The following is a 52,900-nucleotide window of genomic DNA, read 5'->3' as shown; positions in this document are numbered from 1 at the left end:
GAGAGCACTTCGTTCACACCGAAGGGGTCACTGGTTCGATCCCAGTATCGCCCACCCCGGTCCGAGGGCCCGGTAGCCGAGAGGCTTCCGGGCCCTCGGCGTTTCCGCCGCCCGAGGCGGCGGAAGGTGACGGTCCGTTACGGGTGGCGGAAAAACGCACTGACAACACCGACAAGACGGACTTTCAGGAATACGGCGATTTCCGGACGAAGTTCAACCCCCGCGCCGCCGGGGGAAATACGCCGGACGTCTTCCAGAACTCCGCGGTATTCCTGCGCCCCTATGGCGAAAGAATCTTCCCCGCGTTCTCAACTCCCAGGTCACGGCCAGGAATCCGAGCCTCGGGGGGCGCTGCCCACCGGGTTGCCGGCTTCAGCCCGTCCGGCGTTTGAGGACACTCCCCCGGAGGGGGCACCCCCAGAAGGGCGTTAGGGGGTCCAGGGGGCTTGCCCCCTGGTTTCGGGAAGGGGCGGGGTGGGGGAGGGACCCGTCCGGCACCGCCGGAAGCTAGCGCAGGCGGCCGAGTAGATCGCGTACGCGGCGCACATCCCGGAGCCGTTGCTCGTACGTGGCGCCGACGGCGAGAAGGAGGACGCCCGCGAGGGCGAGGGGGAGCCAGCGGGGGAGGGCGCCGACGACCTGGGCGACGAGGGGGGCGAGTTCGTGGAGGGCGTCGAGGGCGAGGGCTGCGCCGCCCAGCAGGAGGGGGGCCTGAAGGCGGTGCCGGGCGCCGAGCAGGGTGACCGCCAGCGCGCCGCAGCCGAGGAGGAGGGGCCGGGGCCAGGCGGAGTCGGTCCAGGTGGCGAGGAGGCTCGGGACGAGGGTGGCGGCGAGGCCGGGAGCGTAGGCGGCCCAGGAGGAGGCGGACGCGTCGCGCCGCCGGCGCAGGAAGCCGACCCCGAGAGCCGCGACGCTCACGGGCAGGGCGTAAGCCTCCGGCACCGTCACGTCGGAGGCGGCCAGCCGCACCCAGGAGGCGGCCACCATCAGGACCACCGCCACGTACCCGGCGAGCGGCCGCCGGTCGGCGCGCAGGGCGACCGCCGCCGCCAGCACACCGGCCAGGGCGAGTACGAGCGCCGACACCGCCGCGTCGCCGGCCGCCAGGGCGAGGGCGATGGCGAGCCCCGCCGCCGCGTACCCGGCGTACTCCAGTGCCGGGGCCCGCAGTGCGAACGCGAGCCCGACAGCCCCCGCCGCGACGCCGAGCACCACCAACGAGGCGCCGTACGCCGGCCACCTCGCCGCCGCCGGGGCCGCCCAGCCGAGCCCCGCCGCACAGGCGACCGCAGCTGCCCCGCCGACCGCCCGGGCTTCCGGCGCGGTACGGACGACGGCGGTAGCGGCGAACGCCACCAGCAGGATCCCGAGGACCGCGAAGGTCACCGGCCACGTGGCGAGCCCCCAGGCCACGGCGGTCACCGCGAGCACGACGGCGCAGCCCAGAGACGTACGGCCGGGCACCAGGAGCAGCACCGCCACCACCGCCACCCGCAGCAACACGGCCACCGCGAACGGCAGACCGAGCGCCGACGGCAGCACGGCCGCCGCGATCGCGCCCAGCGCCAGGGCACCCAGGCGCGCCGTAGGCACCGGCACCGGGGCCGGTATCAGCAGCACCAGCGCGAGCACCACCGGCACCACCACCGCCGGGGCCGGCCCGAACCACTGCCCGGTGAACACCCCGACGGCCAGACCGGGCAGCGCCCAGAGCAGCGCCAACCCGTGGAAGACGCCCGTAGCGATTCCGAGGCCCCCGGCCATGGCGCGCGGCAGCGCATCGCGTACGTACGCGACGGCGACCGCCCCCAGCAGCCCGGCCGCGCACAGCAGATAGCCCGGGACCGTCCAGTCGTCTCCCACCGCCACCCGTACGATCCCGCCGAACGCCGCGACCCCCGCGAGCCCGGCCACCGCCGACAGCAGCGTCACGGCCCACCCGGGTGCCCGGAACGCCCGCGGCGAACAGACCGCCGCCGCCACCGCCGCCCCCGCCAGCAGCAGGCCCGCCGCCCGCGCCGCGCCGCCGAAATCACCGGCGTCCACCGAGAGCACGAGGGCGACCAGCAGCCCGGCGAGCCCCGTGACGGCGCCCACGACCGCCGCCGTCACCCGCAGCGCACGCGCGCCGACGGCAGCATCCAGCGCCGCCGTCACCACCAGCGCGGCGCTCACCTCGTACGGCGAGCCGTACGCGACCGCCAAGGTGGGCAGGGGGAGTTGGGCCAGCAGCAGCGCTGCCGGCGCGGGCAGGGCAAGCCGCCGAACCAGCGGCAGCTGCCCGTAGACCGCCCACGCCGCGCTGACCAGCGCGATCGAGACGGCCGCGTAGCGCGGCCCGTCCACGCCGGGCAGAGCAGCGCGCCGGATCGCGTACGCGTCGAGGAGCAGCAGGACGAGGCCGACGCAGGCCACCACCTCACCGGTGGCGTTGAGCGCCCGCCGCACCAGGAGGGCCGGGACGGACACCACGGCCGCGGTCAGCGCGCCGAGCACGACGGCCCGGCCGCCGATGCCGAGGTGACCCCAGCTGACCACCGTGAACGCGATCGCGGCGACCGCGAGCAGCACTCCGCCCAGCGACAGCAGCAGATTCTGCGCCGTCCGCGGTGAGGTCTCGCGCGCTGCCACCGGCCCCCATCCGGCGGTCACCGGCATCGGCATCGGCGCCGGCCGCGCCGCCGCCAGCAGTTGCACCCGCCGCCCGAGCAACCGCCCGCGCTCGGCGTCCAGCCCGGCCAGCGCGGCGTCGATCCCACGCACCTCGGCCACCAGATCACCCGTGAGCGGCAGCGCGCAGCGCGGGCAGACCACGAACGACCCCGGCTCCGACCCCTGCCCCGGCACGTACCAGCCACAGGCGGGACAGCGCTCGGGCGGCGGCGGTGGCTGCGTTGAGTCCATGCCCGGAGTGTGCTGCGGCCCACAACATGCCGCATGGGGTGCGCTACTCAGATCCGCCCTGAGTACGCACACTGGCCCCATGGACTGGTGCCAGTACCGCTTTCGCAGCTCATGGGACGTCGACGCCGGGCCCGATGCCGTCTACCGCGTCCTGGAACGCCCCGACGAATACCCCACCTGGTGGCCCCAGGTGCGCGAGGTCCGCCGCACCGGGGAGACCACCGGCACGCTGCGCTTCCGCTCGGCGCTGCCGTACGACCTCTTCGTCACCGCTCACGCCACCCGCCAGGACCCGCAGGCCCGGGTCCTGGAAGTGGCCTTGTACGGCGACCTGGAGGGCTGGGTCCGCTGGACGATCCTCCGGAACGGCGCCGATGGCGGCGCCCCCACGCACCTCGTCTTCGAGGAGGACGTGATCGTCAACAAGCCCCTGATGCGCCGCCTCGCCCTCCCCTGCCGGCCGCTCTTCCGCGCCAACCACGCCCTGATGATTCGCCAGGGCCGTCGCGGCCTGCGCGCCCGCCTGGCCACCGCCCCGGATGCCGTTTGAACGCACTGCCCGTTGCCCTGTATTGTTCTGGTCGTCCCGGGCGATTAGCTCAGCGGGAGAGCACTTCGTTCACACCGAAGGGGTCACTGGTTCGATCCCAGTATCGCCCACGAGCACGAGGCGAGTCGTGTCCGCACACAGCGCGGACGGGACTCGCCCTCGTCGTTTTGCGCGGCTTCGCCGTGCTCGGCTGGGGCTCCGCCAACCGCACCCCGCACCCCCGGCCACCGGGGTGGCCCTTCGCGGAGTGAGTCACCCGGCAAGGAATCACCACGCCGGAGAGGCCGGTCCGTCACGACCGACCGGCCTCTCCGTACAGCCGCATAGACGGATGCGTACGTGCTCACGCCGCGGGCTCGGCCGGCACCGCGCCCGGCAGCGGCTCCGGGCGCAGCGGCCATGCCGGGTCCACGCGCTCGCCGGTGCCGTTGCGCGAGAACCAGGCCTGGAGTCCGCGGGCCTGGCCGGCGTGCCAGACGGCCTGGCGGGCGTGGAGCTCGCCGGGCGGCATGCCGCCTATCCGCCCATCGAAGCGCCGCCCCACCTCCCGGACCAGGTGGAGGGAGGCGGCCGCGTCGGCGGCGGCGTCGTGGGCGTCGGTGAGCGGCACGCCGTAGTGGGCGCACAGGTCGGTGAGGGTGCGGCGGCCCTTGCGGTAGCGGTCGAGGTACTTGTCGAGGACGCGGGGGTCGAGGACGTAGAGCGGCGCGTGTGCCATGTACCGGGCCAGCTCGGTGCCCCGGTGGCGGCGCAACTCGCGGTCCAGCAGGGTGAGATCGAAGGGCGCGTTCATCACGACCAGCGGCACCCCGGCCGCCGACTGCCGGGCCAGCGACCGGGCCAACTCCTCCACGACGGGCCCCGGCCGGCTGCCGTACCGCCGCAAGTGGTCGTCGGTCAGGCCGTGAACGGCGCGCGCCCCGTCCGGGACCGGCACGCCGGGGTTCACCAGCCAGTTCCTGGCGTGGAGTTGGCCGCAGGGGGAATCCTGGAGGACCAGGGCGGCGGAGACGATGCGGTCGGCCTCCACGTCCACGCCGGTGGTCTCGGTGTCGAAGGCGGCGAGCGGTCCGTCGTACCAGCGCGGCTGCGGCATGACGTACTCCCGTACGGGCGAAGGGAATTGAGGAAGGGTGAGGGAGCGCCAGGCGGCCGGCGCGACCACCGCCCTTCACAGTACGTACCCGTGACACGCCGTCACTGAACCGTAACTGTTTCCGAAACATCGCTGGTGGGGATGAATACAAGAGACGGGGGAAGACCAGCAGGACCGACGAACGACGGTCGGAAAGGCACGGAGAGCGATGGCGATCGCGCAGCCCGAATCGGGCGGGCTGCTGCCCGAGCGGACCGCACCGCTGCTGCGCGGGGCGCTCGCCACCACCAGCTGCATGGAGACCCTGCAGGTGGGTTATCTGCACGCGGTCGCCGCCGCGGCGGGTTGCTCGCTCGCCCAGCCCTTCCCCGACTACGGCATCGACTGGCACATCAGTCACAGCGCCCGTGGCGCCGGCCACGCGGTCGATGACGAGGTCACCATAAAGGTCCAGCTCAAGTGCACTTACCAGGTCGCCCCGCACCCCGCGGGTCCCACCTTCGCCTTCACGCTCGACAACGAGCACCTGGTGAAGCTGGCCCGCACCCCGGTGTCGGTGCACAAGATCCTGGTGGTGATGCTCGTGCCGCGTACGCCGGAGGAGTGGCTGCGTGCCAGCCACGACCGTCTGGAGCTGCGGCACTGCTGCTACTGGATCAACCTGGCCGGCCACCCGGTGACCGGCCGGCGCAGGACCACCGTGCGGATACCCACCGCGCGGATCTTCGACGACCGCGCCCTCTGCGAGATCATGACGCGGGTCGGGGCGGGAGGGAGGCCATGATGGACCGGCTGGACCGCTCTGCCGAGGACTTCGAGCTGCCCGACCCCGAGAGAGTCGACCCCGCCGTCCTCACCGCGCTGCTCACCCGGCACGGCTGGCAGCGGCGCGGCGGCGCCCACGGCCGCTACACCCGCTGGACACCACCCGGGGACACCGGCACCAGCCTCCTGGTGCCCGCGCCCCAGAACAACGGCCGGCACGCGGACTACGCCGACCTCCTCGGCGAGGCCCTGACCGCGCTGGCCCGCAGTGGCGCGCCCTCGGCCCGCGAAGTGCTCACCGCCCTGTCCGTCCCCGGGGACGAGATCCGCTGGATCCGCGACATGCCCCGGATCGCCGACGCCGTGCCCTGGCCCGCCGCCGGGCAGCTGCGCTCGGCCGCCCGCGCCATGCTCATGGCCGCCGCCCGCGCCGAACGCGGCCCCGCCGGGTACTTCGGTGAGCGGCACGGGCGCTTCGCCACCGCGTTCCTGGAGCAGGTTCTCGTCGGGCCCTCGCCCGGCGGCCATCTGCTCACCGCGTACGCGCCGGCCCCCGACGGCCGGGCGGTCGTCACGACGCTGCTACGCGCGTTGCAGGCCACCCGGGACGCGGTGGACTACCAGCGCACCACCGGCGGCATGGAGGCTTTCGACGCCGCCGTCGGCCTGGGCGTCTGCCATGAGCTCACCGAGTCGCTGGTCCGGCTGGTCCGAGGCGCCGAGGGCGTCGCCGTGGCGCTCGCGTGGTCGCCCGCCTCCGGCCCGCCGGCGGGTTTCGCGGCGCGGCCCGAGCCCGTCGAGTTCTCGCCTGGCGACCTCCCGGCCCTGGAGGCCGCCGGCGTCCGTTACGTCAGCGAGGAGCCCTCCGTACACGTCCGTGTCACCGGCACCGTCGTCCGGCTGCGCCGTCCCCGCCCCTCCGGCGGTGGCACCATCCGGCTGCGGGTCCTGGCCGGGGCCGACGTCCGCCAGGTCCGCGTCCGGCTCGACGAGGACGCGTACCGCATCGCCGCCCACGCCCACCTGGTCGGCCTCCCGGTCCGGGTCACCGGCCGCCTCGAAGCCCGCAGCGGTTTCCGCCGTATCACCCAGCCGAGCGCGGTCACGCCGGTCCATGTCGACGAGGCCGAGCGGGACCGCCTGCTCAAATCCCTCCAGGGAGGAATCGAGACGTTCGAGGACGCGTGCGGCGGCTGAAGCCGTCGGACGCGTCCTCGCGGCGGGTCAGCCGCGGGTCAGCCGTGCTGCACGGCGGACTTGGAGTAGTTGTCCTGCCATGCCGCCTTGGCGCCCGAGTCCCCGATCCGGTAGACGTCGATCACCGCGCCGACCGAGACGACGAGGCAGGCGCCCAGGACGGCGTACCTGACCAGTGCCGAGGTGGGCCAGGTGCGGGTCTGCCCGCCTTCGGTGGCAGCCGCCCGGCGGGTCGCCCACCACACGAGGACCGACAGCAGGAAGAGGCCTATGGCCCAGGGCAGCATCCCGTCGCCCAGGTCGGCGTGCTTCCGGATCAGGGGGTCGGTGCCGACGTGCGACTCCAGCCATTCGCCGGCGTGGGTGGCCAGGGGGACGCTCGCGAGCGTCACCAAGCCCAGGACCGGCAGCAGCACGCCGAGTTTCCGGGCGCTTCTGGGCCAGGCCGCGCAGACGACGAGCGCCAGCGCGAGCAGGGGCACGAATACGATCACGAAGTGCACGAACAGCACGTGCGCAGGAAGTCCGTTGATGACGGTGAGACTCAAGAGTCCTTCTCCACGATGATATGGGGGGATCATGCCCGGGCAGCGGGCCTGCCAGGGCAGAGAGCGCGGTCAGACTGGCACAGGAACTTCTCAGGCACCTCTGAGCGGTGCTGGTGTCCCGTCCGCATCAGCGGCACCGCGTATCGCTTCGCGGTGCGGTCGCCCGGCTCGGTACGATTCAGCGGTGCAGCATCCGCTGCGGAGCCAGTGGGACATACGTCAGGAGAGAACCGGTGTCAGACGTCCGTGTGATCATCAAACGCGATTCCGATGAGCGGGAAGAGCGGGTGGTCACGCCGGGGACGACTGCCGGTGAGCTGTTCGGCGGCGACCGCAGCATCGTCGCCGCTCGCGTCGGCGGTCAGTTGAAGGACCTCGCGTACCAGGTCGCCGACGGCGACGAGACCGAGCCCGTCCTGATCAGCAGCGAGGACGGCCTCAACATCCTGCGCCACTCCACCGCGCATGTGATGGCCCAGGCCGTGCAGGAGCTCTTCCCGCAGGCCAAGCTCGGCATCGGCCCGCCGGTCAAGGACGGCTTCTACTACGACTTCGACGTCGAGAAGCCCTTCCACCCCGATGACCTCAAGAACATCGAGAAGAAGATGCAGGAGATCATCAAGCGCGGCCAGCGCTTCTCCCGCCGTGTCGTCACCGACGAGGACGCCCGCGAGGAGCTCGCCGCCGAGCCGTACAAGCTGGAGCTGATCGGTCTCAAGGGCTCCGCCGGCGATGCCGCCGAGGGCGCGTCCGCCGAGGTCGGCGCGGGCGAGCTGACGATCTACGACAACCTCGACCCGAAGACCGGCGAGCTGTGCTGGAAGGACCTCTGCCGGGGTCCCCACCTGCCCACCACCCGCAACATCCCGGCCTTCAAGCTGATGCGCAACGCCGCCGCCTACTGGCGCGGCAGCGAGAAGAACCCGACGCTGCAGCGCATCTACGGCACCGCGTGGCCGTCCAAGGACGAGCTCAAGGCCCACCTGGACTTCCTCGCCGAGGCCGAGAAGCGCGACCACCGCAAGCTCGGCTCCGAGCTGGACCTGTTCTCCATCCCGGAGGACATCGGCTCCGGGCTGGCCGTCTTCCACCCGCGCGGCGGCATCATCCGCCGCACCATGGAGGACTACTCGCGCAAGCGCCACGACGAGGCGGGGTACGAGTTCGTTTACACCCCGCACGCCACCAAGGGGAAGCTCTTCGAGAAGTCCGGCCACCTGGACTGGTACGCCGACGGCATGTACCCGCCCATGCAGCTCGACGAGGGCGTGGACTACTACCTCAAGCCCATGAACTGCCCCATGCACAACCTGATCTTCGACGCCCGGGGCCGGTCCTACCGCGAACTGCCGCTGCGGCTCTTCGAGTTCGGCACCGTCTACCGGTACGAGAAGTCGGGCGTCGTCCACGGCCTGACCCGGGCCCGCGGCTTCACCCAGGACGACGCGCACATCTACTGCACCAAGGAGCAGATGGCCGAGGAGCTCGACAGCCTCCTCACCTTCGTGCTGAACCTGCTGCGCGACTACGGCCTGGAGGACTTCTACCTCGAGCTGTCCACCAAGGACCCGGAGAAGTTCATCGGCTCGGACGAGAACTGGGAAGAGGCGACCGAGACCCTGCGCAAGGCCGCCGAGAAGCAGGGCCTCGACCTGGTCATGGACCCCGGCGGCGCCGCCTTCTACGGCCCGAAGATCTCCGTCCAGACCAAGGACGCCATCGGCCGCACCTGGCAGATGTCGACCATCCAGGTCGACTTCAACCTGCCCGACCGCTTCGACCTGGAGTACACCGCCTCCGACGGCACCAAGCAGCGCCCGGTCATGATCCACCGCGCCCTTTTCGGCTCCATCGAACGGTTCTTCGCGGTCCTCCTGGAGCACTACGCGGGTGCCTTCCCGGCGTGGCTGGCCCCGGTGCAGGCGGTCGGCATCCCGATCGGCGACGCGCATGTGCCCTACCTGCAGGAGTTCGCCGTCAAGGCCAAGGCGAAGGGGCTGCGCTTCGAGGTCGACGCGTCCTCGGACCGCATGCAGAAGAAGATCCGCAACGCGCAGAAGAGCAAGGTCCCGTACATGGTGATCGCCGGTGACGAGGACATCGCCAACGGCGCGGTCTCCTTCCGCTACCGCGACGGCTCGCAGAAGAACGGAATCCCGGTCGAGGACGCCCTCGCCGAGATCGCCAAGGCCGTCGAGGACCGCGTGCAGGTCTGAGCGCCGTAACGGCACGTTGAAGGGCCCCGGGGGAGCAGCCCCGGGGCCCTTCAACGTCCGCCGGAAGTCATATGCTGGCCCGCATGACGAGTGAGCCGGAGCAGCAGATCGGCGTGGGGACTCAGGACGCGTTTCAGCGGCTGTGGACGCCCCACCGGATGGCGTACATCCAGGGCGAGAACAAGCCCACCGGCCCGGGCGCCGAAGACGGCTGCCCGTTCTGCGCGATCCCGGCCAAGAGCGACGAGGACGGCCTGGTCATCGCGCGCGGGGAGACGGTGTACGCGGTGCTGAACCTCTACCCGTACAACGGCGGCCACCTGATGGTGGTCCCCTACCGCCATGTCGCCGACTACACGGACCTGGACCAGGCGGAGACGATCGAGCTGGCGGAGTTCACCAAGCGGGCGATGACCGCGCTGCGGGCCGCCTCCGGGGCGCACGGGTTCAACATCGGCATGAACCAGGGCACGGTGGCCGGCGCCGGGATCGCCGCCCACCTGCACCAGCATGTCGTGCCCCGGTGGGGCGGGGACACGAACTTCATGCCGGTCATCGCCCACACCAAGGTGCTGCCGCAGCTGCTCGCGGACACCCGCAAGATGCTCGCCGACGCCTGGCCGGCCGCGTAGGGAGCCTTACGCGTCGTAGACGTCGGCCCGGATCGGGTCGGCGCCCTGGACGAGGTTGCTGAGCAGGGTTGAGCGGCCGGTGAACTTCTCGGTGTCGACGCCGTGCTCCTCCAGGACCTGGATCGCGGCGGCGTGCACCGCGCGCAGCACCGGGGTGGCGGCGCGCAGCGCGTCATCGGCCATGAAGCGGTGCTTCCAGGGCTTGTCGGCCCAGGTGTGGCGCAGCCCGAAGGGCTCGGGGAGGACCACCTTGCCGCCGAGGAAGTCCAGCAGCGGCGGGTACCAGGTGAGCGGGGCGCGGGCGGCGAGCCGGACGACGTCGTCGCTCGTGAGCAGCGGCACCGGGACCTTCTTGGTCTCCCAGAACTTGACGGACTTGGCGACCTCCTTCTCCGAGGGCTCCGGCGCGGTGGTGAACAGGGAGTGCACCGGGCCGAGTGCGTGCCCGGTCACCTCCACCCGCAGGGTGCTCGCCAGGACGGTGACCGTGACCATGAAGGTGATCACCAACTGGCCGCCGTTCAGGATGAGCTGGACGCCCAGGTAGTGACGGTTGCCCGCACCGATCTGCTGCTCGTTGCAGATCCGCTGGATCTCGAAGTCCTTGACGGTGAAGCCCTCGACCTCGGCGCCGGTCGGCCGGACGACCTTCTTCGCCCCGGGGCCTATCGCGCCGACGACCCAGTGCCGTATCGACAGCTTCGAGAACCCGCCGGTGTGCAGCGGGCCGCGCTCCAGCTCGCGCAGCCGGCCGTGGATCGCCTTGATCACGTCCCAGCTGCGGAAGCCGTGGATCTCGGCCATGCCGGCGCGCGGCACCAGCTCCTCGGCCAGGCTCCAGCTGGCCCAGCGGGCGCCCATCCCGAGGAGCCCCTTGGGCCCGGCGTAGAAGACGATGTTGCTCTGCTGCTCCTGGGAGAGCCTGGCCAGGTTCTGCCGCAGCTGCTCGGCCCGGGTCTCGTTGGGGTTGCGGGGCACCGCCTCGGGGATCTTGGCGCCGACACCGGAGCCCGACACCAGGCCCGCCCAGCGGTCCCGCAGGTCAAGGGCCGTACGCTCGCAGATCCGCTTCGCCCAGAACCAGCCCAGCACCGGGGCGAGCATCATCACCCGCAGGTACTGCTGCCAGAAGCCGGTCAGCGGCGGATTGACCACGAACAGCACCGCGAGGAAGCCGACGACCAGCAGCACGATCCCGCCGAGCACTCCGGCGGTCGTGCCCTTCTCACCGCTCTTCTCGCGGGTCTTCTCGATGGTGCTGCGCAGCTGGAAGGCCCCGAACCAGATCAGCACGCCGGGCAGGAAGAGCAGCCCGAACAGGGCGGTCACCAGAGTCAGTCTGGCGTCCCGTTCCTGGCGTATCCGGTTGGCGGCGAGACAGTGCTCGACGACAGTCTGCGGCTCGGCGCCGAAGGACTGGATGAGCTCGTTGCGGGCGCCGCCCAGCATCCGTACCTGGACCGCACGGGCGAAGGCCTCCCCGAGCCGTGGTTCCAGGAGGGAGAGCTTGCCCTTCTTGAACTGGGTGGGCGTGGCCGCTATCCGGTCCGCCTCCGGCTTGTCCGCGTCCAGCGCGACGAACTTCTCGACCGTGTGGTCCTTCTCGTCGCGGTACGCGGCCGACGCGAGCGCCTGTGTCGCGGCGGTCTGGCCGTCGGTGCCGGTGAGCGGGACCTGCGCCCCGGGGCTCAGAAAGTCGAACTCCGAGCTGGCGAACCCTGAGAGACCAGCCACTACCGCCCCCATCCATGCACGCCGACAGGCGAGTTGCCCGCCCGGCCCATTCCCCGTCGGCGGACCAGGCACACCTTCTGATCTGCCCACACAGCGTATATGCGCAGCACGCGGCGCGTCAGCGGCCCGGCGCATGAGGCCTGTTCACGCGCCGGGCCGCCAACGGAGCGCGCCCACCCACTACTTGGCGGCCGCCTCCTGCTGGCGCAGCTTCGTCGCGAGCTGCGGCGGCATCGGCTCGTGCCGGGCGTACTCGCGGCTGTAGCGCCCGGTGCCGTGGGACAGCGACCGCAGGTCCACCGCGTAGCGGCCGATCTCGATCTCCGGAACCTCGGCCCGTACGAGCGTGCGTCCCGGCCCGGCGGGCTCGGTGCCCAGGACCCGGCCCCGGCGCCCGGACAGATCGCTCATCACCGAGCCCACGTACTCGTCGGAGACCAGCACCTTGATCTCGGAGACCGGTTCGAGGAGGTGGATACGGGCCTCGGCGGCCGCCTCCCGCAGGGCGAGCGCGCCCGCCGTCTGGAAGGCGGCGTCGGAGGAGTCCACCGAATGCGCCTTGCCGTCGGTGAGGGTGACCCGGATGTCGACCACCGGGAAGCCGAGCGCGACCCCCCGGGCGGCCTGGGTGCGGATGCCCTTCTCCACCGAGGGGATGAACTGCCGTGGCACCGCGCCGCCGACGACCTTGTCGACGAACTCGATGCCGGACCCGACCGGCAGCGGCTCGACCTCGATCTCGCAGATGGCGTACTGGCCGTGGCCACCGGACTGCTTGACGTGCCGGCCGCGCGCGGCGGTCCGGTCGCCGAAGGTCTCCCGGAGCGACACCTTGTGCGGCACGCCGTCGACCTGGACCCCGTAACGGCTGCGCAGCCGCTCCAGGGCCACGTCGACATGGGCCTCGCCCAGGCACCACAGCACCACCTGGCGCGTGTCGGGGTTCTGCTCCAGCCGCATCGTCGGATCCTCGGCGACCAGCCGGGACAGGCCCACCGACAGCTTGTCCTCGTCCGCCTTGCTGTGCGCCTCGATGGCGACCGGCAGCAGCGGCTCGGGCATCACCCAGGGCTCCATCAGCAGCGGGTCGTCCTTGGCGGACAGCGTGTCGCCGGTCTCGGCGCGGCCGAGCTTGGCGACACAGACCAGGTCGCCGGCGATCGCATGCGGCACAGTGCGCTGCTGCTTGCCGAAGGGCGAGGACAGCGCCCCGATCCGCTCGTCGACGTCGTGGTCCTCATGACCCCGGTCCTCCAGACCGTGCCCGGACACATGCACCGTCTCGTCCGGCCGCAGCGTGCCGGAGAACACCCGCACCAGGCTGATCCGGCCGACGTACGGGTCGGACGAGGTCTTCACCACCTCTGCCGCGAGCGGCCCGTCCGGATCGCAGGTCAGCGGCGCGCGCGGCTTGCCCTGCGGGGTGGTGACGGGCGGCACCTCGCGCTCCAGCGGGGTGGGGAAGCCGCCGGTGATCAGCTCCAGCAGCTCCACGGTGCCGATGCCCTGCTTGCAGCCCTCGGCGGCCGGTGCGGCGGCGAGCACCGGATGGAACGAACCGCGCGCCACGGCCCGCTCCAGGTCCTGGATGAGGGTCTTGAGGTCCAGCTCCTCGCCGCCGAGGTAGCGCTCCATGAGGGTCTCGTCCTCGCTCTCGGCGATGATCCCCTCGATGAGCCGGTTACGGGCCTCGTCGAGCCGCGCCAGCTGCCCGGGGTCCGGGTCGCTCTCGGCGCGCTCGCCGGAGGAGTAGTCGAAGACCCGCCGGGTCAGCAGCCCGGTCAGCCCAGTGACCGGCGCATGGCCGTCCGGGCTCTCCTCGCCGTGCAGCGGCAGGTAGAGCGGGAGCACGGTCTCCGGGGAGTCGCCGCCGAGGACCTCGCGGCAGGCCTCCGTCATGTCGTCGAAGTCGGCCCGCGCCGACTCCAGGTGCGTGATGACGACCGCGCGCGGCATGCCGACCGCCGCGCACTCGTCCCACACCATGCGGGTGGCCCCGGACAGGGTCTCCCGGCCCTCTGCCGCCGAGACGACGAAAAGGGCCGCGTCCGCTGCCCGCAGACCGGCCCTGAGCTCCCCGACGAAGTCGGCGTATCCGGGAGTGTCCAGGATATTGACCTTGATACCGCCCCATTCCACCGGTACGAGTGACAGCTGTACCGAGCGTTGCTGGCGGTGTTCGATCTCGTCGTGGTCGGAGACCGTGGTCCCGTCGGCCACATGTCCGGCGCGGTTCACCGCACCTGTGGCCAGGGCCAGCGCCTCGACCAGTGTCGTCTTTCCCGAACCGCTGTGGCCGACCAGCACCACGTTCCGAATGTCGTCGGGCCGTCGGGCCTGGCCGGCCGCCGGTGCCCTTCCGGCGGCTCCTGGATTTGTCTGGTTCCTGTCGCCCATGTGTGCCTCGCCTCCCGGTCGTGTACGCGCTCGCGCTCGTACGGGCACGTCTCGGGACGCCACGGGAGACCGCTCAGGGCGGCCTCTTCGACGCCCGCGGTAATTCGACCTTCCCACGCCCGTCACGGTGCGTCCATACGTCGTACGTGCGCGGGGAAATCCCGGAAGGGCGGCAGCCGCACGCATTCGGCGCAGCGCGGCTGGCTACGATGGGCCAGCCGGTGGCCGACGGGGCCGCGCGGCGAACCCACCGACCTCCGGGAAGGCCATGCTGAACAAGTACGCGCGTGCTTTCTTCACGCGTGTTCTCACGCCGTTCGCCGCGTTTCTGCTGCGCCTGGGTGTGAGCCCCGACGCGGTGACCCTGATCGGCACCGGGGGAGTGATGGCGGGCGCGCTGGTCTTCTACCCCAGGGGGGAGTTCTTCTGGGGCACGGTGGTGATCACCCTGTTCGTCTTCTCCGACCTGGTGGACGGCAACATGGCCCGCCAGGCCGGCGTCTCCAGCCGCTGGGGCGCCTTCCTCGACTCCACCCTCGACCGGGTCGCCGACGCCGCGATCTTCGGCGGCCTGGCGCTCTGGTACGCGGGCGGCGGCGACGACCTCGTCCTGTGCGCGGTGACCATCTTCTGCCTGGCCAGCGGCCAGGTCGTGTCGTACACCAAGGCGCGCGGCGAGAGCATCGGCCTGCCGGTCAAGGTCAACGGCCTGGTCGAGCGCGCCGAGCGGCTGGTCATCTCGCTGGTCGCCTGCGGCCTGTCCGGGCTGCACAAGTTCGGCGTCCCCGGCATCCAGTACCTGCTGCCCGCCGCCCTGTGGATCGTGGCCGCCGGCAGCCTGGTCACCCTCGCCCAGCGCGTCGTCACCGTACGCCGCGAGGCCTTCGAGGCCGACGCGGCGGCGGCCCGGGACCCGGAAGGGAGCGGGGCGGCGTGAAGGAGCAGCTGACCGACACCCTCTACGGAGCCGGCTGGGGCGCCGTCAAGCGCCTCCCGGAGCCGGTGGCGAACCGGCTCGGGCGGGACATCGCCGACCTGGCCTGGCGGCGGCGCGGCAAGGGCGTGGCCCGGCTGGAGTCGAACCTGCGCCGGATCGTGCCGGACGCCGACGAGGAGCGGCTCCGCGGGCTGTCCCGGGCCGGCATGCGCTCGTACCTGCGCTACTGGATGGAGTCCTTCCGGCTCCCCGCCTGGAGCAAGGACCGCGTCCGCGACGGCTTCGACCCCAAGGACGTCCACTACCTCACCGACGGCCTCGCCTCCGACCGCGGAGTCATACTCGCCCTCCCGCACATGGGCAACTGGGACCTGGCCGGCGCCTGGGTCACCACCAAGCTGGAAACCCCCTTCACCACCGTCGCCGAACGCCTCAAGCCCGAGTCTCTCTACGACCGCTTCGTCGCCTACCGCGAGAGCCTGGGCATGGAGGTCCTGCCGCACGAGGGCGGCGCCGCCTTCGGCACCCTCGCCCGGCGCCTGCGGGCCGGCGGGCTGGTCTGCCTGGTCGCCGACCGCGACCTGTCCTCCTCCGGCGTCGAGGTGGACTTCTTCGGCTCCGCCACCCGCATGCCGGCCGGCTCCGCGCTGCTGGCCCAGCAGACCGGCGCGCTGCTGCTGCCGGTCACCCTCTGGTACGACGACTCGCCCGTCATGCGGGGCCAGGTCCACGCGCCCATCGAGGTGCCCGAGCACGGCTCCCGTACGGAGAAGACCTCCGTCATGACCCAGGCCCTGGCCGACGTCTTCGCCGCGGGCATCGCCGAGCACCCCGAGGACTGGCACATGCTCCAGCGGCTCTGGCTCGTCGACCTCGACTCTGATCGCTCCGGAACGGAGAAGCCTTGAGGATCGGGATCGTCTGCCCGTACTCGTGGGACGTCCCAGGTGGCGTCCAGTTCCACATCCGTGACCTCGCCGAGCATCTGATCAAGCTCGGCCACGAGGTCTCCGTCCTCGCCCCCGCCGACGACGAGACCCCGCTGCCGCCCTACGTCGTCTCCGCCGGCCGCGCCGTCCCCGTCCCGTACAACGGCTCGGTCGCCCGCCTCAACTTCGGCTTCCTGTCGGCCGCGCGGGTGCGGCGCTGGCTGCACGACGGCGCCTTCGAGGTCATCCACATCCACGAGCCCACCTCGCCCTCCCTCGGCCTGCTGGCCTGCTGGGCGGCCCAGGGGCCGATCGTCGCGACCTTCCACACCTCCAACCCGCGCTCCCGGGCCATGATCGCCGCGTACCCGATCCTCCAGCCCGCCCTGGAGAAGATCAGCGCCCGCATCGCCGTGAGCGAGTACGCCCGGCGCACGCTGGTCGAGCACCTGGGCGGCGACGCCGTCGTCATCCCGAACGGCGTCGACGTCGGCTTCTTCGCCGACGCCGAGCCCAACCCCGACTGGCAGGGGAACACGATCGGCTTCATCGGCCGCATCGACGAGCCCCGCAAGGGCCTGCCCACGCTGATGCGCGCCCTGCCGAAGATCCTCGCCGAGCGGCCCGGCGTCCGGTTGCTGGTCGCCGGCCGGGGCGACGAGGAGGAGGCCGTCGAGGACCTTCCGGCCGCCATGCGCGACCGCGTCCAGTTCCTCGGCATGGTCAGCGACCAGGACAAGGCCCGCCTCCTGCGCAGCGTCGACCTCTACGTCGCCCCCAACACCGGCGGCGAATCCTTCGGCATCATCCTCGTCGAGGCCATGTCCGCCGGCGCGGCCGTCCTCGCCAGCGACCTCGACGCCTTCCGCCAGGTCCTCGACGGCGGCTCCGCCGGCGACCTCTTCCCCGTCGAGGACGCCGACGCCCTCGCCGCCTCCGCCCTCCGTCTCCTCGCCGACCCCGCCCGCCTCTCCGAACTCCGCGAGCTCGGCAGCCGCCACGTCCGCCGCTTCGACTGGTCCACCGTCGGCGCGGACATCCTCTCCGTCTACGAGACGGTCACCGCCGGCGCGGCCCACGTCGCCGAGGACGAACGCGTCTCGCTCCGCGCCCGCTTCGGCCTGGCCCGCGACTGACGGGGCGGGGCTCCGCCCCCGTGCCCCCGCGTTGTGGGTGGCCCGTTCCGAGGCGAGCGGAGCGAGGTGGGGGCACCTCCCGGCGTCTAGTGCCCCTCCCGGCAAGCTTTGCCCTGTCGCGCCGCCCAGCACGCACGCTCGCGGCGTTGGCCAAAAGCCCTGGTAGCTCCGCTACAAGGACTTGCGGCCGCCTTGCGATCGCACGCACCGGACGACGCTCCTTGACGGGCAAACATTGCCGGTCACGGCACTAGCTGGGGGAGGACGGCCTACCCCCAACCTCGTCGGGGGCCAGGGGGTGAAGCCCCCGGTCGGTGCGGGCCGCAGGTAGCCTTGCCCGCCGTGACCACCTTCATCTGGGTCGCGGTAGCGATCATCGCCGTGGGCCTGTACCTGAGCTGGACCGCGGGCCGCCTGGACCGCCTGCACGCCCGCATCGACGCGGCCCGCGCCGCGCTGGACGCACAACTGCTGCGCCGAGCCTCCGTGGCGCAGGAGTTGGCCACGGCAGGCGTACTGGACCCGGCCGCGAGCATCGTGCTGTACGAGGCCGCGCACGCCGCACGCCAGGCCGAGGTCGAGCAGCGCGAGGTGGCGGAGAGCGAGCTGAGCCAGGCGCTGCGGGCGGTGTTCGCGGAACCGGACGCGGTGGAGGCCGTACGGGAGGCCCCCGGCGGGGCGGAGGCGGAGCGGGAGTTGACGCGGGCCGTGCGCCGGGTGCCCATGGCGCGCCGCTTTCACAACGACTCCGTACGCGCGGCCCGCGCCCTGCGCCGGCACCGTGCGGTCCGCTGGTTCCGGCTCGCCGGGCACGCCCCGTCGCCGGCGACCTTCGAGATGGACGACGAGCCGCCGGCCCTGCTCACCGCCGACGGTTCAGGCCACTGACGACGGATTGGCCCTTTTCCGGTCCACTTCGTACAGGCGAGGATGAGGGTGCAGGAGCAGTAGCGACTGCGAGCCACTACTCAGTCTTCCAGTGAGGTCCCCGTGTCCAGCACGTCCTTCAGCAGCACCCAGACTCCCGAGACCGGCACCGCCCGTGTCAAGCGCGGCATGGCCGAGCAGCTCAAGGGCGGCGTGATCATGGACGTCGTCAACGCCGAACAGGCGAAGATCGCCGAGGACGCGGGCGCAGTCGCGGTCATGGCGCTGGAGCGGGTCCCCGCCGACATCCGCAAGGACGGCGGAGTGGCACGCATGTCGGACCCGAACATGATCGAAGAGATCATCGACGCCGTCTCGATCCCGGTCATGGCCAAGTCCCGCATCGGCCACCTCGTCGAGGCCCAGGTCCTCCAGGCCCTCGGCGTCGACTACATCGACGAGTCCGAGGTCCTCACCCCGGCCGACGAGGTCAACCACAGCGACAAGTGGGCCTTCACCACCCCCTTCGTCTGCGGTGCCACCAACCTGGGCGAGGCCCTGCGCCGCATTGCCGAGGGCGCCGCCATGATCCGCTCCAAGGGCGAGGCCGGCACCGGCAACGTCGTCGAGGCGGTCCGCCACCTCCGCCAGATCAAGAACGAGATCGCCCGGCTCCGCGGCTACGACAACAACGAGCTGTACGCCGCCGCCAAGGAGCTGCGCGCCCCGTACGAGATCGTCAAGGAGGTCGCCGAGCTCGGCAAGCTCCCGGTCGTGCTGTTCTCCGCCGGTGGCGTGGCCACCCCCGCCGACGCCGCGCTGATGCGCCAGCTCGGCGCCGAGGGCGTCTTCGTCGGCTCCGGCATCTTCAAGTCCGGTGACCCGGCCAAGCGCGCCGCCGCGATCGTGAAGGCCACCACCTTCTACGACGACCCGAAGATCATCGCGGACGCGTCCCGCAACCTCGGCGAGGCCATGGTCGGCATCAACTGCGACACCCTGCCCGAGACCGAGCGGTACGCCAACCGCGGCTGGTAACCACCGGCAGACGCACCATTGATGGGCAGGCCGCGACGGCCTGCCCATCCGCCGTAGAACCGCAGAACCCATCGGAGAGGTCCGCACCCCGTGTCCAGCAGCACTCTCCCCCTGCCTTCGGCCGGGGCACCCCCAACCATCGGCGTCCTCGCTCTCCAGGGCGACGTACGCGAGCATCTGGCCGCCCTCGCCGGGGCCGGTGCGCAGGCGCAGCCCGTGCGCCGTGCGGAGGAACTGGCCGACATCGACGGCCTGGTGATCCCCGGCGGCGAGTCCACCACCATGTCCAAGCTCGCGGTGATCTTCGGCCTGCTGGAGCCGCTCCGGGAGCGCATCCGCGGTGGCATGCCCGCGTACGGATCCTGCGCCGGCATGATCATGCTCGCGGACAAGATCCTGGACGGCCGAGCCGACCAGGAGACCATCGGCGGCATCGACATGATCGTGCGCCGCAACGCCTTCGGGCGGCAGAACGAGTCCTTCGAGGCAGCCGTCGAGGTCACCGGCGTCGACGGCGGTCCGGTCCAGGGTGTCTTCATCCGCGCACCCTGGGTCGAGTCCACCGGCAGCGAGGTCGAGACCCTGGCCCGGCTCGACGACGGTACGGTCGTCGCCGTACGCCAGGGCCGTCTGCTCGCCACGTCCTTCCACCCGGAGCTGACGGGCGACCACCGGGTGCACCGGTTGTTCACCGACATGGTGCGCGCCGCACGCTGATGGGATCCCGGTAGGATCGCAACCGTTCGTTAAGCAATTGGTGACGTGAAGGAGACGGCGGATGTCCGGCCACTCTAAATGGGCTACGACGAAGCACAAGAAGGCCGTGATCGATGCCAAGCGCGGCAAGCTCTTCGCGAAGCTGATCAAGAACATCGAGGTCGCGGCCCGCACCGGCGGCGCCGACCCGGACGGCAATCCGACCCTCTTCGACGCCATCCAGAAGGCCAAGAAGAGCTCGGTCCCGAACAAGAACATCGACAGCGCGGTCAAGCGCGGCGCGGGCCTCGAGGCCGGCGGCGCCGACTACCAGACGATCATGTACGAGGGATACGGCCCCAACGGTGTCGCGGTGCTCATCGAGTGCCTCACCGACAACCGCAACCGCGCCGCCTCCGACGTCCGGGTCGCCATGACCCGCAACGGTGGCTCGATGGCCGACCCGGGTTCGGTGTCGTACCTCTTCAACCGCAAGGGCGTCGTCATCGTCCCCAAGGGCGAACTCGGTGAGGACGACGTGCTCGGCGCGGTCCTCGACGCCGGCGCCGAAGAGGTGAACGACCTCGGTGAGGCCTTCGAGGTGATCAGCGAGGCGACCGACCTGGTCCCGGTGCGCTCCGCGCTCCAGGACGCCGGCATCGACTACGACTCGGCCGACGCCAACTTCCTCCCCACCATGCAGGTGGAGCTCGACGAGGACGGCGCGCGCAAGATCTTCAAGCTGATCGACGCGCTGGAGGACAGCGACGACGTGCAGAACGTCTTCGCCAACTTCGACGTCTCCGACGAGGTCATGGAGAAGGTCGACGCCTGACGGACGCCTGACGGACGGCAGACGGCGGGCCGGTGGGACACACCCCACCGGCCCGCCGTCGTTGTCCGTGGTACCCGATAGCCTGCGGGAACACAGACATTCGATGGCTGGAGAGGGGGGACCGTGCGTGTGCTCGGCGTGGACCCGGGGTTGACCCGGTGCGGTATCGGAGTGGTCGACGGCGCGCCCGGAAAACCCTTGCGGATGGCGGGAGTCGGGGTCGTACGGACTTCGGCCGACGCGCCGATCGGGGAACGGCTGGTCCTGATCGAGCAGGGCATAGAGGCCTGGCTGGAGGAGTACCGGCCCGAATCGGTCGCCGTGGAGCGGGTGTTCAGCCAGCACAATGTCCGTACCGTGATGGGCACCGCGCAGGCCAGCGCCGTGGCGATGCTCTGCGCGGCGCGCCGCGGGCTGCCCGTGCATCTGCACACCCCCAGCGAGGTCAAGGCCGCCGTCACCGGCAGCGGCCGCGCCGAGAAGGCCCAGGTCGGTGCCATGGTGACCCGGCTGCTCCGGCTCGACGCGCCCCCCAAACCGGCCGACGCGGCGGACGCGCTGGCCCTGGCCATCTGCCACATCTGGCGCGGCACCGCCACCAACCGCCTCCAGCAGATCATCAAGGAGCACAGCAGGTGATCGCCTTCGTCAGCGGCCCCGTCGCCGCCCTCGCCCCCGACGCCGCCGTCATCGAGGTCGGCGGGATCGGCATGGCCGTCCAGTGCGCCCCGAACACGCTGGCCACGCTGCGGATCGGCGAGCCCGCGAAGCTCGCCACCTCGCTGGTCGTACGGGAGGACTCGCTCACCCTCTACGGCTTCGCGGACGACGACGAGCGGCAGGTCTTCGAGCTGCTGCAGACCGCCAGCGGCGTCGGCCCCCGGCTGGCCCAGGCGATGCTCGCCGTCCACAGCCCGGACGGGCTGCGCATGGCCGTGGCGACCGGCGACGAGAAGGCGCTCATCTCCGTCCCCGGCATCGGCAAGAAGGGTGCCCAGAAGCTGCTGATCGAGCTGAAGGACCGGCTCGGCGCCCCCGTCGGCCCCTCCGCCGCCCGCCCGGCGACGGCCGTCGGCCCCGCGTCCTGGCACGAGCAGCTGCACGCCGCCCTCATCGGCCTCGGCTACGCACCCCGCGAGGCCGAGGACGCCGTCGCCGCCGTGACCCCGCAGGCCGAGGCGGCCGCCGAGCCCAACGTCGGCGCCCTGCTCCGGGCCGCCCTGCAGACTCTGAACCGCGCCCGCTGACCGTAAGGCAGAGCCAAGTGAACTGGGACGACACCGACCGCATCGTGGCAGCCGCCGCCGACGGCGAGGACCAGGCCGTCGAGGCTGCTCTGCGGCCGAAGGACCTGGACGAGTTCGTCGGCCAGGAGCGGGTCAGGGAACAGCTCGACCTCGTCCTCAAGGCCGCCCGGGCGCGCGGTGCCACCGCCGACCACGTCCTGCTGTCCGGCGCGCCGGGGCTCGGCAAGACCACCCTCTCCATGATCATCGCCGCCGAGATGGGCGCCCCCATCCGGATCACGTCAGGCCCCGCCATCCAGCACGCCGGCGACCTCGCCGCGATCCTGTCCTCGCTCGCCGAGGGGGAAGTGCTCTTCCTCGACGAGATCCACCGGATGTCCCGCCCGGCCGAGGAGATGCTCTACATGGCCATGGAGGACTTCCGGGTCGACGTCATCGTCGGCAAGGGCCCCGGCGCCACCGCCATCCCGCTCGAGCTCCCGCCGTTCACCCTGGTCGGGGCCACCACCAGGGCCGGACTGCTGCCGCCCCCGCTCCGGGACCGCTTCGGCTTCACCGGGCACATGGAGTTCTACGCCCCCGCCGAGCTGGAGCGCGTCATCCACCGCTCCGCCCGCCTGCTCGACGTCGACATCCAGCCGGACGGCGCCGCCGAGATCGCCGGCCGTTCGCGCGGCACCCCCCGTATCGCCAACCGGCTGCTGCGCCGCGTACGGGACTACGCCCAGGTCAAGGCCGACGGCATCATCACCCAGGAGATCGCGTCCCAGGCCCTCAAGATCTACGAGGTGGACGCCCGCGGCCTGGACCGGCTGGACCGCGCGGTGCTGCACGCCCTGCTCAAGCTGTTCGGCGGCGGGCCCGTGGGGCTGTCGACGCTGGCGGTGGCGGTGGGGGAGGAGCGCGAGACGGTGGAGGAGGTGGCCGAGCCCTTCCTGGTGCGCGAGGGACTGCTGGCGCGTACTCCCCGTGGCCGGATCGCCACCCCCGCGGCCTGGTCGCACCTGGGCCTTGTACCCCCGCAGCAGGGCGGAGGCCCCGGGCAACAGGGGCTCTTCGGCCCTTGACGGCGGGGGGACTCGCCGTCGCCGGAACCGCAGTGCCATGCTGGGCGTTGTTCCAGCGGCGAGCCAGCGCTTAGACTCCGCCGACGCCGTTCCTACCGGAGCGGCACCCACATCCCCGTAAACCAGGCCGGTTCACCCGCGGCCGCGTGAAGGATCGTCCAGACCGTGAGTATTCAGTTTCTTTTCCTGATCGTCGTCATGTTCGGCGCCATGTTCCTCATGACCCGGTCCGCGAAGAACAAGCAGCGCCAGGCCGCAGAGATGCGCAACAAGCTGGAGCCGGGCTCCGGCGTCCGCACGATCGGCGGCATGTACGCCGTCGTGAAGGAGGTCCACGACGACGCGGTCCTCCTGGAGCTCGCGGACGGCGTTCACGCGCACTTCGCCAAGAACGCGATCGGCGCGGTCCTGGACCAGGCTGAGTACGACCGCATCGTGCACGGCATCGAGCCGGTCGAGGCCGACGAGGCCGACGAGGCGGAGGAGACCGGCGACGCTCACGAGACGGAGGCCGGGACCGAGGCCGAGGCCGAGGGGGACGACCGCATCGACCTCAGCAAGTCCGCGGACGACGAGCAGCCGGAGGACGGCCCGAAGACGGACGGAACCGACTCCAAGTAACACTTGGGTCCGATTCACGTCCGTTCGACACTTCGTTGCCGCCCCTGCCGTGCGCGCAGGCTCAGGGGCGGTTGGACAGGGAGAAACGAGAAGGTGGCAGCACCCAAGAAGGGCCGCAGGTCCTCGGGGAGTCAGGGGTACCCCGGGCGGGCTCTGGCAGCGATCCTGCTGGCCATGGTGGCGCTCACCGGGGGGATGTTCCTCTCCGGACACACCACTCCACGGCTGGGCATCGACCTCGCCGGTGGTACGAGCATCACGCTGACGGCCAAGAGCAACCAGCCCAACGCGATCAACAAGACCAACATGAACACCGCGGTGGACATCATCAACCGACGGGTCAATGGTCTTGGAGTCTCGGAAGCCGAGGTTCAGACCCAGGGCAGCAACAACATCATCGTCAACATCCCCAAGGGCACGAACTCCAAGCAGGCCGAGGAGCAGGTCGGCACCACCGCCCAGCTCTACTTCCGGCCGGTGCTCGCCATGACGGCCAACACCCCGGCCTCCGCCTCGGCGTCACCTTCCGCCAGTGCCTCGGGCTCGGCCTCGCCGTCCGCCTCCGCCTCGACGTCGGCCACGTCCACGTCGACGGCCTCCGCCTCGCCCTCCGCGAGCTCCACCAAGCAGGGCCGCGCCGTCACCGACGGCCTGAAGGCGGACTCTGCCGCCTCCGCCACGCCCTCGGCCACGGCTTCCGCCTCGCCGAGCGCGAGCGCCTCCGCGAGCACGGGCACGCTGGACACCTCGATCCCGAACGACCTGGCGACGAAGTTCACCGCGCTGGACTGCAGCGATGCCCAGGCGCGCGCGAACCTCAACCTGAACGCCAAGCCGACCGACAAGATCATCGCGTGCAGCCAGGACGGCGCCGAGAAGTACATCCTCGGCGTCTCCGCGGTCGACGGGAAGAACGTCAAGAAGGCCAGCTCCGGCTATGACACCCAGCAGGGCAACGGCTGGATCGTCACTCTGTCCTTCGACGGCACCGGCTCCAAGGCGTTCTCGAAGATCACCTCGCAGCTGTCCCAGCAGACCGACCCGAACAACCGGTTCGCCATCACGCTGGACAACGAGGTCGTCTCCGCCCCCTCGGTGAGCACGACGCTCAGCGGCAGCGCGGAGATCTACGGCAGCTTCACCCAGACGAGCGCCCAGGACCTGTCCAACGTCCTGTCGTACGGCTCCCTGCCGCTGACCTTCGACCAGTCCGACCTCACCACCGTCTCCCCGGCGGTCGGCGGCGAGCAGCTGCACGGTGGCCTCATCGCCGGCGCGGTCGGCCTCGCCCTCGTCGTGCTCTACCTGCTGGCGTACTACCGCGGCCTGAGCTTCGTCGCCGTCCTCAGCCTCGTGGTCTCCGCGATCCTGACGTACACGATCATGGCTCTGCTCGGCCCGGCCATCGGCTTCGCGCTGAACCTGCCGGCGGTCTGCGGCGCCATCGTGGCCATCGGTATCACCGCCGACTCCTTCATCGTGTTCTTCGAACGCATCCGTGACGAGCTGCGCGAGGGCCGCTCGCTGCAGCCCGCCGTGGCCCGCGGCTGGCCGCGCGCCCGGCGCACCATCCTCGTGTCGGACTTCGTGTCCTTCCTGTCCGCGGCCGTGCTGTTCGTCGTCTCGGTCGGCAAGGTGCAGGGCTTCGCCTTCACCCTCGGCCTGACCACGCTGCTCGACGTCGTCGTGGTGTTCCTGTTCACCAAGCCGCTGATGACGATCCTTGCTCGCAAGAAGTTCTACGCGAGCGGCCACCCCTGGTCCGGGCTCGACCCGCGCGCGCTGGGCGTCCAGCCCCCGCTGCGCCGCGTCCGCCGTCCGGCAGCACGATCCGAAGTCAAGGAGGCCTGATGTCCCGGCTCGGTAATCTCGGGCACCGCCTGCACCGGGGCGAGGTCGCCTACGACTTCGTGGGCAAGCGCCGGCTCTGGTACGGCGTCTCGCTCCTGATCACGCTCGTGGCGGTCATCGGCCTCGTGGTGAACGGGCTCAAGCTCAGCATCGAGTTCTCCGGCGGCGCGGTCTTCACCACGCCCAAGACCTCGCTGTCGGTCAGCGAGGTCCAGAACAAGATCGCGGGCGACACGGGCTCCCGCACCGCCGTCGTGCAGAAGCTCGGCACGGGCAGCCTCCGGATCCAGATCAGCGACGTCGGCACCACCGAGGCCAAGCAGATCCAGTCGAAGATCGCCACGGATCTGGGCCTGAAGGCGCAGGACGTCAACGAGCAGATCGTCGGCCCGAGCTGGGGCCAGGAGATCTCCAACAAGGCCATCGAGGGCCTGGTGATCTTCATGGTCCTCGTGACGATCTACCTCGCGATCGCCTTCGAGTGGCGCAAGGCCATCGCCGCCCTGATCGCCCTGATCCACGACCTCACGATCACCGTCGGCGTGTACGCCATCGTCGGCTTCGAGGTCAGCCCCGGCACCGTCATCGGTCTGCTGACCGTCCTCGGTTACTCCCTCTACGACACCGTCGTCGTCTTCGACGGTCTCAAGGAGACCACCAAGGACATCACCAAGCAGAACCGCTTCACGTACAGCGAGCTCGCCAACCGCAGCCTCAACCAGACCCTGGTGCGTTCCATCAACACCACGGTCGTGGCCCTGCTGCCGGTCGGCGCCCTGCTGTTCGTCGGTGGCGGCCTGCTCGGCGCGGGCATGCTCAACGACATCGCCCTGTCGCTGTTCGTCGGCCTCGCGGCCGGTGCGTACTCCTCGATCTTCATCGCCACGCCGCTGGTCGCGGACCTCAAGGAGCGCGACCCGGAGATCAAGGCGCTCAAGAAGCGTGTCCTCGCCAAGCGGGCGGCCGACGCCCGTAAGGCCGAGACGGCGACCGAGGAGCCGCAGGACGCCGACCACGCGGACGACGACGAGGAACCCGAGGACGCGCACCCCGCGGCCGCCGGGGCGGTCGGCAGCCAGCGGCACCAGCCCGCCTCGCGCAACCGCAGCAAGAACCGCCCCTCCGGCAAGCGCCGCTGAGGGCACGAAGCACCCTGAAGTAACCGAGCAAGGAAACCCAAGAAGATGACCACGACGGACGCAGCCCCGGACGAACTGCGCAGCCTGCTGCTCAGCCGCATCCGGGACGTGCCCGACTACCCGACGCCGGGCGTGATGTTCAAGGACATCACCCCGCTGCTCGCCGACCCCATCGCGTTCAACGCGCTGGTGGACGCCCTGGCCGCGCTCGCCGCGCGCCACGGTGCGGACAAGGTCGTCGGTCTGGAGGCGCGCGGGTTCATCCTCGCCGCCCCCGCCGCCGCCCGGGCGGGCCTCGGCTTCGTACCCGTACGCAAGGCCGGAAAGCTGCCCGGGGCGACCCACGGGCAGGCATACGAGCTGGAGTACGGCACCGCCGAGATCGAGGTGCACCAGGACGCCTTCACCAGCGGCGACCGGGTGCTGGTCATCGACGACGTGCTCGCCACCGGCGGCACCGCCGAGGCCTCGCTCGACCTGATCCGGCGCACGGGCGCCCAGGTCGCGGGGGTCGCGGTGCTGCTGGAGCTGGGCTTCCTCGGCGGGCGCGCGCGACTGGCGCCGGCCCTCGGCGGGGCTCCGCTGGAGGCACTGATCTCCATCTGAGGCAGGCGGCGGAAGGGGAGGCGGGTCCATCACGGACCCGCCTCTTCCCGTTGGGACAGCCGTTGCGCGGGGGACAGGCGGGGGACAGGACGCGGTGATGGCCACCGGATCAGTACCATGGTGTCTCGGACCCCCTTGAGGAGTGCCCTTGCACGACGAGGCCCAGCCGGCCCAGCCAGTCACCGCCGCGGACACTGCCGCACCTGCAGCGCCCGCCGCGTCACCGGCCCCCGCCGACCCGACCGCGCCCGCTGCCCGGCCCGTACGCACCCCCGGCAGCGTCACCCCGGCACGCCCCGCCGCGGCCCCCTCCAACCGTGTCCGCGCGCGCCTCGCCCGTCTCGGCGTCCAGCGCTCCAGTCCGTACAACCCGGTCCTGGAGCCCCTGCTGCGGATAGTGCGCAGCAACGACCCCAAGGGCGACAGCGCCGAGCTGCGCCAGATCGAGCGCGCCTACCAGGTCGCCGAACGCTGGCACCGCGGCCAGAAGCGCAAGAGTGGCGACCCGTACATCACCCACCCGCTCGCCGTCACCACCATCCTGGCCGAGCTCGGCATGGACCCGGCCACGCTGATGGCGGGCCTGCTGCACGACACCGTCGAGGACACCGAGTACGGCCTCGACGCGCTGCGCCGCGACTTCGGCGATCAGGTCGCTCTGCTGGTGGACGGCGTCACCAAGCTGGACAAGGTCAAGTTCGGCGAGGCTGCCCAGGCCGAGACCGTGCGCAAGATGGTCGTCGCCATGGCGAAGGACCCGCGGGTCCTGGTCATCAAGCTCGCCGACCGCCTGCACAACATGCGCACCATGCGTTACCTCAAGCGGGAGAAGCAGGAGAAGAAGGCCCGCGAGACCCTGGAGATCTACGCCCCGCTGGCCCACCGGCTGGGCATGAACACCATCAAGTGGGAGCTGGAGGACCTCGCCTTCGCGATCCTCTACCCCAAGATGTACGACGAGATCGTCCGGCTGGTCGCCGAGCGCGCCCCCAAGCGCGACGAGTACCTCGCCGTCGTCACCGACCAGGTCCAGCAGGATCTGCGAGCGGCCCGCATCAAGGCGACGGTCACCGGACGTCCGAAGCACTACTACAGCGTCTACCAGAAGATGATCGTGCGAGGCCGCGACTTCGCCGAGATCTACGACCTGGTGGGCATTCGCGTACTGGTCGACTCCGTCCGCGACTGCTACGCGGCGCTGGGCACCATCCACGCGCGGTGGAATCCGGTCCCCGGCCGGTTCAAGGACTACATCGCGATGCCCAAGTTCAACATGTACCAGTCGCTGCACACCACCGTCATCGGACCCAGCGGCAAGCCGGTCGAGCTGCAGATCCGCACCTTCGACATGCACCGCCGCGCCGAGTACGGCATCGCCGCGCACTGGAAGTACAAGCAGGAGGCCGTCGCCGGCACCTCCAAGGTCCGCACCGACACGCCCAGGCGCGGCGAGGGCGACGCGATCAACGACATGGCGTGGCTGCGGCAGCTCCTGGACTGGCAGAAGGAGACCGAGGACCCGGGCGAGTTCCTGGAGTCGCTGCGCTTCGACCTCTCGCAGAACGAGGTCTTCGTCTTCACCCCCAAGGGTGACGTCATAGCGCTTCCGGCCGGGGCCACGCCCGTGGACTTCGCGTACGCCGTCCACACCGAGGTCGGCCACCGCACCATAGGCGCCCGCGTCAACGGCCGCCTCGTCCCGCTGGAGTCCACGCTCGACAACGGCGACACGGTGGAGGTGTTCACCTCCAAGGCCGCCGGCGCCGGGCCGTCCCGCGACTGGCTCGGCTTCGTCAAGTCACCGCGTGCCCGCAACAAGATCCGCGCCTGGTTCTCCAAGGAGCGCCGCGAGGAGGCCGTCGAGCAGGGCAAGGAAGCCATCGCGCGGGCCATGCGCAAGCAGAACCTGCCGATCCAGCGGGTGCTGACCGGCGACTCGCTCGTCACGCTCGCGCACGAGATGCGCTACCCCGACATCTCCGCGCTGTACGCGGCGATCGGCGAGGGGCACATCACCGCGCAGTCCGTCGTGCAGAAGCTCGTCGAGGCCCTGGGCGGTGAGGAGGGCGCGACCGAGGACATCGCCGAGGTCACCACCCCCTCGCGCAGCCGCACCAAGCGGCGGAACGCCGACCCGGGCGTCATCGTCAAGGGCGAGAAGGACGTCTGGGTCAAGCTCTCCCGCTGTTGCACCCCCGTCCCGGGCGACCCCATCGTCGGCTTCGTCACCCGCGGCGCCGGGGTCTCCGTGCACCGCGCGGACTGCGTCAACGTCGACTCGCTGGCGCAACAGCCCGAACGCATCATCGACGTCGAATGGGCGCCCACCCAGTCCTCGGTCTTCCTGGTCGCCATCCAGGTCGAGGCCCTCGACCGGTCCCGGCTGCTGTCCGACGTCACCCGCGTCCTGTCCGACCAGCACGTCAACATCCTGTCGGCCGCCGTCCAGACCTCCCGCGACCGGGTCGCCACCTCCCGGTTCACCTTCGAGATGGGCGACCCCAAGCACCTCGGCCACGTCCTCAAGGCCGTACGTGGTGTGGAGGGCGTCTACGACGTGTACCGGGTGACCTCGGCCCGGGCGAAGTAGCGACGCAAGCAGCAGCAAAGCGGCCCCCGGCACGAAACCGTGCGGGGGGCCGCTCCTGCTGTACGGCCGGCTTCAGCCGCCGAACTCCTGGAGCCCCTTCAGAGCCTGGTCGAGCAGCGCCTGGCGTCCCTCGAGCTCCCGCGCGAGCTTGTCCGCCTTGGCGTTGTTGCCCGCGGCACGAGCCGCCTCGACCTGCCCGGACAGCTTGTCCACGGCCGCCTGGAGCTGCCCGGTGAGCCCAGCGGCCCGGGCGCGGGCCTCCGGGTTCGTACGGCGCCACTCCGACTCCTCGGCCTCCTGGATCGCCCGCTCGACCGCGTGCATCCGGGCCTCGATCTTCGGCCGGGCGTCGCGCGGGACGTGGCCGATGGCCTCCCAGCGCTCGTTGATCGTCCGGAACGCCGCGCGGGCGCCCTTGAGATCGGACACCGGAAGGAGCTTCTCGGCCTCGATGGCCAGCTCCTCCTTGCTCGCCAGATTCTCCCGCTGCTCGACGTCCCGCTCGGCGAAGACCTCGGAGCGCGCCGCGAAGAAGACGTCCTGCGCACCGCGGAAACGGTTCCACAGATCGTCCTCGGCCTCGCGCTGGGCGCGCCCGGCGGCCTTCCAGTCGTTCATGAGCTCGCGGTAGCGGGCGGCCGTCGGGCCCCAGTCGGTGGAGCCGGACAGCGACTGCGCCTCCTCGACCAGCTTCTCCTTGGCGCGCCGCGCATCCTCGCGCTGGGCGTCCAGCGAGGCGAAGTGCGCCTTGCGGCGCTTGGAGAAGACCGAGCGGGCGTGGCTGAAGCGGTGCCACAGCTCGTCGTCGGTCTTGCGGTCCAGCCGCGGCAGACCCTTCCAGGTGTCCACCAGCGCGCGCAGCCGCTCGCCGGCCGACCGCCACTGCTCGCTCTCCGCGAGCTGCTCGGCCTCGGCGACCAGTTGCTCCTTGGAGTGCTTGGCCTCGTCGGTCTGCTTGGCCTTGGCGGCCTTGCGCTCCTCGCGGCGGGAGTCCACCAGGCCGACCAGCGCGTCGAGCCGCTTGGACAGCGCGTCCAGGTCGCCCACCGCGTGTGCGCCGTCCACCGAGGCACGCAGGTGCTCGATGGCGGTCAGCGCGTCCTTCGGGGCGAGATCGGTGGTGCGCACCCGGCGTTCGAGGAGGCCGATCTCAACGACGAGGCCTTCGTACTTGCGCTCGAAGTAGGCCAGCGCCTCCTCGGGGGAGCCTGCCTGCCACGAACCGACCTCCCGCTCACCCTCGGCCGTACGCACGTACACGGTCCCCGTCTCGTCGACGCGGCCCCACGGGTCGCTGCTCACGGCAGCCTCCTCACCTGATGTCCGGCTGTCGTAAGGGACCCCGGGCATCTTCCACAGTTTCATCCGGCCAGGGCCACGCCCTGGCAGGTCCGGTGCGCTGCTGAAACTCCTCAGAGCCGGCGCACGCACCCTATACAACCGCCAACATAGGCGACCGGTACCCCGGCTGTCCGCATCCCGCACAGGCGAAATTCACGAACGGCCGGGGCCGGGGCGCCGTTACGGTCAGGACTTGGTGACGGTCGCCTTGTTGATCACGACGGTGGCGTTGGGGGCGCCGTCACCGGTGCCGTTCGCCTCGCCCGCGGCGGCGATCTTGTTCAGGACCGTCATGCCCGAGCTGCTGATCGTGCCGAACGGGGTGTAGCTCGCGGGCAGCGTGCTGTCCTTGTAGACGAGGAAGAACTGGCTGCCGCCGGTGTGCTTGCTGCCGGTGTTGGCCATCGCGACGGTGCCCGCCGGGTACGTGCCCTTGGAGATGGACTTCGCCTTGAGGTTCTCGTCCGGGATCGTGTAGCCCGGGCCGCCGGAGCCCTGCCCGGTCGGGTCGCCGCACTGCAGCACGTAGATGCCCGAGGTCGTCAGGCGGTGGCACTTGGTGTGGTCGAAGTAGCCGTTGTCGGCAAGGAACTTGAACGAGTTCACCGTGTGCGGGGCGTCGGCCGCGTCCATGTTCACGGCGATGTCACCGCAGGTGGTCTTCATGGTGAAGACGTACTTCGCCGTCTTGTCGATGGTGACCGCCGGCTCCTTCTTCCACGTCTTGGTGGCGATGCTGCCGGCAGCCGCCTTCGCGCAGGGGTCGGGTGCCTTGCTGGTCGCGCTCGCGGAGGGGGAGGTGGACGCCGACGCCGCGGCATCGTCCTTCGTACCGCTCCCGAGGCCCAGGGCCCAGGAGGCGCCGCCCGCCGCGACGACGACCGCGACCACTGCGGCGATCACGGCATTGCGCCGCCGGTACTTGGACCGCTCCACGACCCGCCGCTGCTGCTGCCGCTCGAACTTCTCGCGGGCGAGCTGCCGCCGCCGCTGATCCTTCGTGACCACTGCGCCTTCTCCCGATTGCCGGTATTCCGAACGTGATTCCGCGTTCCGGAGATCTTCGCGTCCCCGCGTCCCGTCGTCCAGTGACGTTACTGGTTCGCGACGGCCGTGGCGGCGCCGGTAGGCTCGTGCACTGCTGGACCGCGTAGATCTCCCGTGGACGACAGAAGGACGAACGTGCTTATTGCCGGGTTCCCGGCCGGGGCCTGGGGGACCAACTGCTATGTGGTCGCCCCCGCCGCCGGTGAGGAGTGCGTCATCATCGACCCGGGCCACCAGGCGGCCCAGGGCGTCGAGGAGACCCTCGCCAAACACCGGCTCAAGCCTGTCGCCGTGATCCTCACCCACGGCCACATCGACCATGTGGCGTCGGTCGTCCCGGTCTGCGGGGCCCACGATGTGCCGGCCTGGATACATCCCGAGGACCGCTACATGCTCAGCGACCCGGAGAAGGCCCTGGGGCGCTCGATCGGACAGCAGCTGATGGGCGAGCTGACCGTCGGCGAACCGGACGACCTGAGGGAACTGACCGACGGCAGCAGGCTGCAGCTGGCGGGACTGGACCTGACCGTCGCGCACGCGCCCGGCCATACCAGGGGGTCGGTGACCTTCAGGCTGCCGCAGACCGCCGACATCCCGTCGGTGTTCTTCTCGGGTGACCTGCTGTTCGCCGGCTCCGTCGGACGTACCGATCTGCCCGGCGGCGACACGGCCGAGCTGTACGAGTCGCTGGCCCGCGTGTGCCTGCCGCTCGACGACTCGACCGTGGTGCTGTCCGGCCACGGCCCCCAGACCACCATCGGCCGCGAGCGCGCCGCCAACCCCTACATGGGCGAGGCGGCCCGCGGCCCCGGAGCCGACGGCGACCACGCGGCTCCGCGACGAGGATTGTGACGAGAGAACCTCCCGTGAGCACTTTCAAGGCCCCCAAGGGCACGTACGACCTGCTGCCGCCCGACTCCGCGAAGTTCCTGGCGGTACGCGAGGCCATCGCCGCGCCGCTGCGGAACTCCGGCTACGGCTACGTCGAGACGCCCGGCTTCGAGACCGTCGAACTCTTCGCGCGCGGCGTCGGTGAGTCCACCGACATCGTGACCAAGGAGATGTACACCCTCACCACCAAGGGCGGCGACGAGCTCGCCCTGCGTCCCGAAGGAACCGCCTCCGTCCTGCGCGCCGCGCTGGAGGCCAACCTCCACAAGACGGGAAACCTGCCGGTCAAGCTCTGGTACTCCGGTTCGTACTACCGCTACGAGCGCCCGCAGAAGGGCCGCTACCGGCACTTCTCCCAGGTGGGCGCCGAGGCGATCGGCGCCGAGGACCCGCTGCTGGACGCCGAGCTGATCATCCTCGCCGACCAGGCCTACCGCTCCCTCGGCCTGCGCGAATTCCGCATCCTGCTGAACTCGCTGGGCGACAAGGAATGCCGCCCCGTCTACCGGACCGCGCTCCAGGACTTCCTGCGTGGCCTCGACCTGGATGAGGACACCCGCCGCCGCGTCGACATCAACCCGCTGCGGGTGCTCGACGACAAGCGCCCCGACGTCCAGAAGCAGCTGACCGGCGCGCCCGTGCTGCGCGACTACCTCTGCGACGCCTGCAAGGCCTACCACGAGGAAGTACGGGAGGTGCTGACGTCGGCCGGTGTCGCCTTCGAGGACGACGTCAAGCTGGTGCGCGGCCTGGACTACTACACCCGCACCACCTTCGAGTTCGTCCACGACGGCCTCGGTTCGCAGTCCGCGGTCGGCGGCGGCGGCCGCTACGACGGCCTGTCCGAGATGATCGGCGGCCCCGCCCTGCCGTCCGTCGGCTGGGCGCTCGGCGTGGACCGTACGGTCCTGGCGCTGGAGGCCGAGGGCATCGAGCTCGAACTGCCCCCGACCACCGAGGTGTTCGCCGTCCCGCTCGGCGAGGAGGCCCGCCGCGTCCTGTTCGCCACGGTCACCGAGCTGCGCCGGGCCGGGGTCGCCACCGACTTCGCGTACGGCGGCAAGGGCCTGAAGAACGCCATGAAGTCCGCCAACCGCTCCGGTGCCCGGTACGCGATCGTCGCCGGTGAGCGCGACCTCGCCGAGGGCGTCGTCCAGCTCAAGGATCTGGAGAGCGGCGAGCAGAACGCGGTACCCCTGGCCGAGGTCGTCACGACTCTGCTGGAGAAGCGGGCCTGAATACCGGCCTCGAAAAAACAACGCGACGCGGCCCGGCACTTCCGTCGGGCCGCTAGCGTTGGGCAGTGCGGATCGGCCCGAGCGGCACACGACGGACCTAGGGAACGGCGACATGGTGGCACCAGCGCTTGATGAGGCTCGTACCGGCGACGAGCGGCAGGAACCGGACGGGCGGATCGGTGCGGGCAAGGCCTTCAGCTGGCTGCTCGTGGTCTGCGGCGCGCTCGGCCTGCTGGCCTCGTGGGTCATCGTGATCGACAAGTTCAAGCTGCTCGAGGACCCGAACTTCGTGCCCGGCTGCAGCCTGAACCCGATCATCTCGTGCGGCAACATCATGAAGAGCGAGCAGTCGCACGTCTTCGGCTTCCCCAACCCGATGATCGGCATGGTCGCCTACCCGATCGTCGCCGCCATCGGCATGGGCCTGTTCGCCGGCGCCCGCTACCGCCGCTGGTACTGGCTGGGTCTCCAGGCCGGCACGGTGTTCGGCGTCGGCTTCGTGACCTGGCTGCAGTACCAGTCGCTGTACAGCATCGGCTCGCTGTGCCTGTGGTGCTCGCTTGCCTGGGCCGTCACCATCGCCCTGTTCTGGTACACCGCCGTGCACAACATCAAGCACGGCGTCATCAAGGTCCCCGCCGGGGCGCGGTCGCTGATCCTGGAGTTCCACTGGGTGATCCCGGTGCTCTGGTACGCGATCATCGTCATGCTGATCCTGACCCGCTGGTGGTCGTACTGGAGCACGCTGATCTGAGGCGCGACGGCGTTGTCGGTGCGGTGACATAGGCTTCGATGTCGTGGAGCCCGACCTGTTCACCGCAGCCGCCGAGGACCGCCAGGCCCGTGAACCGGGCGGCAGTCCGCTGGCCGTACGCATGCGCCCGCGCACCCTGGACGAGGTGGTGGGGCAGGGGCATCTGCTGCGGCCGGGATCGCCGCTGCGCCGGCTCGTGGGCGAGGGCGCGGGGGGACCGGCGGGCGCGTCGTCGGTGATCCTGTGGGGGCCGCCGGGGACGGGGAAGACCACGCTGGCGTATGTGGTCAGCCAGGCCACCGAGAAGCGCTTCGTGGAGCTGTCGGCGATCACCGCGGGCGTCAAGGAGGTCCGCGCGGTCATCGAGAGCGCCAAGCAGCAGTCCGGGATGTACGGCCGCGACACCGTGCTCTTCCTCGACGAGATCCACCGCTTCAGCAAGGCGCAGCAGGACACGCTGCTGCCCGCCGTGGAGAACCGCTGGGTCACCCTCATCGCCGCCACCACCGAGAATCCGTACTTCTCGGTGATCTCGCCGCTGCTGTCCCGCTCCCTGCTGCTCACCCTGGAGCCGCTCACCGACGAGGACCTGCGCGGTCTGCTGCGCCGGGCACTCACCGACGAGCGCGGTCTCGGCGGCGCGGTCACGCTGGCCGAGGACGCCGAGGCGCATCTGCTGCGGATAGCGGGCGGCGACGCGCGGCGGGCGCTCACCGCGCTGGAGGCGGGCGCGGGAGCCGCCATGGCGAAGGGCGAGGAGTCGGTCAGCCTCGGCACGTTGGAGGAGACCGTCGACCGGGCCGCGGTGAAGTACGACCGTGACGGCGACCAGCATTACGACGTGGCCAGCGCCCTGATCAAGTCCATCCGGGGCTCCGACGTGGACGCCGCGCTGCACTACCTGGCCCGCATGATCGAGGCCGGCGAGGACCCGCGTTTCATCGCCCGGCGCCTGATGATCTCCGCCAGCGAGGACATCGGCCTGGCCGATCCCACCGCCCTGCCCACCGCGGTCGCCGCCGCCCAGGCCGTCGCCCTCATCGGCTTCCCCGAGGCCGCGCTCACCCTCAGCCACGCCACCATCGCGCTCGCCCTGGCACCCAAGTCCAACGCCGCGACCCTGGCCATCGGCGCCGCCCTCGCCGACGTCCGGGCGGGCAAGGCCGGCCCCGTCCCGCCGCATCTGCGCGACGGGCACTACAAGGGCGCCGCCAAGCTGGGCCACGCCCAGGGCTACGTCTATCCGCACGACGTGACGGGCGGCATCGCCGCACAGCAGTACGCCCCCGACGCCATCCACGGCGCGCGGTACTACGAGCCCACCAGGCACGGCGCCGAGGCGCGGTACGCGGATGTGGTCGAGCGAGTCCGCGAGCGGCTGGCCGGGGACTAGGACTGCTCCGGGTGCGCCACCTCGTACGCCGCCTCGAAGAGGGCGTGCATCTCCCGGTGCAGCTCCTCCGGCCCGCGCACCGGCGACCGGAATTCGAAGCGGGCGTCGAAGGCACCGCCCCTGCCGGTGAAGCGCACCCGCAGCCCGAAACGGTCGAGCGCCAGCGGCACCGCGCGCTCCGGCTCGATCTCGCAGGCACCGCTCGCCAGCGCGCACAGCCAGTCGAGCTGGTCGGCATGCGAGGAGGCCACGTGCTGCAGAAGCTCGGCCTCATGGGCGACCAGCGGGTCGGCCGCCGCCGCGACGAAGTCCTCCGGTGTGACCGGCTCGGCGCCCCACAGGTCGTCCACCGAGGCCTCCCCGACCTCCAGGCGCAGCCATACGCGGCCGGGCCTGGCGGGCAGCTCCCGCGCGCAGGTGAGCCACCCGGCGACCCAGGCGCGGCCCCGGATCCGGTTCGGCACCGCCACCGGGGCGACATCCGTGATCTCCAGCACAGCGGGGAGCTCGTCGGCCTCGGCATGCGTGGCGGCCCGCACCGCGGGCGAATCCGCCGGAAACAGCAGGAAGACGTCGCCGTCGGTGCCGGTGGTCCGCTCACCAGGGGTGATCTCGTCCTGCCGCACCCCGTCGAGGCCGGGAATGACCAGTACCGCCGACGCTGTACTCTGTACGAGAGTTCGTGTGCGTTCGGCTGCTGACGGCAGTCGAGCGGTTTCATGCCCGCTGGGACGCGGCTGACCATGAGCTGATCGGACCTCCGTCATCCCTTCGCCTTGGGTTTCACCAACGGCGTCGGGTCCAACGCTGTTGGACTGAGCGTTGGCGTTGTCTGTGATGCGCTTGGTGTTCCCAGGGCGATACATGCGATCTCCTCAGTTAAGGTAAGCCTAACCTAACTTACACGGAGGTCTGGAGAACGTGCCTAACCAGTCGCGTCCCAAGGTCAAGAAGTCCAGGGCGCTCGGTATCGCGCTCACCCCGAAGGCTGTCAAGTACTTCGAGGCCCGCCCCTACCCGCCGGGCGAGCACGGTCGCGGCCGCAAGCAGAACAGCGACTACAAGGTCCGTCTGCTCGAGAAGCAGCGCCTCCGCGCCCAGTACGACATCTCCGAGCGCCAGATGGCCCGCGCCTACGACCGCGCCAAGAAGGCCGAAGGCAAGACCGGTGAGGCCCTGGTCGTCGAGCTGGAGCGCCGCCTGGACGCCCTCGTCCTGCGCGCCGGGCTGGCCCGCACCATCTACCAGGCTCGCCAGCAGGTCGTGCACGGCCACATCGAGGTCAACGGCCAGAAGGTCGACAAGCCGTCCTTCCGCGTGAAGCCGGACGACGTCGTCCAGGTCCGCGAGCGCTCCCGCAACAAGACGCCGTTCCAGGTCGCCCGTGAGGGTGGCTGGGCCGGCGAGGGCGAGGTCGCCAAGTACCTGCAGGTCAACCTGCAGGCGCTGGCCTTCCGCCTGGACCGCCTGCCGAACCGTCGCGAGGTCCCCGTGATCTGCGACGAGCAGCTCGTCGTCGAGTACTACGCTCGCTGACGCTCGCCGCACCCGGCGTACGAAGCCCGCCTGTCCCCGGCAACGGCCAGGGACAGGCGGGCTTCGTCTTGCCCAGGTGCGGGCCCCGGTGGGCTGGTCGCGCAGTTCCCCGCGCCCTTCCCGGCCCGCTCAGCCGCCGCCGTCCGGCGTCCTCGCCGAGGCATCCATCGGCAGCCGGCTGGGCGCCGCCCGCACCGGCACGCGCTGCGCCGCGGCCCGTACCGGGCCGAGCAGCACCCGGGTCACCGCCGCGTCCAGGTCCAGGCCGGATCCCGCCGCGAAGGCCTGCGCATAGCCGACCCCGCCCAGCGCCGCCCGGCACAGCTCCTCGCACCGGTTGTGCGGAATGCCGAAATGGTGGGAGCCGAAGACCGGCAGCCCCACCAGGTCCCAGATGCCGCCCGCGGCGCCCTGCAGCACGGCGGCCTCCTCCGCGTCGTACGCGGCCGTCAGCAGCGCCAGCAGCTCCATGCCGAGCACGACGCCCACCAGGTCCCGGAACACCTGGTTGATCCGTACGCACTCGGAGGCAAGCTGCCGGGCCAGCGCCGGGTCGTCCTGTAGCCAGGCGATGACCGCCCGCGTGTAGAGGGCGTACGCCAGCGCCCAGCGCTCGCCGTGGTCCTCGCACACCTCACGGACGGACTCGCAGATGTCGACGGCGCGCTCCAGCTCGCCCTTGAAGGCCGCGGCCATCGCCAGCTCGACCTCCGCCATGATGACGTTGCTGTTGAGCTCGCCCAGCATGCGGTAGTGGCCCAGCGCCTCCTCGAACAGCGCCTCGGCACGCGTCAGATCACCGCTCAGCAGGGCACCGCAGCCCAGCCGGTGCACCGAGTAGGCCACCGCGGCGGCGTTCCCGGTGTCCAGGGCCAGCTGGCGGCACTCGTGCAGCACACCGAGCGCGGCGAGCCCGTCGCCCTGGAGGATCGACACATAGCCGCACACCCACAGCGCCTTCGCCCGCTGCTCGGTCGGCGTGTCATCGACGGCCAGCGCCCGCTCCAGCCAGTACCGGCCCTCCGTGAGTCGTCCGCAGCCCACCCAGTAGAACCACAGCGTCCCGGCCAGGAACTGGCCGATCCGGAACTCGCTCGGGTCCGCCAGCGAGAATTCCAGCGCCGCCCGCAGATTGGCCAGTTCCCGCTCGGTGCTCTTGGCGACCTGCGCCTGCCGCGCGCTGAACCACTCCAGCTCGCCCCAGGTGGCGAAGCCCAGGTACCAGTCCCGGTGCCGGGCCCGCACCCGTTCCTCGTCGCCCATCGCGGCCAGCCAGCCCAGCCCGTACTCGCGCACCGTGTCCAGCAGCAGATAGCGCACCACGCCCGCTGTCTCCCGGCGCAGCACCACCGACTTGTCCATCAGATCCGCGATCAGGTCCATCATCGCGTCCGACGGCAGTTCCGGGCCCGAGCAGACGTACTCCGCGGCCTCCAGGTCGAAGTCCCCCGAGAAGACCGACAGCCGCGCCCACAGCAGCCGTTCGGCCGGGCTGCACAGCTCGTGGCTCCAGCCGATCGCCGTACGCAGCGCGCGATGCCGGGCCGGGCCGGTGGCCCCGCGCCGGGTCAGCAGTGCGAAGCGGTCGTCGAGCCGCTCCAGGATCTGCTCCAGCGACAGCGCCCGCATCCGGCCCGCCGCCAGCTCCAGGGCCAGCGGGAGCCCGTCCAGGCGGCGGCACAGCTCCGCCACCTCGGACCGGTTGGCCTCGTCCACCGCGAAGCCGGGCAGCGCGGCCGCCGCCCGGTCCGCGAAGAGCTCCACCGCGTCGTCCGCCAGCGGATCGAGGGTCAGCAGGTGTTCGCCCGCCACCCCCAGCGGCTGCCGGGAGGTGGCCAGCACCCGCAGCCCGGGGGCCTGCCGCAGCAGCGCCTCGGTCAGCCGGGCCGTGGCCTCCACCTGGCGCTCGCAGCAGTCCAGCACCAGCAGCAGCTCCCGGCCGGCCAGGTGGGCGGCCAGCGTGGCTCGCGGCAGCCGGGTGGTGTGGTCGGTCAGCCCCAGCGCCTCGGCCACCGAATGCTCCACCAGTCCCGGGTCCCGTACGGGCGCCAGCTCCACCAGCCAGGCCCCGTCGGGGAATCCGTCGCCCGCGGCGGCCTCCACGGCCGCCCGCACCGCGAGCCGGGTCTTGCCGACCCCGCCGACCCCGCTCAGCGTGACCAGTCTGGCCCGGCCCAGCAGGTCGGCGACCTCCGACAGCTCACGCCGGCGCCCCACGAAGTGGTTCAGCTCCGCGGGGAGGTTGCCTGGGGTCGGATGGGGCCGCATGGGTCACGGAGCGTACCGCCGGGTGTGCGGAACGTACAGCCCGGGCGTCAACCCGAGCGCTCGATCCGGGCGGCCCGCCCCGCCGGTAATGCGGTACGGGGGCTGGGGTCCGGCGCGATAAGGTCGGTATCTGTTGTCGGTTCTCCTTGTCGATTTCCCGAGTACCGATGCGGAATCAACCGCCGTGCAACTTCCAAGGAGCAGCATCGTGTCCGGTGGCGAGGTGGCCGGCCTCATCGTGGCCGTCTTCTGGGCGATTCTGGTGTCCTTCCTGGCCGTGGTCCTGGTCAGGTTGGCGCAGACGCTGCGGCAGGCCACGCGGCTCGTCGCGGATGTCACCGAGCAGGCCGTCCCGCTGCTCGGCGAGGCGTCGGCCGCGGTGCGCTCCGCCCACACCCAGCTCGACCGGGTGGACACCATCACCTCGGACGTCGCGGAGGTCACCGCCAACGCGTCCGCGCTCTCCACCACCGTCGCCTCCACCTTCGGCGGCCCGCTGGTCAAGGTGGCCGCCTTCGGCTACGGCGTCAGGCGCGCGGTCGGCTTGCAGGGCCGAGGGGCCAAGGGCGCGGCGAAGAAGCACACCGTGGTCGTCGGCCGGACCCTGCCGTCCGCCCGTGACCGTAAGTCGAGGGGCTGACCTGCATGTTCCGCCGCGCTTTCTGGTTCACCGCCGGCGCCGCAACCGGTGTCTGGGCCACCAACAAGGTCCACCGCAAGATCCGCAGCCTCAGCCCGGAGAGCCTGGCCGTCAAGGCGGCCGACAAGGCGCTCGAAGCGGGGGACCGGCTGCGCACCTTCGCGCAGGACGTACGCGCCGGCATGGCCGAGCGTGAGGACCAGCTCAACGACGCACTGGGCCGTACGGCCCCTGATCTCGATCTCCCCGGGCAGCGCCCGGAGATCGCGTACAACCGGAAGGACGATCACTGATGGAGTCGGCTGAAATCCGCCGCCGCTGGCTGCGCTTCTTCGAGGAGCGCGGGCACACCGTTGTGCCTTCGGCGTCCCTCATCGCCGACGACCCCACGCTGCTGCTGGTGCCGGCGGGCATGGTCCCCTTCAAGCCGTACTTCCTCGGTGAGGTCAAGCCCCCCTTCAAGCGCGCCACCAGCGTGCAGAAGTGCGTGCGCACCCCCGACATCGAAGAGGTCGGCAAGACCACCCGGCACGGCACGTTCTTCCAGATGTGCGGCAACTTCTCCTTCGGCGACTACTTCAAGGAAGGCGCCATCAAGTACGCCTGGGAGCTGCTCACCAGCTCCGTGGCGGACGGCGGCTACGGCCTGGAGCCCGAGAAGCTCTGGATCACGGTCTACAAAGACGACGATGAAGCCGAGACCATCTGGCGCGACAAGATCGGCGTCCCCGCCGAGCGCATCCAGCGCCTGGGCATGAAGGACAACTACTGGTCCATGGGCGTCCCCGGCCCCTGCGGCCCGTGCTCCGAGATCAACTACGACCGCGGCCCCGAGTTCGGCGAAGAGGGCGGACCGGCCGTCAACGACGAGCGGTACGTGGAGATCTGGAATCTGGTCTTCATGCAGTACGAGCGCGGCGAGGGCACCGGCAAGGAGGACTTCCCGATCCTCGGCGACCTGCCCGCCAAGAACATCGACACCGGCCTCGGTCTCGAACGCCTCGCCATGATCCTGCAGGGCGTACAGAACATGTACGAGACCGACAACCTGCGCGTCGTCATCGACAAGGCCACCGAGCTGAGCGGTGTCGCCTATGGCGCCGCCCACGCCTCCGACGTGTCGCTGCGCGTGGTCGCCGACCACATGCGTACGTCCGTCATGCTCATCGGCGACGGCGTCAGCCCGGGCAACGAGGGCCGCGGCTACGTGCTGCGCCGCATCATGCGCCGCGCCATCCGCAACATGCGTCTGCTCGGCGCCAACCAGCCGGTCGTCGCCGACCTGGTGGACGTCGTCATCAACTCGATGGGCCAGCAGTACCCGGAGCTGATCGAGGACCGCAAGCGCATCGAGACCGTGGCCCTGGCCGAGGAGGCCGCCTTCCTCAAGGCCCTCAAGGGCGGCACCAACATCCTCGACACCGCCGTCAGCGAGACCAAGGCCTCCGGCGGCAAGGTGCTGCCCGGCGACAAGGCCTTCCTGCTCCACGACACATGGGGCTTCCCGATCGACCTCACCCTCGAAATGGCCTCCGAGCAGGGCCTGTCGGTGGACGAGGAGGGCTTCCGCCGGCTCATGAAGGAGCAGCGGGACCGCGCCAAGGCCGACGCCATGGTCAAGAAGAGCGGCCATGCCGACCTCTCCGCCTACCGGGCCGTCGCCGACACCGCCGGCACCACCGTCTTCACCGGCTACACCCACAACGAGGGCGAGGCCACCGTCGTCGGCCTGCTGGTCGACGGCGTGCCGTCCCCGGCCGCCAACGAGGGCGACGAGGTCGAGGTCATCCTCGACCGCACCCCCTTCTACGCCGAGGGCGGCGGCCAGCTCGCCGACACCGGCCGGATCAGGATCGACACCGGCGCCGTCATCGAGGTCCGCGACGTCCAGCAGCCGGTGCCGGGCGTCACCGTGCACAAGGGCGTCGTCCAGGTCGGCGAGGTCACCGTCGGATCCGGGGCCCTGGCCCAGATCGACCTCGTACGCCGCCGGTCCATCGCCCGCGCCCACAGCGCCACCCACCTCACCCACCAGGCGCTGCGCGACGCCCTCGGCCCGACCGCCGCCCAGGCCGGTTCGGAGAACTCCCCGGGCCGCTTCCGCTTCGACTTCGGCTCGCCGACCGCCGTTCCCGGCACGGTGCTCACCGACGTCGAGCAGAAGATCAACGAGGTGCTCGCCCGTGAACTCGACGTGACCGCCGAGGTCCTGCCGATCGCCGAGGCCAAGAAGCAGGGCGCCATCGCCGAGTTCGGCGAGAAGTACGGCGACCGGGTGCGCGTCGTCACCATCGGCGACTACTCCAAGGAGCTGTGCGGCGGCACGCATGTCGGCAACACCGCCCAGCTCGGGCTGGTCAAGCTGCTCGGCGAGTCCTCGATCGGCTCCGGTGTGCGCCGTGTCGAGGCCCTGGTCGGGGTGGACGCGTACAACTTCCTGGCCCGCGAGCACACGATCGTCTCGCAGCTCACGGACCTGGTGAAGGGCCGTCCCGAGGAGCTGCCCGACAAGATCTCCGGCGTCCTGGCCAAGCTCAAGGACGCCGAGAAGGAGATCGAGCGCTTCCGCGCCGAGAAGGTCCTCCAGGCCGCCGCCGGGCTCGCCGCCGGCGCCCAGGACGTCAAGGGTGTCGCCCTGGTGACCGGTGCGGTCCCCGAGGGCACCGGCGCCGACGACCTGCGCAAGCTCGTCCTGGACGTACGGCAGCGCATCACCGGCGGCCGCCCGGCCGTGGTGGCCCTGTTCACCGTGACGAACGGCCGCCCGCTGACCGTCATCGCCACCAACGAGGCCGCCCGCGAACGCGGCATCAAGGCCGGCGAGCTGGTCCGTACCGCCGCCAAGACCCTCGGCGGCGGCGGTGGCGGCAAGGACGACGTGGCCCAGGGTGGTGGCCAGAACCCGGCCGCCGTCGGCGACGCCATCGGAGCCGTCCAGCGTCTCGTAGCCGAGAAGGCCTGATGCGCAGGGGCCGGCGCCTCGCGATCGACGTCGGGGATGCCCGGATCGGGGTCGCCTCGTGCGACCCCGACGGGGTCCTCGCCACCCCGGTCGAGACCGTGCCGGGGCGTGACGTCCCGGCAGCCAAGCGCCGGCTCGGCGAGATCGTCGCCGAGTACGAGCCGATCGAGGTCGTCGTCGGGCTCCCTCGCTCCCTCAGCGGGAGCGAGGGGCCCGCCGCGGCCAAGGTCAGGGCCTTCGCGCAGGATGTGGCGAAGATCATCACACCGGTCCCGGTGCGGCTGGTCGACGAGCGGATGACCACCGTCACCGCCACCCACGGACTGCGCGCTTCGGGCGTCAAAGCCAAAAAGGGCCGGGCCGTGGTGGACCAGGCGGCCGCCGTCGTCATCCTGCAGAGCGCCCTTGAGACCGAACGGGTGTCTGGTAAAGCTCCGGGCGAGAGCGTCGAACCGTTTATCTGATCGCGGTACGGTAACGTTCCGCGCTGCACAGCCCTTCCACAAGCGGGGCTGCCGACCGGCTGCCACCACGCGAGGCTAGGGGATCGATGACTGACTATGGCCGGAGCCCCGGCTCCGAACCGTGGCACTCCGAGGATCCTCTCTTCGGTGACCAGTGGGACGGCAACCAGCAGCAGCACCAGCAGCCCCAGTACCAGCAGCAACAGGGCGGCTGGGACCCGTACGCGACGGGCCAGCAGCCCCAGTACGACCAGCAGGGCTACCAGCAGCAGCCGCAGCAGCCCCAGCAACCGCAGCAGCAGTACGACACCTGGGGCGGCGCCCCTGCCGCGTACGGCGGAAATCCGGGCGACCCCTACGGCGACCCCTACGCCAACGGCGGCCAGCAGGCCGACTACTACGGCCAGGGTGGCTACCCGCCGCCCCAGCCCCCGCAGTACCAGGGGCAGCAGCCGCAACACCCCCAGCAGCCGCAACAGCAGCAGCACTACGAGCAGCAGCAGTACGACCAGCAGCAGTACGACCAGCAACAGCAGCCCCGGCAACAACAGCCGCAGCAGCAGCCGCTGCGCACCAGCCCCCCGCCGCCTGCCGACTGGGACCCCGAGGCGATCCCCGCCGAGGAGACCCACGCCTTCTTCACCGGCGGCGACGATGACGACGAGGACGACGACCCCCGCGACGGCCGTCGGGCACGTGGCGGCAAGGGCAAGGGCAAGAGCAAGGGCGGCAAGAAGCGCCGCAGCGGCTGCGCCTGCCTCGTTGTGCTGCTGGTCCTGGGCGGCGGTGGAGCCGGCGCGACCTGGTACGGCTACCAGTACTACCAGCAGCACTTCGGCCCGGCCCCGGACTACTCCGGCTCGGGCAAGGGCGAGGTGCAGGTCGAGATCCCCTCGGGATCGTCCGGCAACACGATCGGCAACATCCTCAAGAAGGCCGGGGTGGTCAAGAGCGTCGACGCCTTCGTGAGCGCGACCAATGCGAACCCCAAGGGCAAGCTCATCCAGGCAGGCGTCTACGTGCTACGCGGGCAGATGTCCGCCAAGTCGGCCGTCACGATGATGCTCGACCCCAGCTCCCAGAACGTGCTGATCATCCCCGAGGGCCTGCGCGCCACCAAGATCTACGCGCTGATCGACGCCAAGCTCAAGCTCAGCTCCGGCACCACCGCGAAGGCCGCCCAGAACAACGTCGGCGCGCTCGGCCTGCCCTCGTACGCCGGCGGCAACCCCGAGGGCTTCCTCTACCCCGCGCGCTACTCGATCGGCAGCAAGACCACGTCCGTCGCCCTGCTCAAGCAGATGGTCCAGAACGCCAAGACCGAGTACACCAAGCTCGACCTCGCCTCCGCCGGCAAGAACGTCAACCTCGACACCGCCTACGACGTGATCATCGAGGCGAGCATCCTGCAGGCCGAGGTCGACCAGAAGGCGGACATGGGCAAGGCCGCCCGCGCCCTCTACAACCGGCTCAACACCAACGCCACCAACCACAAGCTGGAACTCGACTCGACGCTGCAGTACCACCTGGGCAAGACCAAGCTCACCAGCGCCGAACTCGCCTCCAAGGCCGGTGGCTTCAACACCTACACCAACACCGGCCTGCCCCCGGCGCCCATCGCCAACCCGGGCTCCGACGCCATCGAGGCCGTCCTGAACCCGACCAAGGGCGACTGGGTGTACTGGGTGACGGTCAAGTCCGGCGACACCCGCTTCGCCGTGACCTGGGCCGACCACCTGAAGAACGTCAAGGCGTACTGCGAATACCATGGCCAGACCCTGAACACGACCTCCGGATCGTGCCAGTAGCCGGCCCGCAGCCACACAGCAGGAGCCCTGAACCCGTATGCCCAGCGCCCGCAGAGCAGCCGTGCTCGGCTCGCCCATCGGCCACTCGCTCTCCCCGGTGCTGCACCGCGCCGCCTACGCGGAGCTGGGCCTGACCGGCTGGTCGTACGACCGCTTCGACGTGGACGAGGAGGCCCTGCCGGGCTTCCTCAAGGGGCTGGAGGGCGAGCGGGAGGGGTGGGCAGGGCTGTCGCTCACCATGCCGCTCAAGCGCGCGGTGATCCCGCTCCTCGACGAGATCACCGACACGGCGGCCTCCGTCGAGGCCGTCAACACCCTGGTCTTCACCGACGACGGCCGCCGGGTCGGTGACAACACCGACATCCCCGGCATGGTCGCCGCCCTGCGCGAGCGCGGCGTCGACCGCGTCGAATCCGCCGCCGTCCTCGGCGCCGGTGCCACCGCCTCCTCCGCCTTGGCCGCCCTCTCGGCCATCTGCACCGGCGAGGTCACCGCGTACGTACGCAGCCCCGACCGCGCCGCCGAGATGCGCCAGTGGGGCGAGCGGCTCGGCGTCGCCGTCCGCACCGCCGCCTGGGAGGACGCCGCCGAGGGGCTCCAGGCCCCACTGGTGATCGCCACGACCCCCGCCGGGGCTGTCGACGCGATGGCCGGCGCCGTGCCCCAGGCTCCGGGCGCGCTCTTCGACGTGCTCTACGACCCGTGGCCCACACCGCTGGCCGCCGCCTGGTCGGCGCGCGGCGGCGCCGTCGTCGGCGGGCTCGACCTCCTGGTGCACCAGGCGGTGCTCCAGGTCGAGCAGATGACCGGGCTCAAGCCCGCCCCGCTCGCCGCCATGCGCGCGGCGGGCGAGGCGGCGCTGCACGGCCGCTGAGCCCGTCCGCACCGTGGACCGGCGCAAACTACATTGGGAAACGTGGGAGGATCGAACGGCAGCTTTCGCCCCGAGCCGCAGTCGTACGTAGAGGGGCGTTCGCCGCACTTTCGTACGCGCAGTACTTGAGGAGCACCGTTGAGCAGGTTGCGCTGGCTGACCGCGGGGGAGTCGCACGGCCCCGCACTCGTGGCGACGCTGGAGGGTCTTCCCGCCGGCGTGCCGATCACCACCGACATGGTGGCGGACGCGCTGGCGCGGCGGCGGCTGGGCTATGGCCGCGGTGCCCGGATGAAGTTCGAGCGCGACGAGGTCACCTTCCTGGGCGGCGTGCGGCACGGCCTGTCGCTCGGCAGCCCGGTCGCGGTCATGGTCGGCAACACCGAGTGGCCCAAGTGGGAGCAGGTCATGTCGGCCGATCCGGTCGACCGCGAGATCCTGGACGGGCTGGCCCGCAACGCCCCGCTGACCCGGCCCCGCCCCGGCCATGCCGACCTGGCGGGGATGCAGAAGTACGGCTTCGACGAGGCCCGGCCGATCCTGGAGCGCGCCAGCGCCCGCGAGACCGCCGCCCGCGTCGCGCTGGGCGCGGTGGCCCGCTCGTACCTGAAGGAGACCACCGGCATCGAGATCGTCTCGCATGTGGTGGAGCTGGCCGCGGCCAAGGCCCCGTACGGCGTCTACCCGACCCCGGCCGACGTCGAGCAGCTCGACGCCGACCCGGTGCGCTGCCTGGACGCCGACGCCAGCAAGCGGATGGTCGCCGAGATCGACCAGGCCCACAAGGACGGCGACACCCTCGGCGGTGTGGTGGAGGTGCTGGCGTACGGCGTGCCGGTGGGGCTCGGCTCGCACGTGCACTGGGACCGGCGGCTGGACGCGCGGCTGGCCGCCGCGCTGATGGGCATCCAGGCCATCAAGGGCGTCGAGGTCGGCGACGGCTTCGAGCTGGCCCGCGTCCCGGGCTCCAAGGCACACGACGAGATCGTCCCGACCGCCGACGGTATCCGTCGCAGCACCGGCCGCTCCGGCGGCACCGAGGGCGGGCTGACCACCGGCGAGCTGCTGCGCGTACGGGCCGCGATGAAGCCGATCGCGACCGTGCCGCGCGCGCTGGCCACGATCGACGTGACCACCGGCGAGGTGGCGCAGGCCCACCACCAGCGCTCGGACGTGTGCGCGGTGCCCGCCGCCGGGATCGTCGCCGAGGCGATGGTCGCGCTGGTACTGGCCGACGCGGTGGCCGAGAAGTTCGGCGGCGACAGCGTCCCCGAGACCCGCCGCAACGTCCAGGGCTACCTCGACAACCTGGCCATCCGATGAGCGCGCCCGCGGTGGTCCTGGTCGGACCCATGGGCGTCGGCAAGACCACCGTCGGCGAGCTGGTGGCCGCCCGGCTCGGCCTGAGCTGCCGGGACACCGACGCCGACATCGTCGCCGCACAGGGCCGCCCCATCGCCGAGATCTTCGTCGACGAGGGTGAGACGCACTTCCGCGCCCTGGAGGCCGAGGCGGTGCGTGCGGCTCTGGCCGAGCACGACGGCGTACTGGCCCTCGGCGGCGGCGCCATCCTCAATGACGACACCCGCAAGCTGCTCGCCGGGCTGCCGGTGGTCTTCCTCGACATGGGCGTCGCCGAGGCCGTCAAGCGCGTCGGCCTGGACACCGCCCGGCCGCTGCTGGCCGTCAACCCCCGCCAGAAGTGGCGCGAGTTGATGGAGGCCCGCCGCCCGCTCTACACCGAGGTCGCGCGCGCGGTCGTCAGCACCGAAGGCCGCACCGCCGAGGAAGTCGCCGAAGTCGTCCTGGACGCCCTGGAGTTGAAGACCGCATGACCGCCGCCCCCACCCGCATCCAGGTCGCCGGCAGCGCGGGCACCGCATCGTACGAGGTGCTCGTCGGCCGACAACTGCTCGGCGAACTGCCCGGGCTGATCGGCACCGACGCAAAGCGGATCGCCGTGCTGCACCCCGAGGCACTGGCCGCGACCGGCGAGGCGCTGCGCGAGGACCTCGCGGAGCAGGGCTACGAGGCGATCGCGATCCAGCTCCCGAACGCCGAGGAGTCCAAGACCGTCGAGGTCGCCGCCTACTGCTGGAAGGCCCTCGGCCAGACCGGCTTCACCCGCACCGACATCATCATCGGCGTCGGCGGCGGCGCGACCACCGACCTGGCCGGCTTCGTCGCTGCGACCTGGCTGCGCGGGGTGCGCTGGATCGCCGTCCCGACCACCGTGCTCGGCATGGTCGACGCGGCGGTCGGTGGCAAGACCGGCATCAACACCGCCGAGGGCAAGAACCTCGTCGGCGCCTTCCACCCGCCCGCCGGCGTCCTCTGCGACCTGGCCGCGCTCGACTCGCTGCCGGTCAACGACTACGTCAGCGGCCTCGCCGAGATCATCAAGGCCGGCTTCATCGCCGACCCGACGATCCTCGACCTCATCGAGTCCGACCCCGTCGCCGCCCGCAGCCCCGAAGGCGCCCACACCCAGGAACTGCTGGAGCGCGCGATCCGGGTCAAGGCCGAGGTGGTCTCCACGGACCTCAAGGAGTCGGGGCTCCGCGAGATCCTCAACTACGGTCACACGCTGGCCCACGCCATCGAGAAGAACGAGCGCTACAACTGGCGCCACGGCGCCGCCGTCTCCGTCGGCATGGTCTTCGCCGCCGAACTCGGCCGCCTCGCCGGCCGCTTGGACGACGCCACCGCCGACCGCCACCGCGCCGTCCTCGAGGCCGTCGGCCTCCCGCTCAGCTATCGCTACGACCAGTGGCCCAAGCTCCTGGACACCATGAAGGTCGACAAGAAGTCCCGCGGCGACCGCCTCCGCTTCATCGTCCTCGACGGCCTCGCCAAACCGACGGTCCTGGAAGGCCCGGACCCGGCCGTGCTGATCGCCGCGTACGCGGAAGTCGCCAAGTAAAAGCAGGACGGTTGGGGGTAGGCCGCTCGCCTTGCGGAACGTTCTCCCACAACCCTGCTGACACCCGGCCGTTCACACAACTCGGCTCCGGGACGGTACCGTTCGGTAGCGAACGCGCAAAGCAAAGCCGTACGAGACGGAGTGGGCCGACATGCAGCACGCTGTGGGGCCGCCGCAGCCCCCCGGCACCACCGGGCACTTCCCCCTGCCGCCAGGTGCCCCGGTCCAGCTGCCGCAGGCACAGGCGCAGCCACACGCACCCATAGCGGTCCTGCTGATCGGCGCGGCGGGCGCGGGCAAGACCACCATCGCCCGTCACTGGGCGGACCACCGCGGCGTACCGACGGCGCACATCAGCCTGGACGACGTACGCGAATGGGTGCGGTCGGGGTTCGCGGACCCCCAGTCCGGCTGGAACGAGCATTCCGAGGCGCAGTATCGTCTCGCCCGCCGCACCTGCGGCTTCTCGGCCCGCAATTTCCTGGCCAACGGCATCTCCTGCATCATCGACGACGCCGTCTTCCCCGACCGGCCCGTGGTCGGCCTCGGAGGCTGGAAGCGGCATGTGGGCCCCGGCCTGCTGCCTGTCGTGCTCCTCCCGGGGCTGGACGTGGTCCTGGCCCGCAACGCGCAGCGCTCGGGCAACCGCCGCCTGTCCGACGAGGAGGTCGCCCGCATCCACGGCCGCATGGCCGGCTGGTACGGCTCCGGGCTGCCGATCATCGACAACTCCCAGCTGGACGTCCCCGCCGCCGCGGCCGCGCTCGACAGCGTCGTCGCCCGCAGCCTCCAGGGGCCGCCGGCCTGGTAGGGCCCCGGTCAGCATCCCGCCGGACCCTCTCGACAGGCCGTCCGCCGGGCCCCGACGTACGCTCGCCACATGTCCGAGGTGCACGCTGTCCGCCGGGAACGCCTACGTGACCGCTGCGCCGCGGCCGGGGCGGAAGCGGCCCTGGTCTCGCGCCCGGCCAACGTCCGCTACCTGACCGGCTGCGCCCCCGCCGACGCCGTCCTGCTGGTCGGGCCCGGCTCGCAGGACGTCCTGGTCCACCGCCGCCGGCCGTCCGGCGACCTCGCCGAGGGGCAGGTACCGGAGGACGTACGGGCCGTGGTGCTGCCCGCGCCGGACGGTGACCCGGTCGTGGCCGCCGCCGGTCTCGCCCAGGAGCGGAAGGCCGAGGCGCTGGCCGTCGAGGAGCACCACCTCACCGTCGCCCGGCACCGGGCCATCGCCTCCGTGGTGCCCGGCATTCGGCTGGCCGACCTGGGCGGCGCGGTGGAACAGCTGCGCCTGGTCAAGGACGAGCAGGAGATCTCCGCCCTGCGGATCTCCGCCGAGATCGCCGACCAGGCCCTCGGTGAGCTGCTGGAATCCATCCTGGTCGGCCGCACCGAGCGGCACCTCGCCCTGGAGCTGGAGCGTCGTCTGGTCGACCACGGCGCCGACGGCCCCGCCTTCCCCACCTACGTCGGCACCGGCCCCCACTCCGGCGCCGCGAACCACCTCCCGACCGACCGGCGGGTCGAGGAGGGCGACTTCCTCACCGTGTGTCTGGGCGCCAGTTACCGGGGATATCGCTGCGAGGTGGGCCGTACTTTCGTCATCGGGACGACTCCCGCCAACTGGCAGATCGAGCTGTACGAGCTGGTCTTCGCCGCCCAGCGAGCCGGCCGCGAGGCCCTCGCACCGGGTGTGGCCTGCCGTGATGTCGACCGTGCCGCCCGCCAACTGGTGGCCTCCGCCGGGTACGCGGACGCGCTGGGGGAGAGCACCGGACACGGTGTCGGCCTGGAGATCGGCGAGGACCCTCGGCTGTCGCCCGCGGCCATGGGTAAACTGGACGCTTGCGTGCCGGTCACCGTCGAACCGGGGGTCCACCTTCCGGGCCGAGGCGGTGTCCGCATCGACGACACACTCGTCGTACGTCCTCAGGCGGACGGCGGGCCCGAGCTACTCACCATCACGACCAAGGAGCTGCTCGCCCTCTAGTGGGCGCGCACGTTTGGTCTCCGCAGCAGCAGTCCAGGAGATTCCGCAACCGTGGCATCCACGAACGACCTCAAGAACGGCCTCGTGCTCAAGCTCGACGGAGGCCAGCTCTGGTCCGTAGTCGAGTTCCAGCACGTCAAGCCCGGCAAGGGCCCCGCCTTCGTCCGTACGAAGCTCAAGAACGTGCTCTCCGGCAAGGTCGTCGACAAGACCTTCAACGCCGGTGTGAAGGTCGAGACGGCCAACGTCGACAAGCGCGGCATGCAGTTCTCCTACAAGGACGGCGAGAGCTTCGTGTTCATGGACATGGACACGTACGACCAGATCTACGTCTCTCCCGAGGTGGTCGGCGACGCCGCCAACTACCTCCTCGAGGGCTTCGAGGCCGTCGTCGCGATGTACGAGGGCTCGCCCCTCTACATCGAGCTCCCGGCCGCCGTCGAACTCGTCATCGAGTACACCGAGCCCGGCGTCCAGGGCGACCGTTCCACCGGTGGCACCAAGCCCGCGCGCCTGGAGACCGGTTACGAGGTCGGCGTGCCGCTCTTCATCACCACGGGTGAGAAGATCAAGGTCGACACCCGCACGGGTGACTACCTCGGCCGGGTGAACAACTAACCGTGGCTGCCCGCAACAAGGCCCGCAAGCGGGCCTTCCAGATCCTCTTCGAGGCGGAGCAGCGGGGTGTAGGCCCCAAGGTCGCCATGGCGGACTGGATACGGCTCGCCCGGACCGACGACCGGCAACCGCCGGTCAGCGAATACACCATGCAGCTCATCGAGGGCTACGCGGCTCACGCCGAGCGCATCGACGAGCTGCTCGCCACGTATGCCGTCGGCTGGACCCTCGACCGCATGCCGGTCGTCGACCGCAACGTCCTGCGCCTCGGCGCGTACGAGCTGATCTGGGAGGACGACGTCCCCGACGCCGTCGCCCTGGACGAGGCCGTGCAGCTGGCCAAGGAGTTCTCCACGGACGAGTCGCCGGCCTTTGTGAACGGCCTGCTGGCTCGGCTCAAGGACCTCAAGCCGAGCCTGCGGCGCGACTAGCGCCTACGGCTTCGCTGTGGCACCCCGGGCCCGGAACGCACCGCGTTCCGGGCCTCGGCTTTTTCTCCCGCCCGTCCCGGCACGAAAAAACAGGAGCGCCCGGGTGTGCGGCGTCCCTCAGGAC

General features: G+C 71.1%; 47 protein-coding genes and 1 tRNA gene. 39 read left to right on the top strand and 9 right to left on the bottom strand.

The window, feature by feature from the left end; all coding sequences use genetic code 11:
- Positions 1-507: 507 nt before the first annotated feature.
- Entirely contained in the window at positions 508-2,904 is a 2,397-nt protein-coding gene (locus ACFXJ5_RS35360; protein WP_384640598.1) for an SCO7613 C-terminal domain-containing membrane protein, read from the bottom strand.
- 79 nt (positions 2,905-2,983) lie between these two features.
- Here ACFXJ5_RS35360 and ACFXJ5_RS35355 point away from each other — a divergent pair, with 79 nt between their 5' ends.
- Positions 2,984-3,454, top strand: coding sequence for an SRPBCC family protein (locus tag ACFXJ5_RS35355; protein WP_384640595.1), 471 nt, complete (start codon positions 2,984-2,986; stop codon positions 3,452-3,454).
- 38 nt (positions 3,455-3,492) lie between these two features.
- Positions 3,493-3,564 (top strand) — tRNA-Val (locus tag ACFXJ5_RS35350).
- 233 nt (positions 3,565-3,797) lie between these two features.
- On the opposite strand, the gene ACFXJ5_RS35345 is transcribed toward ACFXJ5_RS35350, so the two are convergent.
- On the bottom strand, positions 3,798-4,550 hold the full coding sequence (locus tag ACFXJ5_RS35345) for an exonuclease domain-containing protein (RefSeq protein ID WP_384640604.1): 753 nt from the start codon (positions 4,548-4,550) through the stop codon (positions 3,798-3,800).
- A gap of 208 nt (positions 4,551-4,758) precedes the next feature.
- Between ACFXJ5_RS35345 and ACFXJ5_RS35340 the strand changes: the two genes are divergently transcribed.
- Both ACFXJ5_RS35340 and ACFXJ5_RS35335 read left to right on the top strand, forming a co-directional pair.
- Positions 4,759-5,334, top strand: coding sequence for a DUF4365 domain-containing protein (locus ACFXJ5_RS35340; protein WP_384640592.1), 576 nt, complete (start codon positions 4,759-4,761; stop codon positions 5,332-5,334).
- Entirely contained in the window at positions 5,331-6,512 is a 1,182-nt protein-coding gene (locus ACFXJ5_RS35335) for a hypothetical protein (protein WP_384640589.1), read from the top strand. Before ACFXJ5_RS35340 ends, ACFXJ5_RS35335 begins: the two co-directional genes overlap by 4 nt.
- A 38-nt stretch (positions 6,513-6,550) precedes the next feature.
- On the opposite strand, the gene ACFXJ5_RS35330 is transcribed toward ACFXJ5_RS35335, so the two are convergent.
- Positions 6,551-7,060: a DUF2231 domain-containing protein gene (locus tag ACFXJ5_RS35330; RefSeq protein WP_384640586.1), complete on the bottom strand. Its 510-nt coding sequence runs from the start codon at positions 7,058-7,060 to the stop codon at positions 6,551-6,553.
- A gap of 233 nt (positions 7,061-7,293) precedes the next feature.
- On the opposite strand from ACFXJ5_RS35330, the gene thrS reads away from it, so the two are divergent.
- Together thrS and ACFXJ5_RS35320 are read left to right on the top strand one after the other, a co-directional pair.
- Complete coding sequence (gene thrS, locus ACFXJ5_RS35325; RefSeq protein WP_384640583.1) at positions 7,294-9,276, top strand: threonine--tRNA ligase; 1,983 nt, start codon at positions 7,294-7,296, stop codon at positions 9,274-9,276.
- A gap of 71 nt (positions 9,277-9,347) precedes the next feature.
- Positions 9,348-9,908 carry an HIT family protein gene (locus ACFXJ5_RS35320; RefSeq protein ID WP_384640580.1) on the top strand — a complete coding sequence of 187 codons (561 nt, stop codon included), beginning with the start codon at positions 9,348-9,350 and terminating at the stop codon, positions 9,906-9,908.
- A gap of 6 nt (positions 9,909-9,914) precedes the next feature.
- Here ACFXJ5_RS35320 and ACFXJ5_RS35315 read toward each other — a convergent pair whose 3' ends face one another.
- Positions 9,915-11,654 carry a hypothetical protein gene (locus ACFXJ5_RS35315; protein WP_384640577.1) on the bottom strand — a complete coding sequence of 580 codons (1,740 nt, stop codon included), beginning with the start codon at positions 11,652-11,654 and terminating at the stop codon, positions 9,915-9,917.
- A 168-nt stretch (positions 11,655-11,822) separates the two neighbouring features.
- Positions 11,823-14,039 (bottom strand): elongation factor G-like protein EF-G2, encoded by a 2,217-nt coding sequence (locus tag ACFXJ5_RS35310; RefSeq protein WP_384640575.1) that lies wholly within the window; start codon positions 14,037-14,039, stop codon positions 11,823-11,825.
- Between the two features lie 268 nt (positions 14,040-14,307).
- On the opposite strand from ACFXJ5_RS35310, the gene pgsA reads away from it, so the two are divergent.
- The 15 genes from pgsA to ACFXJ5_RS35235 all read left to right on the top strand — a co-directional run bounded on the left by pgsA (position 14,308) and on the right by ACFXJ5_RS35235 (position 29,598).
- Positions 14,308-14,976, top strand: coding sequence for a phosphatidylinositol phosphate synthase (gene pgsA, locus ACFXJ5_RS35305; RefSeq protein WP_384640572.1), 669 nt, complete (start codon positions 14,308-14,310; stop codon positions 14,974-14,976).
- Complete coding sequence (locus tag ACFXJ5_RS35300; RefSeq protein ID WP_384640569.1) at positions 14,973-15,884, top strand: phosphatidylinositol mannoside acyltransferase; 912 nt, start codon at positions 14,973-14,975, stop codon at positions 15,882-15,884. The genes pgsA and ACFXJ5_RS35300 overlap by 4 nt, the downstream gene beginning before the upstream one ends.
- Entirely contained in the window at positions 15,881-17,041 is a 1,161-nt protein-coding gene (locus ACFXJ5_RS35295; protein WP_384640566.1) for a glycosyltransferase family 4 protein, read from the top strand. Before ACFXJ5_RS35300 ends, ACFXJ5_RS35295 begins: the two co-directional genes overlap by 4 nt.
- A 333-nt stretch (positions 17,042-17,374) precedes the next feature.
- Entirely contained in the window at positions 17,375-17,929 is a 555-nt protein-coding gene (locus tag ACFXJ5_RS35290; protein ID WP_384640563.1) for a hypothetical protein, read from the top strand.
- A 102-nt stretch (positions 17,930-18,031) separates the two neighbouring features.
- On the top strand, positions 18,032-18,946 hold the full coding sequence (gene pdxS, locus ACFXJ5_RS35285; protein WP_384640560.1) for a pyridoxal 5'-phosphate synthase lyase subunit PdxS: 915 nt from the start codon (positions 18,032-18,034) through the stop codon (positions 18,944-18,946).
- A gap of 90 nt (positions 18,947-19,036) precedes the next feature.
- Positions 19,037-19,663, top strand: a complete 627-nt coding sequence (pdxT, locus tag ACFXJ5_RS35280; RefSeq protein ID WP_384640557.1) for a pyridoxal 5'-phosphate synthase glutaminase subunit PdxT — start codon at positions 19,037-19,039, stop codon at positions 19,661-19,663.
- Positions 19,664-19,724: 61 nt separating this feature from the next.
- A complete protein-coding gene (locus tag ACFXJ5_RS35275; protein WP_384640554.1) occupies positions 19,725-20,477 on the top strand; it encodes a YebC/PmpR family DNA-binding transcriptional regulator in 753 nt (250 codons plus the stop codon).
- 123 nt (positions 20,478-20,600) lie between these two features.
- Positions 20,601-21,116 carry a crossover junction endodeoxyribonuclease RuvC gene (gene ruvC, locus ACFXJ5_RS35270; RefSeq protein ID WP_384640551.1) on the top strand — a complete coding sequence of 172 codons (516 nt, stop codon included), beginning with the start codon at positions 20,601-20,603 and terminating at the stop codon, positions 21,114-21,116.
- Positions 21,113-21,724: a Holliday junction branch migration protein RuvA gene (gene ruvA / locus ACFXJ5_RS35265; RefSeq protein ID WP_384640549.1), complete on the top strand. Its 612-nt coding sequence runs from the start codon at positions 21,113-21,115 to the stop codon at positions 21,722-21,724. The genes ruvC and ruvA overlap by 4 nt, the downstream gene beginning before the upstream one ends.
- Positions 21,725-21,741: 17 nt before the next feature.
- Positions 21,742-22,791 (top strand): Holliday junction branch migration DNA helicase RuvB, encoded by a 1,050-nt coding sequence (gene ruvB, locus ACFXJ5_RS35260; protein WP_384640547.1) that lies wholly within the window; start codon positions 21,742-21,744, stop codon positions 22,789-22,791.
- Positions 22,792-22,956: 165 nt separating this feature from the next.
- Positions 22,957-23,412 carry a preprotein translocase subunit YajC gene (yajC, locus tag ACFXJ5_RS35255; RefSeq protein WP_384640545.1) on the top strand — a complete coding sequence of 152 codons (456 nt, stop codon included), beginning with the start codon at positions 22,957-22,959 and terminating at the stop codon, positions 23,410-23,412.
- A 93-nt stretch (positions 23,413-23,505) separates the two neighbouring features.
- Complete coding sequence (gene secD, locus ACFXJ5_RS35250; RefSeq protein WP_384640543.1) at positions 23,506-25,263, top strand: protein translocase subunit SecD; 1,758 nt, start codon at positions 23,506-23,508, stop codon at positions 25,261-25,263.
- A complete protein-coding gene (gene secF / locus ACFXJ5_RS35245) occupies positions 25,263-26,402 on the top strand; it encodes a protein translocase subunit SecF (protein ID WP_384640540.1) in 1,140 nt (379 codons plus the stop codon). Before secD ends, secF begins: the two co-directional genes overlap by 1 nt.
- Positions 26,403-26,447: 45 nt before the next feature.
- Positions 26,448-27,008 (top strand): adenine phosphoribosyltransferase, encoded by a 561-nt coding sequence (locus ACFXJ5_RS35240; RefSeq protein WP_384640537.1) that lies wholly within the window; start codon positions 26,448-26,450, stop codon positions 27,006-27,008.
- A 148-nt stretch (positions 27,009-27,156) separates the two neighbouring features.
- Complete coding sequence (locus tag ACFXJ5_RS35235) at positions 27,157-29,598, top strand: RelA/SpoT family protein (RefSeq protein WP_384640534.1); 2,442 nt, start codon at positions 27,157-27,159, stop codon at positions 29,596-29,598.
- 72 nt (positions 29,599-29,670) lie between these two features.
- Here ACFXJ5_RS35235 and ACFXJ5_RS35230 read toward each other — a convergent pair whose 3' ends face one another.
- Positions 29,671-30,900 (bottom strand): DUF349 domain-containing protein, encoded by a 1,230-nt coding sequence (locus ACFXJ5_RS35230; protein ID WP_384640531.1) that lies wholly within the window; start codon positions 30,898-30,900, stop codon positions 29,671-29,673.
- 225 nt (positions 30,901-31,125) lie between these two features.
- Entirely contained in the window at positions 31,126-31,947 is an 822-nt protein-coding gene (locus ACFXJ5_RS35225; protein WP_384640529.1) for a peptidylprolyl isomerase, read from the bottom strand.
- A 174-nt stretch (positions 31,948-32,121) separates the two neighbouring features.
- On the opposite strand from ACFXJ5_RS35225, the gene ACFXJ5_RS35220 reads away from it, so the two are divergent.
- From ACFXJ5_RS35220 to ACFXJ5_RS35205, 4 genes are all read left to right on the top strand, one after another.
- Complete coding sequence (locus ACFXJ5_RS35220; protein WP_384640527.1) at positions 32,122-32,838, top strand: MBL fold metallo-hydrolase; 717 nt, start codon at positions 32,122-32,124, stop codon at positions 32,836-32,838.
- A 14-nt stretch (positions 32,839-32,852) separates the two neighbouring features.
- On the top strand, positions 32,853-34,115 hold the full coding sequence (gene hisS, locus ACFXJ5_RS35215; protein ID WP_384640524.1) for a histidine--tRNA ligase: 1,263 nt from the start codon (positions 32,853-32,855) through the stop codon (positions 34,113-34,115).
- Positions 34,116-34,227: 112 nt separating this feature from the next.
- The gene (locus ACFXJ5_RS35210) at positions 34,228-34,869 is read left to right on the top strand and encodes a vitamin K epoxide reductase family protein (RefSeq protein ID WP_384640521.1); all 642 of its coding nucleotides are present in this window, start codon (positions 34,228-34,230) and stop codon (positions 34,867-34,869) included.
- 43 nt (positions 34,870-34,912) lie between these two features.
- Positions 34,913-36,262 carry a replication-associated recombination protein A gene (locus ACFXJ5_RS35205; protein ID WP_384640519.1) on the top strand — a complete coding sequence of 450 codons (1,350 nt, stop codon included), beginning with the start codon at positions 34,913-34,915 and terminating at the stop codon, positions 36,260-36,262.
- Here the strand turns inward: ACFXJ5_RS35205 and ACFXJ5_RS35200 are convergent.
- Positions 36,259-36,969 (bottom strand): DUF2470 domain-containing protein, encoded by a 711-nt coding sequence (locus tag ACFXJ5_RS35200; protein WP_384640601.1) that lies wholly within the window; start codon positions 36,967-36,969, stop codon positions 36,259-36,261. The genes ACFXJ5_RS35205 and ACFXJ5_RS35200 overlap by 4 nt on opposite strands.
- Positions 36,970-37,183: 214 nt before the next feature.
- Here ACFXJ5_RS35200 and rpsD point away from each other — a divergent pair, with 214 nt between their 5' ends.
- On the top strand, positions 37,184-37,798 hold the full coding sequence (gene rpsD / locus ACFXJ5_RS35195; RefSeq protein WP_127358033.1) for a 30S ribosomal protein S4: 615 nt from the start codon (positions 37,184-37,186) through the stop codon (positions 37,796-37,798).
- 129 nt (positions 37,799-37,927) lie between these two features.
- Here rpsD and ACFXJ5_RS35190 read toward each other — a convergent pair whose 3' ends face one another.
- Complete coding sequence (locus ACFXJ5_RS35190; protein WP_384640516.1) at positions 37,928-40,066, bottom strand: ATP-binding protein; 2,139 nt, start codon at positions 40,064-40,066, stop codon at positions 37,928-37,930.
- Between the two features lie 208 nt (positions 40,067-40,274).
- On the opposite strand from ACFXJ5_RS35190, the gene ACFXJ5_RS35185 reads away from it, so the two are divergent.
- From ACFXJ5_RS35185 to nusB, 13 genes are all read left to right on the top strand, one after another.
- Positions 40,275-40,706, top strand: coding sequence for a DUF948 domain-containing protein (locus ACFXJ5_RS35185; RefSeq protein WP_384640513.1), 432 nt, complete (start codon positions 40,275-40,277; stop codon positions 40,704-40,706).
- A 5-nt stretch (positions 40,707-40,711) separates the two neighbouring features.
- On the top strand, positions 40,712-40,999 hold the full coding sequence (locus ACFXJ5_RS35180; protein WP_384640510.1) for a DUF6167 family protein: 288 nt from the start codon (positions 40,712-40,714) through the stop codon (positions 40,997-40,999).
- Positions 40,999-43,668 carry an alanine--tRNA ligase gene (alaS, locus tag ACFXJ5_RS35175; protein ID WP_384640507.1) on the top strand — a complete coding sequence of 890 codons (2,670 nt, stop codon included), beginning with the start codon at positions 40,999-41,001 and terminating at the stop codon, positions 43,666-43,668. The genes ACFXJ5_RS35180 and alaS overlap by 1 nt, the downstream gene beginning before the upstream one ends.
- Complete coding sequence (gene ruvX, locus ACFXJ5_RS35170) at positions 43,668-44,132, top strand: Holliday junction resolvase RuvX (RefSeq protein WP_384640504.1); 465 nt, start codon at positions 43,668-43,670, stop codon at positions 44,130-44,132. The genes alaS and ruvX overlap by 1 nt, the downstream gene beginning before the upstream one ends.
- An 86-nt stretch (positions 44,133-44,218) precedes the next feature.
- The gene (gene mltG / locus ACFXJ5_RS35165; RefSeq protein ID WP_384640501.1) at positions 44,219-45,940 is read left to right on the top strand and encodes an endolytic transglycosylase MltG; all 1,722 of its coding nucleotides are present in this window, start codon (positions 44,219-44,221) and stop codon (positions 45,938-45,940) included.
- A 37-nt stretch (positions 45,941-45,977) separates the two neighbouring features.
- Positions 45,978-46,814 carry a shikimate dehydrogenase gene (locus ACFXJ5_RS35160; protein WP_384640499.1) on the top strand — a complete coding sequence of 279 codons (837 nt, stop codon included), beginning with the start codon at positions 45,978-45,980 and terminating at the stop codon, positions 46,812-46,814.
- A gap of 138 nt (positions 46,815-46,952) precedes the next feature.
- Complete coding sequence (gene aroC, locus ACFXJ5_RS35155; RefSeq protein WP_384640496.1) at positions 46,953-48,137, top strand: chorismate synthase; 1,185 nt, start codon at positions 46,953-46,955, stop codon at positions 48,135-48,137.
- The gene (locus ACFXJ5_RS35150) at positions 48,134-48,649 is read left to right on the top strand and encodes a shikimate kinase (RefSeq protein WP_384640493.1); all 516 of its coding nucleotides are present in this window, start codon (positions 48,134-48,136) and stop codon (positions 48,647-48,649) included. The genes aroC and ACFXJ5_RS35150 overlap by 4 nt, the downstream gene beginning before the upstream one ends.
- Positions 48,646-49,737: a 3-dehydroquinate synthase gene (gene aroB, locus ACFXJ5_RS35145; RefSeq protein WP_384640490.1), complete on the top strand. Its 1,092-nt coding sequence runs from the start codon at positions 48,646-48,648 to the stop codon at positions 49,735-49,737. Before ACFXJ5_RS35150 ends, aroB begins: the two co-directional genes overlap by 4 nt.
- 151 nt (positions 49,738-49,888) lie before the next feature.
- Positions 49,889-50,548, top strand: coding sequence for an AAA family ATPase (locus ACFXJ5_RS35140; RefSeq protein ID WP_384640487.1), 660 nt, complete (start codon positions 49,889-49,891; stop codon positions 50,546-50,548).
- Between the two features lie 69 nt (positions 50,549-50,617).
- Entirely contained in the window at positions 50,618-51,727 is a 1,110-nt protein-coding gene (locus tag ACFXJ5_RS35135) for an aminopeptidase P family protein (RefSeq protein WP_384640484.1), read from the top strand.
- A gap of 51 nt (positions 51,728-51,778) precedes the next feature.
- Positions 51,779-52,345, top strand: a complete 567-nt coding sequence (gene efp, locus ACFXJ5_RS35130) for an elongation factor P (protein ID WP_127358045.1) — start codon at positions 51,779-51,781, stop codon at positions 52,343-52,345.
- A 2-nt stretch (positions 52,346-52,347) separates the two neighbouring features.
- Positions 52,348-52,776, top strand: a complete 429-nt coding sequence (gene nusB, locus ACFXJ5_RS35125; protein WP_384640481.1) for a transcription antitermination factor NusB — start codon at positions 52,348-52,350, stop codon at positions 52,774-52,776.
- Positions 52,777-52,900: the final 124 nt, after the last annotated feature.

Source organism: Streptomyces sp. NPDC059373 (assembly GCF_042751495.1).
Taxonomy (GTDB): domain Bacteria; phylum Actinomycetota; class Actinomycetes; order Streptomycetales; family Streptomycetaceae; genus Actinacidiphila.
This window is presented reverse-complemented; position numbering and strand designations above follow the sequence as displayed.

Bases quoted from the DNA above. Each gene is read 5' to 3' on its own strand.
- ACFXJ5_RS35360 (WP_384640598.1), bottom strand. From the start codon at position 2,904: ATGGACTCAACGCAGCCACCGCCGCCGCCCGAGCGCTGTCCCGCCTGT.
- ACFXJ5_RS35355 (WP_384640595.1), top strand. From the start codon at position 2,984: ATGGACTGGTGCCAGTACCGCTTTCGCAGCTCATGGGACGTCGACGCC.
- ACFXJ5_RS35345 (WP_384640604.1), bottom strand. From the start codon at position 4,550: ATGCCGCAGCCGCGCTGGTACGACGGACCGCTCGCCGCCTTCGACACC.
- ACFXJ5_RS35340 (WP_384640592.1), top strand. From the start codon at position 4,759: ATGGCGATCGCGCAGCCCGAATCGGGCGGGCTGCTGCCCGAGCGGACC.
- ACFXJ5_RS35335 (WP_384640589.1), top strand. From the start codon at position 5,331: ATGATGGACCGGCTGGACCGCTCTGCCGAGGACTTCGAGCTGCCCGAC.
- ACFXJ5_RS35320 (WP_384640580.1), top strand. From the start codon at position 9,348: ATGCTGGCCCGCATGACGAGTGAGCCGGAGCAGCAGATCGGCGTGGGG.
- ACFXJ5_RS35315 (WP_384640577.1), bottom strand. From the start codon at position 11,654: ATGGGGGCGGTAGTGGCTGGTCTCTCAGGGTTCGCCAGCTCGGAGTTC.
- ACFXJ5_RS35310 (WP_384640575.1), bottom strand. From the start codon at position 14,039: ATGGGCGACAGGAACCAGACAAATCCAGGAGCCGCCGGAAGGGCACCG.
- pgsA (WP_384640572.1), top strand. From the start codon at position 14,308: ATGCTGAACAAGTACGCGCGTGCTTTCTTCACGCGTGTTCTCACGCCG.
- ACFXJ5_RS35275 (WP_384640554.1), top strand. From the start codon at position 19,725: ATGTCCGGCCACTCTAAATGGGCTACGACGAAGCACAAGAAGGCCGTG.
- secF (WP_384640540.1), top strand. From the start codon at position 25,263: ATGTCCCGGCTCGGTAATCTCGGGCACCGCCTGCACCGGGGCGAGGTC.
- ACFXJ5_RS35240 (WP_384640537.1), top strand. From the start codon at position 26,448: ATGACCACGACGGACGCAGCCCCGGACGAACTGCGCAGCCTGCTGCTC.
- ACFXJ5_RS35210 (WP_384640521.1), top strand. From the start codon at position 34,228: ATGGTGGCACCAGCGCTTGATGAGGCTCGTACCGGCGACGAGCGGCAG.
- ACFXJ5_RS35190 (WP_384640516.1), bottom strand. From the start codon at position 40,066: ATGCGGCCCCATCCGACCCCAGGCAACCTCCCCGCGGAGCTGAACCAC.
- ACFXJ5_RS35180 (WP_384640510.1), top strand. From the start codon at position 40,712: ATGTTCCGCCGCGCTTTCTGGTTCACCGCCGGCGCCGCAACCGGTGTC.
- alaS (WP_384640507.1), top strand. From the start codon at position 40,999: ATGGAGTCGGCTGAAATCCGCCGCCGCTGGCTGCGCTTCTTCGAGGAG.
- ruvX (WP_384640504.1), top strand. From the start codon at position 43,668: ATGCGCAGGGGCCGGCGCCTCGCGATCGACGTCGGGGATGCCCGGATC.
- mltG (WP_384640501.1), top strand. From the start codon at position 44,219: ATGACTGACTATGGCCGGAGCCCCGGCTCCGAACCGTGGCACTCCGAG.
- ACFXJ5_RS35160 (WP_384640499.1), top strand. From the start codon at position 45,978: ATGCCCAGCGCCCGCAGAGCAGCCGTGCTCGGCTCGCCCATCGGCCAC.
- ACFXJ5_RS35150 (WP_384640493.1), top strand. From the start codon at position 48,134: ATGAGCGCGCCCGCGGTGGTCCTGGTCGGACCCATGGGCGTCGGCAAG.
- aroB (WP_384640490.1), top strand. From the start codon at position 48,646: ATGACCGCCGCCCCCACCCGCATCCAGGTCGCCGGCAGCGCGGGCACC.
- ACFXJ5_RS35140 (WP_384640487.1), top strand. From the start codon at position 49,889: ATGCAGCACGCTGTGGGGCCGCCGCAGCCCCCCGGCACCACCGGGCAC.
- ACFXJ5_RS35135 (WP_384640484.1), top strand. From the start codon at position 50,618: ATGTCCGAGGTGCACGCTGTCCGCCGGGAACGCCTACGTGACCGCTGC.